General features: G+C 67.6%; 53 protein-coding genes, 1 tRNA gene and 1 pseudogene (2 of these 55 running past the window's edge). 20 read left to right on the forward strand and 35 right to left on the reverse strand.

The window, feature by feature from the left end; all coding sequences use genetic code 11:
- The 13 genes from HS109_00245 to HS109_00305 form a co-directional block, all read right to left on the reverse strand.
- Window positions 1-598, reverse strand: the 5' portion of a protein-coding gene (locus tag HS109_00245; protein ID MBE7520798.1) for an SDR family oxidoreductase. The gene continues 149 nt to the left of window position 1, outside the view; the window shows 598 of its 747 coding nt (coding positions 1-598); it begins with the start codon at window positions 596-598; its stop codon lies beyond the left edge, outside the window.
- Complete coding sequence (locus HS109_00250; protein MBE7520799.1) at window positions 598-2673, reverse strand: hydantoinase B/oxoprolinase family protein; 2076 nt, start codon at window positions 2671-2673, stop codon at window positions 598-600. Before HS109_00250 ends, HS109_00245 begins: the two co-directional genes overlap by 1 nt.
- 2 nt (window positions 2674-2675) lie before the next feature.
- The gene (locus tag HS109_00255) at window positions 2676-4733 is read right to left on the reverse strand and encodes a hydantoinase/oxoprolinase family protein (protein MBE7520800.1); all 2058 of its coding nucleotides are present in this window, start codon (window positions 4731-4733) and stop codon (window positions 2676-2678) included.
- Between the two features lie 10 nt (window positions 4734-4743).
- Window positions 4744-6084 (reverse strand): aminotransferase class III-fold pyridoxal phosphate-dependent enzyme, encoded by a 1341-nt coding sequence (locus tag HS109_00260; GenBank protein ID MBE7520801.1) that lies wholly within the window; start codon window positions 6082-6084, stop codon window positions 4744-4746.
- 103 nt (window positions 6085-6187) lie between these two features.
- The gene (locus HS109_00265) at window positions 6188-7165 is read right to left on the reverse strand and encodes a tripartite tricarboxylate transporter substrate binding protein (protein MBE7520802.1); all 978 of its coding nucleotides are present in this window, start codon (window positions 7163-7165) and stop codon (window positions 6188-6190) included.
- A 106-nt stretch (window positions 7166-7271) separates the two neighbouring features.
- Complete coding sequence (locus tag HS109_00270; protein MBE7520803.1) at window positions 7272-8534, reverse strand: UbiD family decarboxylase; 1263 nt, start codon at window positions 8532-8534, stop codon at window positions 7272-7274.
- Window positions 8535-8634: 100 nt separating this feature from the next.
- Window positions 8635-8970, reverse strand: a complete 336-nt coding sequence (locus HS109_00275) for an NIPSNAP family protein (GenBank protein ID MBE7520804.1) — start codon at window positions 8968-8970, stop codon at window positions 8635-8637.
- 17 nt (window positions 8971-8987) lie between these two features.
- On the reverse strand, window positions 8988-10007 hold the full coding sequence (locus tag HS109_00280; GenBank protein ID MBE7520805.1) for a tripartite tricarboxylate transporter substrate binding protein: 1020 nt from the start codon (window positions 10005-10007) through the stop codon (window positions 8988-8990).
- Window positions 10008-10251: 244 nt separating this feature from the next.
- Window positions 10252-10938 (reverse strand): TetR/AcrR family transcriptional regulator, encoded by a 687-nt coding sequence (locus tag HS109_00285; protein ID MBE7520806.1) that lies wholly within the window; start codon window positions 10936-10938, stop codon window positions 10252-10254.
- Between the two features lie 70 nt (window positions 10939-11008).
- A complete protein-coding gene (locus HS109_00290; GenBank protein MBE7520807.1) occupies window positions 11009-11608 on the reverse strand; it encodes a DUF2889 domain-containing protein in 600 nt (199 codons plus the stop codon).
- Window positions 11605-12381, reverse strand: coding sequence for an enoyl-CoA hydratase/isomerase family protein (locus HS109_00295; GenBank protein ID MBE7520808.1), 777 nt, complete (start codon window positions 12379-12381; stop codon window positions 11605-11607). Before HS109_00295 ends, HS109_00290 begins: the two co-directional genes overlap by 4 nt.
- Window positions 12382-12391: 10 nt before the next feature.
- Window positions 12392-13924, reverse strand: coding sequence for an AMP-binding protein (locus HS109_00300; GenBank protein MBE7520809.1), 1533 nt, complete (start codon window positions 13922-13924; stop codon window positions 12392-12394).
- Between the two features lie 36 nt (window positions 13925-13960).
- On the reverse strand, window positions 13961-14725 hold the full coding sequence (locus HS109_00305) for an enoyl-CoA hydratase/isomerase family protein (protein MBE7520810.1): 765 nt from the start codon (window positions 14723-14725) through the stop codon (window positions 13961-13963).
- 178 nt (window positions 14726-14903) lie between these two features.
- On the opposite strand from HS109_00305, the gene HS109_00310 reads away from it, so the two are divergent.
- The 7 genes from HS109_00310 (at window position 14904) to HS109_00340 (ending at window position 22267) form a co-directional block, all read left to right on the forward strand.
- Window positions 14904-16292, forward strand: a complete 1389-nt coding sequence (locus HS109_00310) for an ATP-grasp domain-containing protein (GenBank protein MBE7520811.1) — start codon at window positions 14904-14906, stop codon at window positions 16290-16292.
- On the forward strand, window positions 16289-17215 hold the full coding sequence (locus HS109_00315; protein MBE7520812.1) for a hydroxymethylglutaryl-CoA lyase: 927 nt from the start codon (window positions 16289-16291) through the stop codon (window positions 17213-17215). The genes HS109_00310 and HS109_00315 overlap by 4 nt, the downstream gene beginning before the upstream one ends.
- A 113-nt stretch (window positions 17216-17328) precedes the next feature.
- Window positions 17329-18444: an alkene reductase gene (locus HS109_00320; protein MBE7520813.1), complete on the forward strand. Its 1116-nt coding sequence runs from the start codon at window positions 17329-17331 to the stop codon at window positions 18442-18444.
- A gap of 37 nt (window positions 18445-18481) precedes the next feature.
- Window positions 18482-19300, forward strand: a complete 819-nt coding sequence (locus HS109_00325) for an enoyl-CoA hydratase family protein (protein MBE7520814.1) — start codon at window positions 18482-18484, stop codon at window positions 19298-19300.
- Window positions 19301-19454: 154 nt separating this feature from the next.
- On the forward strand, window positions 19455-20663 hold the full coding sequence (locus HS109_00330; GenBank protein ID MBE7520815.1) for an acyl-CoA dehydrogenase family protein: 1209 nt from the start codon (window positions 19455-19457) through the stop codon (window positions 20661-20663).
- A 69-nt stretch (window positions 20664-20732) separates the two neighbouring features.
- Window positions 20733-21104 carry an EthD domain-containing protein gene (locus HS109_00335; protein ID MBE7520816.1) on the forward strand — a complete coding sequence of 124 codons (372 nt, stop codon included), beginning with the start codon at window positions 20733-20735 and terminating at the stop codon, window positions 21102-21104.
- Window positions 21104-22267: an acyl-CoA/acyl-ACP dehydrogenase gene (locus HS109_00340; GenBank protein MBE7520817.1), complete on the forward strand. Its 1164-nt coding sequence runs from the start codon at window positions 21104-21106 to the stop codon at window positions 22265-22267. Before HS109_00335 ends, HS109_00340 begins: the two co-directional genes overlap by 1 nt.
- Before the next feature lie 100 nt (window positions 22268-22367).
- On the opposite strand, the gene HS109_00345 is transcribed toward HS109_00340, so the two are convergent.
- The 8 genes from HS109_00345 to HS109_00380 all read right to left on the reverse strand — a co-directional run bounded on the left by HS109_00345 (window position 22368) and on the right by HS109_00380 (window position 30470).
- Window positions 22368-22796, reverse strand: a complete 429-nt coding sequence (locus HS109_00345) for a carboxymuconolactone decarboxylase family protein (protein ID MBE7520818.1) — start codon at window positions 22794-22796, stop codon at window positions 22368-22370.
- A gap of 188 nt (window positions 22797-22984) precedes the next feature.
- Window positions 22985-23674, reverse strand: a complete 690-nt coding sequence (locus tag HS109_00350; GenBank protein MBE7520819.1) for an EthD family reductase — start codon at window positions 23672-23674, stop codon at window positions 22985-22987.
- Between the two features lie 13 nt (window positions 23675-23687).
- Window positions 23688-24413 carry an ABC transporter ATP-binding protein gene (locus tag HS109_00355; GenBank protein ID MBE7520820.1) on the reverse strand — a complete coding sequence of 242 codons (726 nt, stop codon included), beginning with the start codon at window positions 24411-24413 and terminating at the stop codon, window positions 23688-23690.
- Window positions 24400-26208, reverse strand: coding sequence for a branched-chain amino acid ABC transporter ATP-binding protein/permease (locus HS109_00360; GenBank protein ID MBE7520821.1), 1809 nt, complete (start codon window positions 26206-26208; stop codon window positions 24400-24402). Before HS109_00360 ends, HS109_00355 begins: the two co-directional genes overlap by 14 nt.
- Complete coding sequence (locus HS109_00365; protein ID MBE7520822.1) at window positions 26205-27128, reverse strand: branched-chain amino acid ABC transporter permease; 924 nt, start codon at window positions 27126-27128, stop codon at window positions 26205-26207. The genes HS109_00360 and HS109_00365 overlap by 4 nt, the downstream gene beginning before the upstream one ends.
- A 28-nt stretch (window positions 27129-27156) precedes the next feature.
- Window positions 27157-28353 carry an ABC transporter substrate-binding protein gene (locus HS109_00370; GenBank protein MBE7520823.1) on the reverse strand — a complete coding sequence of 399 codons (1197 nt, stop codon included), beginning with the start codon at window positions 28351-28353 and terminating at the stop codon, window positions 27157-27159.
- A gap of 125 nt (window positions 28354-28478) precedes the next feature.
- Window positions 28479-29675 carry an ABC transporter substrate-binding protein gene (locus HS109_00375; GenBank protein MBE7520824.1) on the reverse strand — a complete coding sequence of 399 codons (1197 nt, stop codon included), beginning with the start codon at window positions 29673-29675 and terminating at the stop codon, window positions 28479-28481.
- A 36-nt stretch (window positions 29676-29711) separates the two neighbouring features.
- The gene (locus HS109_00380) at window positions 29712-30470 is read right to left on the reverse strand and encodes a glucose 1-dehydrogenase (protein MBE7520825.1); all 759 of its coding nucleotides are present in this window, start codon (window positions 30468-30470) and stop codon (window positions 29712-29714) included.
- Between the two features lie 1054 nt (window positions 30471-31524).
- Here HS109_00380 and HS109_00385 point away from each other — a divergent pair.
- The gene (locus HS109_00385; protein ID MBE7520826.1) at window positions 31525-32391 is read left to right on the forward strand and encodes an amidohydrolase; all 867 of its coding nucleotides are present in this window, start codon (window positions 31525-31527) and stop codon (window positions 32389-32391) included.
- A gap of 24 nt (window positions 32392-32415) precedes the next feature.
- Window positions 32416-33552 carry an NADH:flavin oxidoreductase gene (locus HS109_00390; GenBank protein ID MBE7520827.1) on the forward strand — a complete coding sequence of 379 codons (1137 nt, stop codon included), beginning with the start codon at window positions 32416-32418 and terminating at the stop codon, window positions 33550-33552.
- A 61-nt stretch (window positions 33553-33613) separates the two neighbouring features.
- Here the strand turns inward: HS109_00390 and HS109_00395 are convergent, their stop codons facing one another.
- The 6 genes from HS109_00395 to HS109_00420 all read right to left on the reverse strand — a co-directional run bounded on the left by HS109_00395 (window position 33614) and on the right by HS109_00420 (window position 39139).
- Complete coding sequence (locus tag HS109_00395; protein ID MBE7520828.1) at window positions 33614-34396, reverse strand: amidohydrolase; 783 nt, start codon at window positions 34394-34396, stop codon at window positions 33614-33616.
- A gap of 54 nt (window positions 34397-34450) precedes the next feature.
- Window positions 34451-35239, reverse strand: a complete 789-nt coding sequence (locus HS109_00400; protein ID MBE7520829.1) for a glucose 1-dehydrogenase — start codon at window positions 35237-35239, stop codon at window positions 34451-34453.
- The gene (locus HS109_00405; GenBank protein MBE7520830.1) at window positions 35236-36339 is read right to left on the reverse strand and encodes an ABC transporter substrate-binding protein; all 1104 of its coding nucleotides are present in this window, start codon (window positions 36337-36339) and stop codon (window positions 35236-35238) included. Before HS109_00405 ends, HS109_00400 begins: the two co-directional genes overlap by 4 nt.
- 8 nt (window positions 36340-36347) lie before the next feature.
- Window positions 36348-37205, reverse strand: coding sequence for an ABC transporter permease (locus tag HS109_00410; GenBank protein ID MBE7520831.1), 858 nt, complete (start codon window positions 37203-37205; stop codon window positions 36348-36350).
- A complete protein-coding gene (locus HS109_00415) occupies window positions 37202-38011 on the reverse strand; it encodes an ABC transporter ATP-binding protein (protein ID MBE7520832.1) in 810 nt (269 codons plus the stop codon). Before HS109_00415 ends, HS109_00410 begins: the two co-directional genes overlap by 4 nt.
- A gap of 534 nt (window positions 38012-38545) precedes the next feature.
- A complete protein-coding gene (locus HS109_00420; GenBank protein MBE7520833.1) occupies window positions 38546-39139 on the reverse strand; it encodes a biotin transporter BioY in 594 nt (197 codons plus the stop codon).
- Window positions 39140-39293: 154 nt separating this feature from the next.
- On the opposite strand from HS109_00420, the gene HS109_00425 reads away from it, so the two are divergent.
- From HS109_00425 to HS109_00455, 7 genes are all read left to right on the forward strand, one after another.
- On the forward strand, window positions 39294-40028 hold the full coding sequence (locus HS109_00425; protein MBE7520834.1) for an SDR family oxidoreductase: 735 nt from the start codon (window positions 39294-39296) through the stop codon (window positions 40026-40028).
- Between the two features lie 14 nt (window positions 40029-40042).
- A complete protein-coding gene (locus HS109_00430) occupies window positions 40043-40342 on the forward strand; it encodes a Dabb family protein (GenBank protein MBE7520835.1) in 300 nt (99 codons plus the stop codon).
- A 13-nt stretch (window positions 40343-40355) separates the two neighbouring features.
- Complete coding sequence (locus HS109_00435; GenBank protein MBE7520836.1) at window positions 40356-42308, forward strand: AMP-binding protein; 1953 nt, start codon at window positions 40356-40358, stop codon at window positions 42306-42308.
- Between the two features lie 96 nt (window positions 42309-42404).
- Window positions 42405-43937, forward strand: a complete 1533-nt coding sequence (locus tag HS109_00440; GenBank protein ID MBE7520837.1) for an acyl-CoA carboxylase subunit beta — start codon at window positions 42405-42407, stop codon at window positions 43935-43937.
- Window positions 43938-43968: 31 nt separating this feature from the next.
- Entirely contained in the window at window positions 43969-44184 is a 216-nt protein-coding gene (locus tag HS109_00445; protein ID MBE7520838.1) for an acetyl-CoA carboxylase biotin carboxyl carrier protein subunit, read from the forward strand.
- Between the two features lie 145 nt (window positions 44185-44329).
- Window positions 44330-45460 carry an SDR family oxidoreductase gene (locus HS109_00450; GenBank protein ID MBE7520839.1) on the forward strand — a complete coding sequence of 377 codons (1131 nt, stop codon included), beginning with the start codon at window positions 44330-44332 and terminating at the stop codon, window positions 45458-45460.
- A gap of 40 nt (window positions 45461-45500) precedes the next feature.
- Complete coding sequence (locus HS109_00455) at window positions 45501-46478, forward strand: tripartite tricarboxylate transporter substrate binding protein (GenBank protein MBE7520840.1); 978 nt, start codon at window positions 45501-45503, stop codon at window positions 46476-46478.
- 353 nt (window positions 46479-46831) lie between these two features.
- On the opposite strand, the gene HS109_00460 is transcribed toward HS109_00455, so the two are convergent.
- Together HS109_00460 and HS109_00465 are read right to left on the reverse strand one after the other, a co-directional pair.
- Window positions 46832-47131 carry a type II toxin-antitoxin system RelE/ParE family toxin gene (locus HS109_00460; protein MBE7520841.1) on the reverse strand — a complete coding sequence of 100 codons (300 nt, stop codon included), beginning with the start codon at window positions 47129-47131 and terminating at the stop codon, window positions 46832-46834.
- The gene (locus tag HS109_00465) at window positions 47132-47398 is read right to left on the reverse strand and encodes a type II toxin-antitoxin system ParD family antitoxin (protein MBE7520842.1); all 267 of its coding nucleotides are present in this window, start codon (window positions 47396-47398) and stop codon (window positions 47132-47134) included.
- Window positions 47399-47632: 234 nt separating this feature from the next.
- Between HS109_00465 and HS109_00470 the strand changes: the two are divergent.
- Window positions 47633-47773 (forward strand): annotated as a pseudogene (locus HS109_00470) (helix-turn-helix domain-containing protein).
- Window positions 47774-47844: 71 nt separating this feature from the next.
- On the opposite strand, the gene HS109_00475 reads toward HS109_00470, so the two are convergent.
- Window positions 47845-49560: an IS1634 family transposase gene (locus HS109_00475; GenBank protein MBE7520843.1), complete on the reverse strand. Its 1716-nt coding sequence runs from the start codon at window positions 49558-49560 to the stop codon at window positions 47845-47847.
- A 25-nt stretch (window positions 49561-49585) separates the two neighbouring features.
- Here HS109_00475 and HS109_00480 point away from each other — a divergent pair, with 25 nt between their 5' ends.
- A complete protein-coding gene (locus tag HS109_00480) occupies window positions 49586-49957 on the forward strand; it encodes a hypothetical protein (GenBank protein ID MBE7520844.1) in 372 nt (123 codons plus the stop codon).
- Between the two features lie 286 nt (window positions 49958-50243).
- Here HS109_00480 and HS109_00485 read toward each other — a convergent pair whose 3' ends face one another.
- The 5 genes from HS109_00485 to HS109_00505 form a co-directional block, all read right to left on the reverse strand.
- Window positions 50244-51491 carry a type II toxin-antitoxin system HipA family toxin gene (locus HS109_00485; protein ID MBE7520845.1) on the reverse strand — a complete coding sequence of 416 codons (1248 nt, stop codon included), beginning with the start codon at window positions 51489-51491 and terminating at the stop codon, window positions 50244-50246.
- The gene (locus HS109_00490; GenBank protein ID MBE7520846.1) at window positions 51481-51750 is read right to left on the reverse strand and encodes a transcriptional regulator; all 270 of its coding nucleotides are present in this window, start codon (window positions 51748-51750) and stop codon (window positions 51481-51483) included. Before HS109_00490 ends, HS109_00485 begins: the two co-directional genes overlap by 11 nt.
- Window positions 51751-52729: 979 nt before the next feature.
- A tRNA-Phe gene (locus HS109_00495) sits at window positions 52730-52805 on the reverse strand.
- Between the two features lie 71 nt (window positions 52806-52876).
- Window positions 52877-53398 carry a thermonuclease family protein gene (locus HS109_00500; GenBank protein MBE7520847.1) on the reverse strand — a complete coding sequence of 174 codons (522 nt, stop codon included), beginning with the start codon at window positions 53396-53398 and terminating at the stop codon, window positions 52877-52879.
- Complete coding sequence (locus tag HS109_00505) at window positions 53367-54416, reverse strand: malate/lactate/ureidoglycolate dehydrogenase (protein ID MBE7520848.1); 1050 nt, start codon at window positions 54414-54416, stop codon at window positions 53367-53369. Before HS109_00505 ends, HS109_00500 begins: the two co-directional genes overlap by 32 nt.
- Before the next feature lie 205 nt (window positions 54417-54621).
- Between HS109_00505 and HS109_00510 the strand changes: the two genes are divergently transcribed.
- Both HS109_00510 and HS109_00515 read left to right on the forward strand, forming a co-directional pair.
- Window positions 54622-55659: a serine protease gene (locus HS109_00510; GenBank protein MBE7520849.1), complete on the forward strand. Its 1038-nt coding sequence runs from the start codon at window positions 54622-54624 to the stop codon at window positions 55657-55659.
- Between the two features lie 74 nt (window positions 55660-55733).
- Window positions 55734-56658, forward strand: partial view of a fused MFS/spermidine synthase gene (locus HS109_00515; GenBank protein MBE7520850.1) — the start only. Its footprint extends 1100 nt past the window's final position; 925 of the gene's 2025 nt are visible here — the first part of the coding sequence; it begins with the start codon at window positions 55734-55736; the stop codon falls past the right edge of the window.

Raw genomic sequence — 56658 nt, forward strand, 5'->3', positions numbered from 1 at the left:
AGGCCGGGTCCCGGAAGAGGTCTGCGGTCATGGCGGAGCGTACGGCGGTCGGCGCCACCGCATTCACCCGCACCGCGGGCGCCAGTTCGAGCGCGAGGATGCGCGTGAAATGGATCAGCGCCGCCTTCGACACTCCGTAGGCCGCTCCGGTCTTCGCCGCCAGCATGCCGTTGATGCTGGCGATGTTGACGATCGTCCCGCCGCGTGACTTCATCGGCGCGCCGAACACCTGGCAGGTGCGCCAGCATCCGCCGACGTTGACGTCCATGATTTCGTCGAGCGCCTCGTCGGTGCAGTCCATCGCGCTCGCGCGGATCTGCAGGCCGTGCGAATTGACGAGGATGTCGATCGGGCCGTCCTCGACCACGGTCGCGGCCGCCCGTTCGATCGACGCGCGGCTGCGCACGTCGCAGACCAGCGTGCGTACGCCGGGGAGCGGCTCCGCGGGGGAGCTTCGGTCGAGCGACCAGACACCGACGCCCTGCCCGGTGAGCATCCGGCAGACGGCGGCACCGATCGCCCCGGTGCCACCGGTCACGACGGCGCGCCGGCCGGCGAGACCCAGGTCGAACGGTGCGGTCGCGGGCGCGGACGGCATCATGCCGAGGCGGTTTCGCGCGCCGCTGCCGACGGGCGCGCGGCGACCCTGGGCGCGGCCGCGTAACCGAGCGCGAGCGCCCGCAGCCGCACCGACGCGCCCGGCGCGACCCCGATCATCGCCGCGCCTTCCGCGCCGATCCACACGACCTCGGATGCGATCGCATCGTTGTACCGGACCCACGCCCGCAGCGGCGCTCCGACCGGGACCACGATCTCGATCGGGGCGCCTTCGATCAATCCCGCCCGCGTCGCGGCCGCCGGATGCATCTGCACGTAACGGCGGCCGTGCACGTACTCGCCGCCGGCCGCGCCGTGCGCGGCGACCGTGAACATGCACCGTTGCGCGTCGAGCGACGCGCGCCTCGAGGCGGTCGCCGCCCCATCCACCGAGCCGTCGGCCGAGAACACCACGCCGTAATGATCGGACGCCGCCGCCGCGCTGACGAACCCCAGCCGGCAGTCCTCGCGCACTCGCTCGGGATCACGGGCCAGCGGATCCCCGTATCCGCCGCCGCCCGCCGAACGCATGAGGACGACGTCGCCGCGCACGACCGGGCATCCGGTCGCCTTGCCCGGGATCTTGCCCGGTTGCCGCTCTTCGCCGGCGTGCCGATAGGTGAAGCTGTTCGGCGCCCCGGCCTCGCCGCCGTGCAGGCCGAACGGCGGGATGATGCAGCGGTCGGAGAGCACCGAGTAGGTGGCGCGCTCGATCGCGACGCGAACGTCGCGCTCGATCCCGAGTCCGCCGCGCATCGTCCCCGGGCCGCCCGAATCGGTTCGCATCGCCGTTCGTTCGATGACGAGCGGCAGTTCGTTCTCGATCGATTCGACCGGCTGGATCGACGAAAAGTCGCCTTCGTCGAACGAACGGAACGCCGACGAGCCATCGGCCTCCCGATACCCGCCGGTGCCTCCCGCCGGATACTCGTAGAAGATGAAGTGCGAGTTCGTCTCCGGGTTGAGTCCGCCCACGTAGCAGTGGTTGGCGCTGCCCTTCACGTCGCCGGCGATCGCCTCGGGCAGCGCGCGCGACAGCGCTCCCATCACGACCGACTGCGTGCGCCGGCGGATCTCCGCGAATCCCCCGCACGCCGCCGGGAAGCGGGCGTTGAGGATCGTGCCTTCCGGCGCGGTGACGCGCATCGGACGAAACGCCCCCTGATTCACCGGCAGGTCGGGATCGAGCACGGTCTTGAGGATCGTGAACACCGCCGTCGTCGTGACGGCGAGCGACGCGTTGATCGGCCCGGCGACCTGCGGTGCCGTTCCGGTGAAGTCGACGTGGACGTCCGTGCCCTCGATCTCGATGCGCGTCTTGAGCAGCACCGGCTCGTCGGTGGTCCCGGACGCGTCGAGGTAGTCCTCGTAGACGTACGAGCCGGCCGGAATGCGCCCGATCAGATCGCGGATCTGCGCCTCGGTCCGGTCGAGGATGACCCCGATCGCCTCCAGCATGCGCTCCACGCCGAACTTCGACGCCATCTCGCCGATGCGCCGTTCAGCCGTGCGGCAGGTCTCGATCATCGCCTGCAGGTCACCGCGGCGCTCCGGCTCGACCCGCATGTTCGCGAACATCAGGTCGGCGACGCCGCGCACCAGCTTGCCGCCTTCGTAGATCTTGATCGGCGGAATCCGCACACCCTCCTGGAAGATCTCCGTCGACGTGCCGGACAGGCTTCCCGGCGTCATGCCGCCGACGTCCGCCCAGTGCGCGCGGATCGCCGGGAACAGCAGCAGCTTCCCGTCCACGAACACCGGGCAGATCACCGCGACGTCGTTGAGGTGCGTCCCTCCCGAGTACGGATCGTTGATGAGGATCACGTCACCGGGATTGATGTCGTCGCGGAAGCGCTCGATCGCGATGCGCACCGACCACGGCAACGGGATGATGTGGCCGGGGTTGTCCTCGGACTGGGCGACGGCCTCCCCGCGCGCGTTCATCACGACGCAGGAGAAGTCGCGCGCCTCGTAGAGCACCGACGAGTAGGCGACCCGCGCCAGCGTCGCGCGCATCTCCCGCACGATCGACACGAGCCGTTCCTGGATGACTTCGAGAGTGATCGGGTCGACCATCGTCAGGCCCCTTTCGCCGCGCCCTCGGCGCGGACATCGACAACGAGATTGTGCTGCGCGTCGATCGTGAACGCGTCCCCGGGGCCGACGACGGTCGTCGCGCCGAGTTCCTCGACGATCGCCGGTCCCCGGATGCGCGTGCCGACCGCGATCCGGTAGCGATCGTAGACCGGACAGTCGGTCCAGCCGGTGTCCCGGAAGTACACGCGCCGCCGCTCGAGCACGCCGTCCGCGCTCGACGTCGGATTCGCGGCCGGAGGCGCGAGCCGCGCGAGATCCGCCTTCTCGATCGCGCCGACCGCCATCACGCGCAGGTTGACGATCTCGGTGGGCGCGACGCGCTTCGTGTGGCCGTAACGTTCCGCGTACATGGCGAAGAACGCGTCGTCCAGCGTCTGCGGAGACAGGTCGCCGAGGTCGGCCGGAACCGGCAGCTCGGACTTCTGGCCCACGTAGCGCATCTCGGCCGTGCACACGGTCCGGATCGCGTCACGACGCACGCCGTCGCGTGCGAGATCCTCGACCGCCGCGGAAGCGAGGTCCTCGAACCGGGTCGCGAGACGGGCAGGATCGAGGCCGGACGTGCGCGCGAGCAGCGTCTCCGACCGCTCCGACACGACGTCGGTCACGAGCAGCCCGAAAGCGCAGAGATTGCCCGGCGCGGGAGGGACGACCACCCGCGGGATCGCGAGGTCGCGGGCGAGATCGCAGGCGTGCATCGGTCCGGCGCCGCCGAACGCGACCAGCGCGAAATCCCGCGGGTCGTGCCCGCGCTGGATCGAAATCTCCCGGATGGCGGACGCCATCGTCACGTTGACCAGACGCAGGATTCCCTCCGCCATCACCTCGCGCGAGAGGCCGACCGCGTGCCCGAGCTCGTCGACGACCGCCGCCGCCCGCTCCGGCTGGATCCGGATCTCGCCGCCCAGGGCGTAGCTCGACGACAGCCGCCCGAGGACCAGATTCGCGTCGGTCACCGTGGGCGCCGTGCCGCCCTTGCCGTAGCAGGCCGGACCCGGATCCGCTCCGGCGCTGTGGGGTCCCACCTTGAACGTCCGACCTGCGACGACGCTGGCGATCGACCCCCCGCCGGCGCCGACGGTCTTGATGTCGATCATGTGGGTCTTGATCGGCAGGTTCGAGATGCGCGTCTCGGCCGTCCGCACGACCTTGCCGTCGGCGATCAGCGCGACGTCGGTCGACGTGCCGCCCATGTCGTAGGTGATCAGGTTCCGGAAGCCCGACCGCTCGGCGACGTGGATCGCGCCCATCACGCCCGCGGCGGGACCGGACAGGAGCGTTTCGACCGGATAGCGCCGCGCCGTCGAAGCGCGCATGAGGCCGCCCGACGACTTCATCATCTCGATCGGCCCGCGGAAACCCGAGTCGGCGAGACGGCCCTCGAGCCTCCCGAGGTAGCGGTCCATCACCGGCATCACGTACGCGTTGAGCGCCGCCGTCGAGAAGCGTTCGTACTCCTTGTACTCGCGCACGACGTCGGCCGACGTCGTCACGTGGATCGACGGTGCCCGTTCGCGCACGACGGCTGCCGCGCGTTCCTCGTCCGCGGCGTCCAGATAGGAGTGAAGGAAGCAGATGGCGATCGCCTCGACCCCCTCGGCGGCGCACGCCTCGACGGCGGCGCGCACGTCGCCCTCGTCGAGCGGTACCGACGGCTCGCCGTTGACGAACCGGCGCTGCCGCACCTCGAAGCGCAGCGGCCGCGCGACCAGCGGCGCGGGCTTCGCGAGCTTCATGTCGTAGACCTTCGAGCGGTTCGTGCGCCCGATCTCCAGCAGGTCGCGGAAACCGGCGGTCGTGAGCAGCGCGACCTTCGCGCCCTTCCGCTCCAGCACGGTGTTGGTCGCGACCGTCGATCCGTGCGCGAAACGGCGGATCCTGGCGGGATCGACGGCGAGGCGCGCGAGCCCGCTGAGGATGCCGATCGACTGGTCCCGGGGCGTCGACGCGGTCTTCGCGACCTCGAGTCGCCCCGCCGCCCGGTCCAGCAGCACCAGATCCGTGAACGTGCCCCCTACGTCGATGCCGATCTCGATCATTCCGCCGTCCTCAAAGATCCGCGAGCGCCGCGTCGAAGCGCTCGACCAGTTCGTCCACCGTCGCGGCCGTGTGCTGGAGGCTCACGAAACCGCGCGCGCCGGTGATGTGGACGCCTCGCTCGAGCAGTCCGTTCCAGACGCGCTTGCGCAGCGCCTTGTCCTCGCCCAACGCATCGCGCACGTTCGCCACGTCGCGATCGTCGAAATGCAGGTGGAACAGCGGACCGACGCCGAACACGCGTCCGGGCACACCCCTCCGCGCGAACGCGGCGGCGAGCCCCGCGCGCGCGCGCGCGCCGAGCTCGAAGAGCGCGTCGTAGGCGCCGGGGCGCCGGAGCACGTCGAGCGTCGCGGCTCCGCCCGCCGCCGCGACGGCGTGGCCCGCGAACGTTCCGGCGAGATAGACCGGCGCCCGCGCCGTCTTGCCGAAGAGCGCGTTCATGATCTCGCCCGGACCGCCGATCGCGCCGTTGGGGTAACCCGCCCCGATGATCTTGCCCAGCGTCGTGAGGTCCGGCCGGACGCCGTAGTGCTCCTGCGCTCCGCCCGGTCCGAAACGAAAGCCGGTGACGATCTCGTCGAAGACGAGCAGCGCGCCGTGTTCGCGCGTCAGGTCGCGGACCGTCTGCAGGAAACCCGGTCGCGGCTCGATGAAGCGCTGAAACGGCTCCATGATCACGCACGCGATCCGGTCGCCGTGGTCGGCCATGATCCGCCGCAACGCGTCGCCGTCGTTGAACGGCGCAACCAGGCAGAGGTCCTGGATGGCGGCCGGGATGCCGGGGCAATCCGGTATCGGGCGCGTGCCCGGCGGACGGGTCCTGTCGGCCGGCCCCAGCGTCGCCAGCTTGTTGCTGAGCGACACCATGTCGAGATGGCCGTGGTAGGCCCCTTCGAACCGGATGATCAGGTCGCGTCCCGTGTACGCGCGCGCCATGCGTATCGCATGGAGCGTCGCCTCGGTGCCGGACACCACGAATTTCACCGACTCGATCGACGGAACCGACGCCACGATCCGCTCGGCGAGCTCGATCGCCGCCTCGTTCATCGCGCCGAAGTTGCCGCCGGCCTCGACCTGGCGACGCAGCGCCGGCAGAACCTCGGGATGCGCGTGGCCGGCGACGAGCGCCCCGGACGACAGGTGGAAGTCCAGGTACTCGCGTCCGTCGACGTCGAAGATCCGGTCGCCGGCACCCCGCGCCATCACGACGGGGAAGGGACGCGTGTCGGCAGCGGTGAGGCGCGCGTCGGGAAACGCCGCCGCGGCCCGCTGCGCGAGCGCCGTCGTGCGCGAGGAGTCGCCTCGTCCGATCCCGCGTGCCATCGCGAGGGCCCCCGCAGTGTCCGTCATGGTCATGTGCTCCTCGTCTGCCGGCGTCAGCCGCGCCGATGGTCAGCCCGCGCCGGATTCGGCGCGGCGATCGCACGAACGACCGGCGCGGCGGTGGTGCGCATCACTGCGCCGTGATGCCGGCATCGCGCACCATCTTTCCCCATCGGGCGACTTCCTTCGCATGGAACGATTCCGCTTCCGGCAGCGGTTTGAACCAGATGTCGAATCCCGCCACGCGAAGCTTCTCCACGACGTCCGGTGCAACGACGAACTCGGCGAGCGCGTCGCTCCATTGCTGGAGGATCGGTCGCGGCGTGCCTGCCGGCGCGAACAACGCGATCCATGTGTCGGCGGACAGCGTCTCGTAGCCGAGTTCCGCGAACGTCGGCATGTCGGGGAAGGCCGGCTCGCGCTTCTCGCCGGAGATCGCCAGCCCGCGGACCTTTCCCGACTGGAGGAAGGCGACGGCGCTGCCGTAGCTGGCGGTCATGAAGTCGACGTGGCCGGCGATGACGTCGGCGACCGCCGGCGCCGCTCCCTTGTAGGGCACGTGCGTCGCCTGGATGCCGGTGCGCGCGCGCAGCGCCTCGCTCACGAGATGCGACGCCGACCCCTGGCTCGACGACGCGTAGTTCAGCGGCCTCGCCTTGCCGGCGGCGATCAGATCGTCGAACGTGCGCACCGATGAACCGGCCGGAACGATGACGACGTGCCGCGTGCGCACGAGGAACGCGATCGGCTGCACGTCCCGGATCATGTCGAAGCCCGGCTTCGCGAACAGCGAGGCGTTGGTCGCATGCGTCTGGTTGTTGCCCAGCGTCAGCTCGTAGCCGTTCGGCGCGGCGCGCACCCCCGCCTGCGTGCCGATGAGCCCGGACGCCCCGGCCATGTTCTCGACGACGATCGGCTGCCCCCACTTGGCGCCGACCTTCTGGCCGACGAGCCGCGCGACCACGTCGGTCGTGCCCCCCGGAGGAAACGGCACGATCATGCGCACGGGTTTCGTCGGGTAGGGCGCGCTCTGGGCGAACGCGGGCGCCGCGACGGCGAGGCAGGCCGCGAGGAACGACAGCAAGGAGACGCGATGGCATCGCTTCATCTGCGGGATCTCCGTGTGGCAACGATCGCCGCGGAGGTCGCGGCGCAGGTTGTATTAATTAGCATACATGTTGTCCGTCGCGATCGCAATCCCCATCCCCGGGCCGTCAATGCGGCTCGCGAAGTACTTCGATGCGCCGGTGGTTCCAGTCGTCGAGATCGGTTTCGGTCGCATCGATGAGGAACTTGCCCGGCTTGACTCCGGGCGCGTGCGGTCCCGGGAACATGAACCGCTCGACCTCTCTCGCCCGTTCGACGATCGCCCACAGCAGATCGGGCGCGGAGAGCGCCCTCACGTCGCGGTTGACCGCCACGAAGCCGCGGACGCTGGAGATCTTCCACAAGCGCTCCGCGAGTTCGGCCGGCCGGTAGCCGTCCGCCACCACGAGCACCGCGAGCCGTCCGCCGGCGTGGAACGGCAACTCGTACCGGAGCAGGCCCGGCGTGTCGCGGCGCACCCGCTCGAGGACGGCGCGCGGCCCCAGCGTCACCAGCTCGATGTGCTCGCGCGACACGCCGCCGGAGATCGAATGGAAGCGCGGCTCGCGCCGCACGCGCACCGCGTCGACGAGGCACACCGGATTGCGCTCGCGTACCGAATAGAGCCCCTTCTGGTCGCCGACCGGGCCTTCCCGCTCGAACGAAGGCACGATGCGTCCGGTAAGCACGTATTCGGTCGATACCGGCAGCGGCAGCGGGTCGTCGGTGAACGCGAGTCCGCCGCCCGCCAACGACTGCGCGACCTCGAGTTTGTCGACGCCGTCCGCGACGCCCACGCAGGCCATCAGCGTGACTTCGGCGGGCGCGCCGACGAGGACGGCGACGTCGAGCGCCTCGCCCCGGCCGACCGTCGCCTCGACGATGCTTCGGATGCGCGCGGTCGCCGGATTGACCAGGAGCTTCGCGCCGCCCACGATCGACATGCGGACGAAGCACAGGTGGTGGTCACCCGACGCCGGGTCGCGCGCGAGCAGGATGCCGGACGTCAGGTACGGCGTGACGTCGTCGCGGCTGTAGCGCATCGCGGGCAGCAGGCGCACGAGATCCGGCGCGTTCGTGACCTCCCAGTCGTGGCGAAGGTTCGATCGACGGACGATCGGCGCGGGATCGGCGAGGGCGCGGTCGAGCCGGGCGAAGAGCTCCGGATAGCTCCTCGCCGCCAGCGATCGGCACACGCGCCTGCGCGAGCCGTAGAGGTTGCCGACGATCGCCGCGTCCGTGTCGTCCACGCGGCGGAACAGCAATGCGCGATTGCGTCGCCGCTCCTCGCCACGCACGCGCGCCGGAATGCCGGCGCGGAGGACCCGCTCCTCGATCTCCGCGACCTCACCGGCGTCGTCGCACACTGCCAGCGCCGACCTGAAGTCCATCGCCCCTCCGTCTCGGATGCCGTGAATGTCCCCGCCCCGGGGTGTCCCGGGGTTCGGCCGATCGGCGCCGGGATGCGCCGAGGCCGCGCGCGCCCGACCCTCAGGCGGGATCGCCCAGCGTCGGATTCCCGACCGGGACGAGCACCCGGTCCTCGATCGCTCCGACCAACGCGCCGTGCGCCTCCCGCGTCGTGCGCTTGACCTCGAGCCACTGCGCATCGGCGAGGAACGCCGTCCACGCGCTGCGCATCGTCTCCTCGTCGGGCCACGCCAGGAGGTAGGCGAACTCGCGACGCCGCGCCGTGCGTGTCTCCCAGGCCGCGAGGAGCCTGAAACCGTGCCTCGCCATGATCGGCGCCGAATGCGCATCGAAGCGAGCGAGGAACGCCTCGCGATTGCGATCGAAGATCTCGTAGATGCGGAGCTGGTGGATCATCGCGCTGCACGGACGGTTCAGCCCGCGCTCGCTCCGGTCATCCGCACCGCATCGGACCAGACCTTTCGTTCGCGCGCGAGCAGTCCCTCGGCCGCCTGCGCGTCGACGTTCGCGACCAGACTCGCCTGCTTGCTCAACTCGGCGGCATAGGCGGACGTCGCGATCGCCGCCCCGAACGACTTGCGCAGGGCCGAGAGCATCGGCGCGGGCGTCGCCGCAGGCGCCACGGCGGCGAACCACGTCGGCGTATCGAGGGTCGGGAACCCGGATTCGACCAGCGTCGGAGCATCGGGCAGCACGGCCACCCGCGTCCCGGTGCTGACCGCGAGCGCGCGCAACTGACCGCTCCGCACGAGCGGGACCGTCGTGGACGCCCCGATGAACGAGAAACCGATCCTGCCCGACAACAGGTCGGCGCGCTGCGGCGCGGCACCCTGATAGGGCACGTGGAGGAACTTGACGCCGGCCACCTGCGCCATGACCTCCACCGTCAGATGCGATTGCGAGCCGATGCCGTTCGACCCGTAGGAGATCTGACCCGGGCGTGCGCGCGCGAGATCGAGGAGTTCAGCGAGGCTGCGGGCCGGGACCGCCTCGGGATTCGAGACCAGCACGTTGGGGAAGCTCCCCATCATGCCGACCCAGGCGAAGTCCTTCTCCGGATCGTAGGACAGGCTCGCGTAGAGCGCCTTGTTGATCGCGAGAATCGCCTGTCCGGCCACGAGGAGCGTGTGGCCGTCCGGCGGGCTGCCGGCGACGTATGCCGCAGCGATGTTGCCGCCGGCGCCCGGCTTGTTCTCGACGAGCACCTGCCCCTCGAGCTGCGCGGCCAGCGCTGTCGCCGTGGCGCGTGCCAGCGTATCGGCAGGGCCGCCCGCCGCGAACGGCACCACCAGCCGGACCGGCCGGCCCGGAAAGGCCTGCGCGCCCGCCCCGCGCGCGAGGGCCAGCGCCGTCCCCGCGAGCCCCCAGCACAACAGGTCGCGGCGCGAGACCGTTGCGACGCCCTGCGCCGGCTGTGCCCCGCCTCCGTCCATGATCGGCTCCTCTCCCCGCCTCGCCGCCGTTCGCGCCCCCGGCGCCGGCCAGCGGCGCCGATGCCGGGCTCGCGTCCGGACGGACGCGCGCGGTCACCGGCGCCGCGTCAAGTTGTATTACGAGTAATACATCTTGCCGAACCTTATCGGGTCCGCCGGCGCCGGTCAAGCACCGCGGTCATGCCGCCGTTCGAACGACGGGCGCCAGGCCCGCCTCAGACCCGACCTCGGGCCGCAGGCATGTTCATCGCACGCCCGCTGTGGTCTCGTCGCTTGCCTCGGCCCTCGCCTCCCGCCCGGCGTCCTGCTCGCCTTCTCCGCCGACCGACGAATAGGCCTCCGGATCGACGCCGAGCGCCTGCAGCACGAGTTGCTCGTGCATGGCGATCAGCTTGCGCTGGCTCAACGCCCCGTTCGGGCGGTACCAGTAGCCGACGCCGGTCAGCGCGGCGATGATCATGAACGACGTCACCTTCGCGTCGGGGACGCGGAAGACGGACAGCTCGATGCCCCGCGCGATGATCTTGCGCAGCCGGCTCTCGTACTCTCCACGCAGTTGGGTGACGAGCCGGTAGTTCTCCTCCGTGAGCGAGCGCAGTTCGGTGTTTCCGATGATCACTTCCATGCGCCGGCGCGTGTGGAACAGGATGTGCAGGCGCACGAACGCCCGGACCTGGTCGATGACGCCCTCGAGCGGCCGGACCTGCTCGTCGAACTCCCTGAGCAGCTCTTCCATCACGTCCCGCAGGAGGTCGCGCAGCAGATCCTGCTTCGAGCCGAAATAGTTGTACAGCGAGCCCGCCTTGATTCCGCACTTCGCCGCGAGATCGCGCAGACTCATCGACTCGAAGCCATGCGTCGCGATCAGCTCGATCGCCGCTTCGCGGATGGCTTGCCGGGTAATCGCACCGCTCGTGCCTGCCTTGCGCATCGTCGTGCCTCGATGGTTGTCGTGGGATCGGTCGCCGCTTCTCTGCTCGCGTTGGCGGCGTTCGCGTCGTTCAGGTGCGCTGCCCGCCCTCGGGCGGACGGAAGTACATCGGGTAGTACCGCTTCACCGTCTCGCCGTCGCTCGCGAGCGCATGGCAGGCGTCGATCTCGGGCGGAGGCCCTTCCGCCGCGCCCCGTGGCGTACGGGCCGGCCGCGCGAGGTGGATCTCGTCTCGCACGTGCCACGCGGCCTGCGTGAACGCCACCGCCATCGCGGCGACGAGGTCGCTCAGGTGGCGACAGCCTCTCCTGCCTCCCAATCTCGTCTGCAACTGCCGCCGGAAGCCCGGCGCGATGGCGAGCCCCTCGAGGCTCGCATAGGCCGCGCCGATGTCGCCGCACACGGCATAGGGACCGCGCTCGGTGATCGCCTGTACTTCGCGGATCGTCAGGCTCCGGTCGACCGTCATCCGAATGCGCATGTCGTGAAACGGCTCAGCGGCGGGGATGCGCCCGCGATCTCCCACCTCGACGTCGTAGGACTTGACGTCGGCGAGCCGGCCCTCGACCTCCCACAGGCCGTCCGCGCGCTCGAACACGTCGCACACGACGTCGCGCCGGTGCATGTGCCGCCGGGGCGCACGTGGGTCCGGTTCGGGCACCTGGCTCATCGCCCAGTGTACTTCGGCGCGCGCTTTTCCACGAACGACGCGATCCCTTCGACGGCGTCGTCGGACAGCATGACACGCCGAAAGGCGATCCGCTCGTACTCCAGCGCCGCGTAGAGCCCCATGTCGCGCCCCCGCCGCGCGACCTGCTTGGTCACCCGCACGGCGACCGGCGCGTTGCGCCCGATGATCTCCGCCTTCTCCATCGCCCGTTCGAGCGCCTTGCCGGCCGGCACCAGTTCGCTCACCAGCCCCACGTCGTACGCCCTGCGCGCGTCGATGGTTCCTCCGGTCAGCAGCATGTCCATCGCCACGGCGTCCGGTATCAGGCGAGCGAGCCGGGTGACGCCGCCCGCTCCGGCCATCACGCCGCGCCGCACCTCGGGCAGTCCGAACACCGCGTGGTCCTCGGCGATCCGCAGATCGCAGGCGAGCGCGAGCTCGAGGCCGCCGGCGAGGCACATGCCGTTGATCGCGGCCACGATCGGCTTGTTGGTCGGCGGCTCGCGCGACAGCCCCGCGAACTCCCCGGTGTCCGATTCGGTGCGGGCGTTCTCCGTCAGGTACGGCAGCAGCGTCCCGATGTCCGCACCGGTACAGAACGCCTTGGGCCCGGCGCCGGTGATCACGACGGCGTACACCTCGCGCCGCGCGTTGACCTCGCTCCAGACGGCGCGAAGCTGCGCATCCATCTCGCGGGTGACCGCGTTCATGGCTCCCGGGCGGTTGAGCGTGATTCGCGCGGTGCTTCCGACGACTTCGAACTCGATCGACATCCCGGGCTCCCTAATTGGTCCGATCGGCCAACAATCTCTGGCGAAGCTCGCGCTTCAGGATCTTGCCGCTGTAGTTGATCGGCATCTCCGGGTAGGGGATGAAGATCACCGCCTTCGGCACCTTGTACGCGGCGAGATGGCGCTTCCCGAACGCGATCAGCTCCTCCGCCTCCAGTGTCGCGCCGTCGTGCCGCACGACCACCGCCGTCACTTCCTCCCCCCACTTGCTGCTGGGCAATCCGAGGATCGCGACCTCGCGCACCGCCGGGTGCTTCGCGAGCGCGTGCTCGACTTCCTGCGAATAGACGTTGAGACCGCCGGTCTTGATCATGTCCTTCAGACGGTCGCGGAAGTGGACGAAACCGCCCTCGTCGATGAGGCCGGTGTCGCCGGTCCGAAGCCAGCCTTCGTGGAACACCTCGGCCGTCGCGTCGGGCCTCCTGTAGTACTCCTTCATCACCGCCGGCCCGCGCACCGCGATCTCGCCCTCCTCGAGGAGCGCCGCGTCGCTCAGGTCCTCGCGCAGGATCTTGATCTCGAAATTGATGAACGCCCGTCCGATCGAGCCCGGCGCGCGCGCGTAGTCCTCTTCCTTCAGCACCGTAACGATGGGCCCCGCCTCGGTGAGCCCGTACTGGTAGAAGATCCGCACCTGCGGCATCAGCTGGTGGATCGCGTCCCGATCGAGCGGCGCGAGGATTCCGCCGCCGATGTACCAGCGCTGGAACGAGCTGAGGTCGAGCTCGCGGGCCAGCGGGCACAGGTAGACGTCGCGCGCCATCGACGGCGGCGAGAACGCGTTGGTCACGCGGTGCGTGGCGATCGCCCGCAGCATCGCTTCCGGCGAGAATTTCGGCAGCAGCGTGGCGGTCGCGCCGAGATAGAGGTGCGGCAGCAGCCAGCAGTTGAGCGCGGCCGAGTGATGCAGCGGCGTCGCGAGCAGCGTGTTGTCGCGCTCGTGCATGTCGGTGTCGATGATCTCGTCGAGCGAGTTCCAGAAGAGGTTGGCGTGCGAGAGCACCACGCCCTTCGCGCGACCGGTCGTGCCGCCGGTGAACAGGATCACGTTGGGATCGTCGCCGGCGACGGCCACTCCCGGGTCGGTGTCCGCGCTGCCCTCGCAGAACCGCGCGAGGCAGTCGCCGTCGACGGCGTCGACCCGGATCGCGCGCATTCCGTCGAGCAGCGGGGCGACGCAATCGATGAGGCTGCCCAGGCCGAACAGGATCCGCACGTCCGCGCCGCGCAGGTTGGCCGCCATCTCGTCGGGCGTGAGCCGGTAGTTGATCGGGACCGCGACGGCGCCGAGCTTGACGACGCCGACATAGACGGCGATCCACTCGAGCCTCGCGTCGCACAGGATGCCGATCTTGTCGCCGTGCCCGATCCCGGCGCCCTTCAGGGCATGCGCGATCCGGTTGGACCGTGCGTTCAGTTCGGCGTAGCTCCACGCCCGTCCCTGGGCCTCCTGGATCGCGATCCTGGAACCGAAGCGGCGCGCGTTGTGCTCGACGTGCCCGCCGACGACCATGCGATCAACCATCGGGTGCCTTCCTCCCTCGTTGCGACCGTCGCCCGCCTACCGGCGCAGGAACCTCGCGATGCCGTCGCGCAACTCTTCCGACGCCATGAACACCGGACGCAGGGCCCGCGCGAGTTCCAGCCCCTGCGTGTAACCCGCCTCCTCGATGGCGGCGAACGCCTGCCGCGCCCGACGCATCGTGGCCGGCGGTATCGCGCACAGCGCCTCGGCCTGCCTCGCGATGCGGGCATCGAGGCGATCGACGTCGGGCTCGACCGCATTCACGAGCCGCATCTGCAGCGCCTCCGCGGCGGTGACGGTGCGCCCCGAGTACACGAGATCCATCGCGTCCCTCCGGTGGAGGACGCGCAGCAGCCCCGGAAGGACGAGCAGCGTGAAGAGCCCGATGCGGATCTCGGGCGAGCCGAAGACCGAACGCTCGGTCGCGTAGGCGAAGTCCGCGCCCGCGACGAGTCCGCAGCCGCCGGCGAGCGCCGGTCCGTCGACGCGCGCGATCACCGGCTTCGACAGCGCCGGAACCATCCGGTAGAGGCGCGTCCAGATCTCCCCCGACTCGTAGAGCGCGGTCGCGCCCGAGTCCACCGTCGCGAGGAACTCGTCGAGATCGCCCCCCGCGCTGAACGCGTCGCCGGCGCCGGTCAGCACGATGACCCGGACCTCGTCGTCGCGGTCGAGTTCGTCGAGCGCCGCGACGAGCGCCGTCGCGGTGTCGGTGCCGATCGGGTTGCGCTTCTCGGGCCGCGACAGCGTCACCGTCGCCACGGAATCGCGCACCGCCGTCAGGACTTGGGCTCCAGCCACCGCTTCGCTCCTCGGGTTGGGTTGCCGCGGAAGCCGGCCGTTCGGCAATGCGCCCGCGGGCCGCTCCCGCCACGTCCGATCCGACGGACCGTGGCGCTTCCCCTTGACAGCCGGGGTTCTATAAACTAATGTTAGTTCGTTTGTCTGGATTCGTCAAACTGTTCCGCCGGAGTCCCGGATGCGCAAGCCCAAGCTGCTGATCGCCAACCGCGGCGAGATCGCCTGCCGCGTCCTCGCCGCGGCCCGCCTGCTGGGCCTCCCGACGGTGGCGGTCCACTCGGCGCCGGACGCCGGTCTGCCCCACGTCGCCCTCGCCGACGAGGCCTGCGCGCTCGACGGCGCGAGGGCGCAGGAGACCTACCTCGACGTCGACCGGGTGCTCGCCGCCGCCCGCGAAACGGGCGCCACGTTGCTCCACCCCGGCTACGGGTTCCTCTCGGAGAATGCCGACTTCGCCCGGCGCTGCCGCGACGAGGGTATCGTCTTCGTCGGCCCGTCGCCGGAGGCGATCGACCTCATGGGCGACAAGGAGCAGGCGCGCCGCACCGCGGCCGCCGCCGGCGTTCCGGTGCTGCCCGGAACGGCTCGGCTGCCCGAGGACGCCGAAGGGCTCGCCCGGGCGGCGCGCGAACTCGAATATCCGCTGCTGGTGAAATCCTCCGCCGGCGGCGGCGGCATCGGCATGCGCATCGTGAAGGAACCCGGAGAACTCGAGGCCGCCGTGCGCTCGACGCGTGCGCTCGCCGGCAAGGCGTTCGGCGACGACGCCGTCTACCTCGAGCGCTACGTCGCCCGCGCCCGCCACGTCGAGGTCCAGGTCTTCGGTTTCGGCGACGGCGACGCGGTCCACCTCTACGAGCGCGACTGTTCGCTGCAGCGCCGCCACCAGAAGGTGATCGAGGAAGCGCGCGCCCCCGGGCTTTCGTCCGAACTGACCTCGGACATCGCCCGCGCCGCCGTGGCCCTCGCGAAGGCGTGCCGCTACGAGGGCGCCGGGACGGTCGAGTTCCTGGTCGACGCGGACACCGGCCGCTTCTACTTCCTCGAGATGAACACCCGCATCCAGGTCGAGCATCCGGTGACCGAGATGATCACCGGCGTCGACCTCGTGGCCGCGCAGTTGCGCCAGGCCCTGGGCGAGTCGCTGCACGGCGAACTCGCGCAGTCCGCGATCCGCGCCTCCGGCCACGCGGTCGAGGCGCGCGTGTACGCGGAGAATCCCGCGAAGAACTTCCTGCCGAGCCCCGGGCCGCTGCGCGTGCTCGAGCTTCCGCGATCCGACGGCGTGCGCGTCGACTGCGGGTATGCCGCGGGCAACACCGTCACCCCCTACTACGATCCGATGATCATGAAGGTGATCGCGGCGGGACCGACCCGCGCCGCGGCGATCGACCGGCTGGCGGCCGCGCTGCGGGACCTGCGGATCGAAGGCGTCGCGAACAACGCGGCCTACCTGCTCGCCTGCCTTCGGCATCCCGAGTTCGCGTCCGGGAACGTGTACACCGCCTTTCTCTCCGACCGGCACGGCGACATCGTCGCCGGCGCGACCCAAGAGGCGCAATCATGAGCGACCTTCCACGACGCATACGCATCCACGAGGAAGGCCCGCGCGAGGGCTTCCAGATCGAATCCGCGAGCATCGCGACCGCGGACAAGATCGCCTTCATCGAAGCGCTGTCCACCACCGGCGTCCCCCAGATCGACTGCGTGTCGTACGTCGATCCGAGGCGGGTGCCCGGCATGGCCGACGCCGAAGCGGTGGCGCGCGGCATCCACCGGACGCCGGGCGTGCGCTACACCGGCCTGTGGCTCAACGTGCGGGGCCTCGAACGGGCGCTCGCGCTGCCGCTCGACCTCATCGGCGCGATCCGCGTCACGGCCTCCGAGACGTTCTCGATGCGCAACACCGGGATGAACGTCGAGCAGACGTTCGCCGAGCAACGACGCTGGCTCGCCCTCTATCGGGAACACGGGATCGCGGTCGAGTGGGGCTACGTGATGACCGCGTTCGGCTGCAACTTCGAAGGCGAGGTACCGGTCGCGCAGGTGCTGCGCATGGTCGAGGGCATCTTCTCCGTCGCGGCGGAGGCCGGGGTCACGCTTCGCGGCATCTACCTCGCCGACACCGTCGGACGCGCGACGCCGAAGTCCATCGAGGCCCGCGTCGGGGCACTGCGCGAGCGCTGGCCGTCGACCCGCATCGGATTGCACCTCCACGACACGCGCGGAACCGGTCTCGCGAACGCCTATGCCGCGCTCCGCATGGGCGTCGACCAGTTCGACGCCACCTGCGGCGGACTCGGGGGCTGTCCGTTCGCCGGCCACAAGGGGGCCTCGGGCAACATCTGCACCGAGGACCTCGCCTACATGTGCGAGGAGATGGGGATCGAGACCGGCGTCGACCTTCGTGCGATGGTCGAGTGCGCCCGCATGGCCGAGCGCATCATCGGCCATCCGCTCCCCGGAAAGCTGATGCGCACCGCACTCTGACTTCGCGCGACGCGCGGGAACATCGATCCGCGGCACCCGCCGTGCCGCGGCAGAACCAGGCAACTGTCGAGGAGACGACGATGGCGATACCGACCCAGCCGATTCCGAAGCGCATGTTCGAACCGATCGAGATCGGCCGCTACCGACTCTCCAATCGAATCGTCATGGCGCCGATGACGCGGTGCCGCGCCGTGGACTGGAACGTGCCCAGCACGCTGGCGCCGATCTACTACAGCCAGCGCGCGAGCGCGGGCCTCATCATCACCGAGGCGACGCAGCCGAGCGAAGCCGCGCAGGGCTACTGGCGCACGCCCGGCATCCACGGCGAGCGTCACGTCGAAGTCTGGCGCGCGGTGGCCCAGGGCGTGCACGCGCGCCAGGGCCGCATCTTCATGCAGCTCTGGCACAACGGGCGGATCTTCCACCCCGACAGCGTTCCCCCCCACCTCCGGCCCTACGGACCTTCCGCGGTGCAGGCCAACGTGCGGCTGATGACGCCGAAGGGTCTGCAGCAGGTTCCGACGCCCATCGAGATGTCGGAGGACGACATCGCCGCCGCCGTGGCGGATTTCGTCGCCGGCGCGCGGCGCGCCATCGACTGCGGCATCGACGGGGTCGAGATCCACGGTGCGAACGGATACCTCTTCGAGCAGTTCCTGAACCGTTCGAGCAACCGGCGCACCGATCGTTACGGCGGCTCGATCGAGAATCGCGCGCGCATGCTGCGGGAGACCGTGGAAGCGGTCAGCGCGGCCATCGGCGCCGATCGCGTCGGCGTACGCATCTCGCCGCTCGGCACGTTCAACGACATGAGCGACCCGGACCCCGTGGAGATCTACCGCCACGTGGTGACGATGCTCGCCGGCCAGAACCTCGCCTATCTGCACGTGATTCGCCCCGCGGTGTCGGGCTCGCTCACCGTCGCCGAAGCCCGTCCCGATCCGCTGCCCGACATCCGCCGCCTGTATCCGGGAAAGCTGATCGTCGCCGGCGACCTCGACGTCGTGCACGCGGAGCGCATGCTCGAGTCGGGCCTCGCGGACGCCGTCGGGTTCGGCCGCTGGTTCATCTCGAACCCCGACCTGCCCGAGCGCCTGCGCCACGGATGCGCGCTCGCCGAGGCCGACCGCGCCACGTTCTACACTCCGGGTCCGGACGGCTACATCGACTATCCCGCCTGCGCCCGCCACGGACAGGAGCCCGCGATGCACGCCGCCGTTCCCGGCTGAGGCCGGACCCGTCCATCCCTCCGGGACATCGACCGCCATGAAGCAGATTCAACTCGCCGGATACCAAGCGCGCAACTTCGCCTACGTCGTGACGAACAAGGTCGCCACGATCACGCTCAACCGTCCCGACCGGAAGAATCCGCTCACCTTCGATTCCTACGGCGAACTGCGGGACCTGTTCCGCGAGATGGTCTACGCGACCGACGTCAAGTCCGTCGTGTTCACCGGAGAGGGCGGCAACTTCTGCTCCGGCGGCGACGTGCACGACATCATCGGCCCGCTGGTGAAGATGGACATGCCCGACCTGCTGCGATTCACCCGCATGACCGGCGACCTCGTGAAGGCGATGCGCGCCTGCCCGCAGACGATCGTCGCGGCGATCGACGGGGTGTGCACCGGCGCCGGCGCGATGATCGCGTGCGCCTCGGACCTGCGCTTCGGCACCGCGCGCAGCAAGATCGCGTTCCTCTTCGTGCGCGTGGGCCTCGCCGGCGCGGACATGGGTGCGTGCACGCTGCTGCCGCGGCTGATCGGCCTGTCGCGCGCGGCCGATCTGCTCTACACGGGGCGCGTCGTCGGAGGCGAGGAGGCCGAGCGCATCGGCTTCTACAACCGGCTCGCGGAACCCGAACGCCTGCTCGCCGACGCGACGGCCATGGCGCAAAGCCTCGCCGACGGGCCGACCTTCGGGCACGCGATGACCAAGACCATGCTCTGGCAGGAGTGGAGTTCGGGACTCGGCGAATGCATCGAGGCCGAGGCGCAGGCGCAGGCCATCTGCATGCAGACCGAGGACTTCGAGCGCGCGTATCGCGCCTTCGTCGCGAAGCAGAAGCCGGTGTTCCAGGGCACATGAACGGGCGCGGGCCGCGGCGCGGAGGGCGCATCACGGGCCGGCGGAGCGCGCCTCGGTCCGTCCTGACCGATATGCGCGCGTGCCGCGTGACGCACGCCGCGCCGGCACAGCGCGGAGGTCTCCCGTGTTGAACTGGACCGACCCGCCCGGCAGCATCGACCTCGTCGACGAGAGCCGATTGCAGTGGCCGTTCCTCGACGACGGCCACCGCGGCGAGGCCGAAGCGCTCTCGCGGTGGGTCGAACACGCATCGCCCTCGCTCCTCGGCCACACGGGTGACGATCCGTCCAGCGTGGATGCCTGCGTTCAGGGACTGGTGCGCGAACTCGGGCGCGCGGGCCTGCTGCGCACCTGCGTGCCCGCAGCCTACGGCGGCGCCCGCGAGAAGGTCGACGCGCGCAGCCTGTGTCTCGCGCGCGAGATACTCGGGCAGGCCTCGGGGCTCGCCGACTTCGCCTACGGGATGCAGGCGCTGGGCAGCGTGCCGGTCTCGCTGTTCGGCCGCGAGGACCAGAAGCGCGCGATCCTGCCCGCCACCGCGGAAGGCACGCGCATCGGCGCCTTCGCGCTGTCGGAGCCGGACGCCGGATCCGACGCCGCGGCCATCGCGACCACCGCGACCCCGGTCCCCGGAGGCTATCGGCTGGACGGCACCAAGGCGTGGATCTCGAACGCGGGGATCGCCTCCCAGTACGTGGTGTTCGCGCGGACCGGACGGGAGAACGACCCGAAGGGCGTGTCCGCGTTCGTGGTGGACGCCGACACTCCCGGCCTCGACGCCTCCGAGCGCATCGACGTGATCGCGCCGCATCCGCTGGGGCTCCTGCGCCTCGCCGACTGCCGCGTCGGTTCCGACGCCCTGCTCGGCGAGCCGGGACAGGGATTCAAGATCGCGATGGCCACGCTCGACGTCATGCGCACGACCGTGGGCGCCGCCGCGCTGGGCTTCGCCCGCCGCGCCTTCTCCGAGGCCGTGCAGCGCGCCCGCAAGCGCAAGATGTTCGGCCGGACGCTCTTCGACATGCAGATCACCCAGGCCAGGCTGGGCGAGATGGCCGTCGCGATCGACGCGTCGGCGCTCCTCGTCTATCGGGCGGCCTGGACCCGCGACGTGCTCGGCGCGCGCGTGACGCGCGAGGCTTCGATGGCGAAGCTCCATGCGACCGAGGCGGCGCAGCAGGTCATCGACGCGGCGGTGCAGATCTTCGGCGGGCTCGGCGTCGTGCGGGGCATGCCGGTCGAGCGGCTCTACCGCGAGATCCGCGCGCTGCGCATCTACGAGGGCGCGAGCGAGGTATTGAAGCTCGTGATCGCCGAGCGGTCGATCGACGCACTGCGCGAGCGGCCCCGGCGCGCGACCTGAGCGGCCGGAACGGCCCCAAGCGCCGTTGCGGAGTCTCGCGTTCCCGCGTCATTCACCGCTTCCGAGCCGATGCACAAGATCATCTACTGCATGCGGCGCAAGCCCGCCATGACCCACGCCCAGTTCGTCGCGTACTGGCGGCAGGTGCACGCACCCATCGTGCTCGAGCACCGATCGACGCTCCGCGTCGCGCGTTACGTCCAGACCGTGCCGGTCGAACACCCGTACTCCGCCCGGGTCGAGCGGCGGGAGGCGCTCGGCGAACCGTACGACGGCGTGGCCGAGCTGTACTGGGCGAACGAGCACGACCTGCGGCACGCGTTCGAGGACGAAGACGCGAAGCGCGTACAGGTGCGGCTCGCCCGGGACGAACTCCACTTCGTCGACCATTCCCGTTCGGTACGTTGGATCTCCCGCGAGTTCGTGGCCATCGCGCCATGATGAAGGCGACCGGATTCTCCGCGCTGACCGACGACGAGCGCGCGTACCGCGACTCGCTCGACCGAGTGCTGAACGACGTCGCGCCGCTCGAGCGCGTCCAGAGGCTCGACAACGCCAAGACGTTCGACCTCGAACTCCACGCGGCGCTCGGCCGGCTGGGCTCGTGGGGCATCGGCGTCGCCGAGGAGCACGGCGGCAGCGGCGGAGGCGCCGCGATGGAGGTGCTGACGCTCGAATCGCTCGCCGGTCACGCGACCTCGATGGCCGTCTTCGGCGTGATCCAGTTCATGGTCACGCGTCTCATCGCACGGTACGGTTCCCCTTCCCAGCGGGAGCGCTGGCTCGCGCCGCTGTGCCGGGGCGAGATCCGGGCGTCGTTCTGCCTCTCCGAGGCCGCCGGCGGCACCGACATCCTCGCCGCGATGGGCACCCGTGCCGCGAAGCGCGGATCGCGCTGGATCCTCGGCGGGTCGAAGTACTGGATCAGCGGCGCCGCCCGCTCGGACCTGCTCGTCGTGCTCGCGCGCACCGCGCCGCACCGCTCGCGCGGCATCACGATGTTCCTCGTGCCGGTGAACGCGCCGGGCGTGACGGCGGCGGAACTCGACACGTTCGCCATCAACGGCTACGACACCTGCTCGGTCACGTTCGATGACGTCGAGTTGGGAGACGACGCGATCCTCGGGACGCGCGACGGGGGTTTCGTCGAGGTCGTCGACACCCTCAATTCGGAACGACTCAACACCGCCGCGGTGGCGGCCGGCATCGGGCGCGGCGCACTGCGCCTCGCCACCGCCTACGCGGGCGAGCGGCGGGCGTTCGCGCGGCCGATCGGAGGGTTCCAGGCGGTGCAGCACAGGATCGTCCACGCGGGCGTGGAACTCGAGGCCGCGTGGTCGCTCGCCCTCGGCGCGGCGCGGCTCGCCGATCTCGGCCGCGACGTCGCCGTCGAAAGCGCGATGGCCAAGCTCGCCTGCGCGAAGGCGGGCCAGAACGCCGCCGCATGCGGCATGGACGTGCTCGGCGCCGCCGCGTTCGACCTCGCGCTGCCGATGCAGCGCTTCTATCGCGACATCCGCCTCTACTCGTTCGCGCCGTTGACCAACGACATGGTGGCGAACTTCCTCGGCGAGCGCTGGCTCGGGCTGCCCCGATCATACTGAGACGCCGCGCCGTCGGAATGCGGGCGGGTCATCCCAGCCCGGCCCCCGTCAGGATCTCGCGCCCCGGCCCGCGACGACCGGGCGCGCGTGCGGCCAGTGCTCAATGCGAAAGCGAGACGGTGAGCCGATTCCAGCCGTTGATCGCGACGATCGCCATCGTCAGGTCGACGAGCGCCTTCTCGTCGAAGTGCTTGCGCGCCTCCGCGAAGAGCTGATCGGAGGTTTCCTGCGTCGAGATCTGCGTCAGGGCCTCCGCCCAGGCGAGCGCGGCCCGCTCGCGGTCGGTGTAGAGCGTCGACTCCCGCCATGCGGCCAGCACGTGCAGACGCTGTTCCGTCTCGCCCGCGGCGCGCGCCTTCCGGGTGTGCGCGTCGAGGCAGTGCGCGCAGCGGTTGATCTGCGAGATGCGGGTCTTCACGAGTTCGAGCAGGATGTGGTCCAGCCCCGAGCGCTGAACGTAGCGCTCGACGCCGAGCATCGCCTGATACGCCTCCGGCACCACCGTCTTGTAGTCGATGCGTTGAGTCATGTCTGGTCTCTCTGAAACGATGTTCGTGGCCGTTCGCCGCAGGCCGGCGGGCATGCCACCCGCATCGACCTTCCGGCGCCGCGCGACTCGACGGTGCGGGTCGAACTCGCGCCGGCGATGCTTCGTGGTTCGTGGTCGCCCGTCGGTCGCGCGAAGGGCGGCCGCGGGCCGCCGCTCGAGCGTCCCGGTCAGACGATCACGTGCTCCTCGACGAGGAACGTGGTGACTTCGGACAGGAACGTGCGCCCGTGCGCCAGCGCATCTTGGCCCGCGGGTGACGCGAACGCCGCCTCGATGCTCGGAACGCTGTCGAACCACAGCTCGACCATCCCGTCGATCGGCAGCTCGCTCGACGAACAGGGCACCCCCTTGACGCGTTCGCGCGCCACGACGAGGTTCTGCCGATAGCCGCGTACGCCCGGAATCTTGCGCACCAGCCCGTCGTGGACGTTGAGCCACTCGTGCCGGTACTTGTCGTCCGTCATCCCCGGGAGCCGCGTCAGCAGCGACATGCGCTTCAGCACCTTGTTCGGCCGCGCGGGCGGTTCGACGACGGTGTGCGGCTCGCACACGATGATGTGCAGGTTGCCGATGAACTGCTTCTCGTCGCGGACCAACTCGGGGCCGAGATCGCTCGTGATGGCGCGGCGCATCTGCTCCGCGTCGTCGAACCAGAGCTGCGAGAAGCCGTCGAACTGCCATGCTCCCCGCTGGTGCGCGATGCCGAGCTGGCGCGTATCGACGATGTGATTCTGGTTGTACGCGCGCAGTCCCGGCATCCGCCGCGCCATCGGGCCGTGGTTCGTCAACCAGAAACGGCTGAACTCCTCCTGGGACATGCCGGACTTCTTCTGCAGCAGGCCGAAACGCACGATCATCGCAATGACTCCTTCAGGGTGTCCCGGGCGGGTGCCCGCCCAGGTAGGCGGCCTGCACCTTCGGGTTGCTCAAGAGTTCGGGGCCGGTTCCGGTCAGGGTCACGACACCCGTTTCGAGTACGTAGGCGCGGTCGGCGACCGCGAGCGCCTGGCTCGCCATCTGTTCCACCAGCAGCAGCGTGAGCCCGGCATCGCGGAGTGCGCGAATCGTCTGGAAGATTTCGGCGATGATGAGCGGCGCGAGGCCGAGCGACGGCTCATCGAGCAGCAACAACCTGGGATCGGACATCAGGGCGCGCGAGATCGCGAGCATCTGCTGCTCGCCGCCGGAGAGCGTGCCCGCGAGCTGTTCCTGGCGCTCGAGCAGGCGCGGGAAGCGCTCGAACTCGCGCTGCAACAGGTCCCTGCAGCGCGCTTCGTCGCGCCGCTGCGCCCAGGCGCCGAGCAGCAGGTTGTCGCGCACGGTCTGGTCGGGAAAGACGCCGCGTCCCTCGGGCACCAGCGCCAGCCCGAGCCCGATCCTGCGGTGCGCCGGCACGGTCGCGACATCGGCGCCGTGGACCAGGATGCGGCCCGACTTCGGCGCGTGCAGACCGATGATGCCCTTGAGCAGCGTGCTCTTGCCGGCGCCGTTGGCTCCGATCAGCGTCACGACCTCGCCCTGCCGCACCGTCAGGCTGACACCGCGAACCGCCTCGATCGAGCCGTAGGCGAACGCGACGCTGTCAAGCTCCAGCATTCTGCACCCTGGGTTCGACGTGAGGCGCGGCCGTGGCGTCGGCCGCGCCGAGATAGGCTTCGATCACCTTGGGATCGGATTGCACCTGCGCCGGGCTGCCCTCGGAGATCTTCACGCCGTAGTCGAGCACGATCACGTGGTCCGAGATCCGCATCACCAGGTCCATGTGGTGCTCGACCATGAGGATGGTGACCCCGGCGCGTCCGATGCGCAGCAGGAGGTCGCCGAGTTCTGCCGTCTCCTGCGGATTCAGGCCGGCCGCCGGCTCGTCGAGCAGCAGCAGTTGCGGCTCGGTGGCGAGCGCGCGCGCCAGCTCGACGCGTCGCTGCAGGCCGTAGGGAAGGCTGCCGGCCGGCTGTTCCGCATAGGCCGTCAGGCCGACGAGTTCGAGCAGCCCCAGTGCGTGCGAGCGTGCGGACGCTTCCTCCCGGCGCGCCAGCGGCAACGCGAAGAACGACGGCAGGAATCCGTTGTTCATCCGCGTGTGGCGGCCGGTCAGCACGTTTTCCAGCACCGAGAGGTCGGCGAACAGGCGCAGGTTCTGGAACGTTCGGGCCACGCCGAGCGTGCAGATCGCGTGCGGCGCGAGTCCAACGAGGTCGTGGCCCGAGAAACTGGCACGCCCTTCGTCGGCCGGCACGACGCCGGTCAGGATGTTGATGATCGTGCTCTTGCCCGCGCCGTTGGGACCGATCAGCGCATGTACGTGACCACGCTGCAACACGAACGAGACCGCCTGCGCGGGGCGGACTCCCCCGTAGTTCTTGCTGATCCGGTCCACCACCAACAGATCCTCGCCGCCGCCCGCGCCGCCGCCGCGCCACGGCGTCGCCTCGGCGGCGATCGCGGACGGGGCCGCGCGGCCGCGGCGCCGCCACCAGGGCTCCACGACCCCCATCACGCCGCGCGGCATCGCGTAGAGCGCGAACAGCAGCAGCGACCCGTACACGAAGTGCTGCACCGACGGCCAGCGCGCGAGGAACGTGTCGATCAGCGTCAGCATCAGTGCGCCGACCAGCGGACCGCCCAGCGAGCCGCCGCCGCCGAAGAGCACGAGCAGCAGGATGAAGATGGACAGGTGGATGGTGATGAAATCCGAGTTGATGTACTGGTTCTGCTGCGCGACGAGCGCCCCGGCGATGCCGCAGGTGACGGCCGCGATGACGAACGCCAGCACCTTCGCCCGGTACACGCGCACGCCCACCGACGCGGCGGCGATCTCGTCCGCCTGCAGCGACAGCATGGCGCGGCCGAAGCGGCCCGTCAGCAGGTTGCGCAACAGGAGGTGCGTCGCGACCGACAGCGCGACGGCGACACCCACCCACTGCTGCGCGGTGAGCGGCGCTCCTCGCCACGTGAGGGGCCGGATGTTGAATATGCCCTGGGCGCCGCCGAACAGTTCGGTCGACTCGGCGACCAGCTTCTCGACGCCGACGCCGAAGGCGAGCGTCACCATCGCGAGGTAGGGTCCCCGGACGCGCAGCGACGGCAGCGCGATCACGATGCCCGCGACGCCGGCGATCGCCGCCGCGAGCACGAGCGCGAGCCACGGATCGATCTCGGTGCGCGTGGTCAGCAACGCCACGCCGTATGCGCCGGCGGCGAAGAGCCCGGCCTGGCCGAGCGACTTCTGTCCGGCGAATCCGACCAGCACGTTCATTCCCGCCGCGCACAGGTAGTAGACGCAGATCATGAACGCGACGCCCAGGTAGTACGCGTTCGACACGAACGCGGCCCCGGCGATCAGCACCGCGCCGAACGCGAGCACCGCCATCGGGTGGGCGTACCGGCTCATACCTTCTCGACCATCCGCGAACCGAACAATCCGGTCGGGCGCAACGCGAGCGCGACGATGACCAGCGCGAAGATCGCCACCTCGCGCCACTGCGCCGACCACAGGTTGATGACCGACTCGAGGATGCCCAGCAGGAACCCGCCCGCGACGCAGCCGCGCGGGCTGCTCAAGCCTCCGAGGATCGCCGCGCTGAACCCCTTGAGGCCCACCGCGAAGCCGAGGTAGAGCGATGCCTGCGCGACCGGGGCGAGCATGAACCCGGACAAGCCCGCCAGGGCGGTGCTCACCACGAACGCGCCGATCATTACCGCCTGCACGTTGATGCCCATCAGCGTGGCGACCTGGCTGCTGTGCGCGACCGCGCGCATCGCCTTGCCCACGGCCGTGCGCCGCATCACGTAGTCGAACACGAGCATGACCACCAGCGAGACGAAGAGCATCAGCAATTCCTGCGGGCGCACGCCCAGGCCCATGATGCGGAGCACCCGGTCGTCCACCGGCGCCGGCACGACCAGGGGCTTGGGACCCCAGATCGCGAGGCCGACGCTCTGGAGGATCACGCCGAACCCCAGCGTGCTCATGACCCACGCCATGCCGGGGCGCCCGATGAACGGCCGCACGCCCACCGCGTACAGCAACCAGCCGATCAGTCCCATCAGGGTCATCGCGGCCAGCAGCGCGCCGAGCTGGGCCAGCGTGCCGGGATCGGCGCCGGAGAACGACGTGGCCGTGAACGGTTTCCCCAGCGAAATCAGCAGCACGCTGGCGCCGACGAACGCGCCCGCCGACACGAACTCGCCCTGGCCGAAGTTGAGCGTCTTGGTCGTCGTGAACGTGATGCTGAACCCGAGGGCCACGAGGGCGTATGCACCGCCCACGGCGGCGCCGCTCAGCAGTGCTTGCAGCAGTGCGGTGTCCATGGTCCGGCCCCGGGTACGCGGCAGTCGGTCAACGCTTGAAATCGGCGGCAGTCAGCGCCGCGGTCACCTCGTCGTTCACCCGCACCAGCTTGCCGTCGGACCACCTGACGAACACGAGGTCTTTGGCGAGGAGTCCTTCGTGGCCCTCCTTCGTGAAGGGATGCTGATAGGTCTTCATGACGCCGGCCACCGGCACGTTCAGCGATTCGAGCGCCTCGCGGATCTTGACGCCGTCGGTCGCCGTCCCGGCCTGCCGGATCGCCGCCGCGATCACTTGCACGCCATCGTAGCCGAGAACCACGAAGGGGAACGCGCTCGGCGCGGCGAGCTTGCCCTTCACGCGCTCGAACAAAGCCTTCTGCGCGGGCGTCGCCGGTTCGACCATCGTGCGCATGAAGATCGGCTTCTCGGCCAGCGTCTTGCCTGCCGCGTCGTAGAAGGTGATGTTGTCGGCGGCCAGCGAGGAGAGCAGGCGGGGGAAATAGCCGATCTTCTCCATGCTGCGTATGACCTGTCCCATGGGCGTTCCCTGCGCCCACACGAACAGCGTGTCCACGCCTGCCGCCTTCATCTTGTTCAGCTGCGACGTCACGTCGGTGTCCGTCACCGCCATGCGTTCGGTCGCCACGACGTCGAAGCCCTGCAGCTTCCCGATCTCCTGCAGGTCCTTGAGTCCACCCTGCCCGTACCCGGTGGTCTCGACCAAAAAGCCCACCTTCTTCGCGCCGGCCTTCTTCGCGTAGGCCATCACGCCGACCACCTGTTCGCGGTCGGTCAGCGTGATACGGAACATGTAGTTGTCGGCGCCCGGGCTCATCGGCTTGGTGATGTCGGTGCCGGTGGCGATCATCTGCATCGACACGACCTTCTTCTGGTTCGGGATGTGCCGCCATGCCAGGGCATTGCCCGAGTTGGTCGGGCCGAGCACCGCCACGACCTTCTCGTTGTCGATCAGTTCGTTCATGTTCTGGATCGACTTCGGCGGCTGCGACAGGTCGTCGCGGACCACCAGCACCAGCTTCCTGCCGAGCACGCCCCCGGCCGCGTTGATGTCGTCGATCGCCGCCTGAATGCCGAGCACGCCCGCCGTGCCGCTCTGCGCCGACGGCGACGCCGACAGGTCGCCGTTGAAACCCAGCTTGATATCCTGCGCGGAAGCTACCGCGCCCGCGGCGGCGAACGCCGCGCCGACGAGAAGACGAGCAACGTTCGATGCGATCTTCATGTATCCGACTCCCCGGTGTCGAAGGCGCGGCGCGCCCTCGAATACGATCGTTTGTCGCTACGGTCAGGCGGCGGTCATCGACGCGATTGCCCGGTCGATGACCCCGCAAGGTCGACGTCGAACCGTCAGCGCTTGAAATCCGCGGGGGTCAGCGACGCGGTGATCGCGTCTTCGACCCGCACGAGCTTGCCGTTCGACCACCTGACGAACACGAAGTCGGCGGCCGAGAGCCCCTCGTGGTTCTCCCGCGTGAACGGCGGGTTGTAGGTCTTCATGACGCCCTTCACCGGCGTTTTCAGCGACTCGAGCGCCTCGCGGATCTTGTCACCGTCGGTCGTGGTCCCGGCCTGCCGCATCGCAGCGGCGACCACGTGCGTCGCGTCGTAGCCGTGGGCGGAGAAGGCGAACGCGCTCGGTGCCGCGAGCTTGGCCTTCAGCCGATCGAACAGCGCCTTCTGCGCGGGCGTCGACGCCTCGACCATCGTGCGCATGAAGATCGGCTTCTCGGCGAGCGTCTTCCCGGCCGCGTCGTAGAAGGTGATGTTGTCGGCGGCCCAGGACGAGTACACGCGCGGGAAGTAGTCGACCTTCTCCATGCTGCGAATCACCTGCCCCAGCGGGGTACCCTGCGTCCACACGAAGATCGTGTCCGCGCCCGCGGCCTTCATCTTGTTCAACTGCGACGTGACGTCCGTGTCGGCGACCGCCATGCGTTCGTTGGCGACGACGTCGAAACCGTGCAGCTTCCCGATCTCCTGCAGGTCCTTCAATCCGCCCTGCCCGTACCCGGTGGTCTCGACCAGGTAGCCGACCTTCTTCGCGCCGGCCTTCTTCGCATGGGCCATCACGCCGACGACCTGTTCGCGGTCCGCCATCGAGATGCGGAACATGTAGTTGTCGGCGCCCGGGCTCATCGGCTTGGTGATGTCGGTGCCGCTGGCGATGTTCCCCATCGACACGACCTTCTTCTGGTTCGGGATGTGCCGCCATGCCAGGGCGTTGCCCGAGTTGGTCGGCCCGAAGACGGCCGAGACCTTCTCGTTGTCGATCAGCTCGTTCATGTTCTGGATCGACTTCGGCGGCTGCGACAGGTCGTCGCGGACCACGAGCACCAGCTTCTTGCCGAGCACCCCCCCGGCCGCGTTGATGTCGTCGATCGCCGCCTGGATGCCGAGCACCCCGGCCGTACCGCTCTGCGCCGACGGCGACGCCGACAGGTCGCCGTTGAAGCCGAGCTTGATGTCCTGCGCAAAAGCCACCGCACCCGCCACGGCGAACGCCGTGCCGGCGAGAAGACGACCAACGTTCGATGCGATCTTCATGAACCGACTCCTCCTGTGGGAAAATTCGAGCGCCGTTCAGACGGCGAGATAGCCGCCGTCCACCGGCAACGTGACACCCGTGATGTAACTGGCCATGTCGGATGCCAGGAACACCACGGGTCCGATGAGTTCCTCGGGTTCCGCGACGCGACCCATCGGCGTGCGCTGCATGAACCGGGCGAGGCGTTCGGGGTTCTCGCGGGTCGCGGTGGTCATGGCCGTGGCGACGACGGCCGGCGCGATCGCGTTGACGCGCACGCCGTCCTTCGCCAGCTCCCCCGCGAGCGACTGCGTGAGCATCTTGATCGCGCCCTTCGAAGGCGAGTACCCGACGACACCGGGCAGGCCGACGAACGACCCGATCGACGCGAGGTTGACGATGCAGCCCTTGGTCGCGCGCAGGTCGGCGAGCCAGGCGTGGGTGACGTTGAGCGTGCCCTCGACGTTCACCTGGAACGTCCGCTTCGCGTGGGCGACTGCGTCGACGTGATCGAACGCTTCGCGGATCACGATACCTGCATTGTTGACGAGGAGATCGACGCGGCCGACCTCCCGCGCCACGGTGGCGGCGAGCCCCGTGCATTCGGCGGCGTTCGTGACGTCGAGCCGGTACGCCCAGGCGCGCCCGCCCGCGGCCTTGATGTCCGCCGCCGTCTGCTGCACCGTCGGCGTGTCGACGTCGGTCGCCACGACCGAGGCGCCGGCGCGCGCCAGCCCCAGTGCGATCGCCCTCCCGTTGCCCTGTCCTGCCCCGGTGACGAGCGCGAGCCTGCCATCGAGCACGCGCGGCGCCATCTTTTCGGTAATCGACATCATCTTCCGGTCCTCGCTGGATTCTGAGCGGGTTGGTGGACCTCCGAACGTCGTTCACCTCTCGGCGATCCGGACCGGCGCGGCGGCAAGGCCGCGCGCACACGCATCGGGAACGAAAAAGACGCTCGACGACCGTAGGTGCGAACTCGGATTGTGGATTCGCGAACGTCGCCCTGCCTGCGACGGCCGACGCGGCCGGCGGCATGAACGTCTGTTAGGCGGCGGCAGTTGGACGGCGTGAACCGGCGCGCGGACGCGAAGTGCGAACGCCGGGGAGATTCGCGACGCCGCATCGTCAATCCCGGGAAGCGCCTGCAGTAGTGGTGGACCTCAGCCTCGGCGCCGAGGACTGGAGAACCGGCGGGCAGTTCGACTGGGATGGGATTTGCCGCCCCGGAGCGCTGAGCGAGGCGCTCGCGTACGGAGCGCCCGACGCTCGCAACACGGCATGCTCCGGCCTGCACGACACCAGCTGCGAGCGTCTTCCAAGTGCGCTCGGCGGTCGTCGATCGACAAGGCTGATGGCCCATCGCCTCTCTCCCTGTGGTTCGCGACGAACACTAAACGAACTAACGTTAGTCTGTCAAGCGATCTGACCCGACGCCCTTGCGCGAGTCGACGGCCGCAGGTCCGCCCACGTTCGAGGGATCGGCACGCGTTCCCATCGGCCTCGGACGCGGGCACTTCTCGTCCGAGGAATCGCGCCGACCGTTCGGCGGACACCGTGGAGCCGGGTGGGGCGGATGTCCGCAGAGTTTCCATTTGACCGGGCCTTCGCGGCCAAGTCGCTGCTGGGCGCAGGGGCAATCTTGACAGACTAACGTTAGTTCGTTTACACTCCGCACCGTCGGCGCGCATCTCACCGAATACACCTCACTCCATCAGAACGTCGCCGACCGGTACGGATGGGATCGAGAACAATGATCGACGGGGCAATCTCCCGCCTTTGCGTGCCCAAAGTACTTGTAAGGCTCCGAGCATGATTCGGAGTTGCCCAGCAGCAAGGAACTGACCAGTCTGAAGGAAGCCAAACGCGATGATCATCGACTTTCGTGTCCGCCCTCCATTCAAGAGCTTCCTCGACAGCTTCCTGTACCGCCCACGGAATCCGAATCCCGATCCGGTGACGATCTCGGGTCTCCAGATCGGCATCGAGCCTTACCGCTCCTTCCGCGAGAAGTCCATGACCGCGTTCATGGAGGAGTTCGAACAAGCTGGACTGTCGCTGGGCGTCCTGATGGGACGTCAAGCTCCCGCGCCTTACGGCTCGGTGCCAAACGAAGAGGTCGCCGAATTGGTGCGCCTGTACCCGAAACGATTCATCGGCTTCGGTGCAGTCGGGAGCGCCGATCCTGCCGCGTCAGTTCGCGAAATCGAGCGAATCGTGGATCTCGGCTTGCGCGGCGTCGCCATGGACAACGGATATTGGAAGCGCTACGACGACGACGAAACTCTCTTTCCTGTCTATGAGGCGGTTGAGAAAGCGGAACTGATCTTGTCGTTGACGAGCAGCATGTACATCGGGGACGACATGACCTTCTCAATGCCCGTGCATATCCAAAGAGTCGCGCGAAAGTTCCCGAACCTCAAGATTACGGTCCCTCATGGAGGATGGCCGTGGACCACGGAGATGTGCGCAGTCGCCTTTCAGTGCACGAATGTTTACCTGGTGCCCGACTTCTACATGCATCTTCCGAATATCCCGGGCGCGGAACAGTACCTCCGTTCCGCGAACTCCTTCTTGAGCCACCGGTTGCTCTTTGCGAGCAGCTACCCCGTTCGGCCGCTTGGGCAAAGCGTTCGTCAGTTTCGAGAACTCGAGTTCGCAACCGACGAGATTCGACAGCGCTGCTTGGGAACGAATGCGCTGAGATTGCTGGGCATTGAGCTGGCCAAGCACTGAGAGAACATGGCGATGATTGACGAAATGACAATCCCTGGCCCAGGAGGCACTGCCGGCTTGGATTGGCTGTTCCACGCGTTCAAACTGGGTGGAGTCGAGTTGCGCAATAGAATCGTCATGGCGCCGATGACCCGCAGGCGGTCCCCAGGCGGAGTCCCGAACGAACATGTCATCGACTACTACCGGCGCAGGGCCGACGGCGGAGTTGGACTCATCATTTCTGAGGGGACCTACATCGACCACCCTGCGGCCAATGCGCATCCAGGCGTTCCCGCGTTCCATGGTGACGAAGCGCTGCACGCATGGTCGCGGGTCCTTGGCGCCGTTCACGAGGCCGGAGCGCGCATGTTCCCCCAGTTGTGGCATGTTGGCTCCGTGCGACGCCCCGGTGTCGAACCTGATCCGACCGTTCCTGGATGCGGGCCGATATCAATCTGGGAGAACGGCACCCAGGTTGTTCGCGCGCTGACGAAGGCCGATATCGCGGCGGTCGTCGAGTCCTATGCGCGCGCGGCTGCGAATGCGGAGCGATTGGGCTTCGACGGTGTAGAAGTGCACGGCGCACACGGCTACCTCCTGGATCAGTTCTTTTGGCGCCAGACGAACACGCGCCATGATGAGTACGGTGGCCCGCTGGCGAATCGCGTCAGATTCGCCGTTGAGACGGTTGGCGCAATCCGAAACGCTGTTTCGCGCGATTTCCCGGTGGTGTTCCGCTTCTCTCAGTGGAAGTCGAGCGACTACTCCGCCCAGATTGCGGCGACGCCCCAAGAGCTCTCCGAGATTCTGCTCCCCCTGGTAGGAGCAGGTGTCGACTGCTTCCACGTAAGTACGAGGCGATTCTGGGAACCGGCATTTCCCGGATCGGAGGCAACGCTGGCGGAATGGACGCGGCGGCTCTCAGGCAAACCGGTGATCGCGGTCGGAAGCGTAGGCCTTGACCGACCTCACGAGTCGCGCCTGTTTCGCGACACTGCCAATATCGCGGCAGAAGTGGTCGGCGTTGATCGCGTGCTGGAGCACCTGCAGCGCGGGGCCTTCGATCTTGTCGCCATCGGCCGAGCGCTCATTGCCGACCCCGACTGGGCAAAGAAGGTGCGCTCCAATCAAATGTCCCGAATAGAGCCGTTCACGAAGGCGAACTTGGAATCGTACTTCTAGTCGGCGTACTTGTAGTCGGCCGCGAAAGGCCCGCCGCAATCGACTATCCGCCCGGGCACGCTTACGCGTCCATCTTGAGGATGCGAGCAGCGTTGCCGTAGCAGACCGCCTCGAGCGCGGAATCGGTGAGGCCGATCTTGCGGAAGCGCTCGATTCCTTCGAGCGGCGTAAAGGGATAGGCGCTCGCATAGACGATCTGCTCGGGAATGATCGAATTCGCGGCTTCTGCAATCAGGCTCGCCGCCCCCGGGTAGGCAATGTAGATCGACGTCTCCAGGACTACGTTGGTTCGGCGAAACGCAAGCGCAATCAACTCGGTGGTCTGCGGCCAGACTCCGTGCGAGCAGACGATTTGCAGCGATGGGAACGCCACCGCGACGCGATCCACGGCAATCGGGGATCCATGACGTCCGACAATGGGGCCCATGGTCAACACGACGGGCACGCCCAGGTCGCTGGCTCGTTCGTAGATCGGGAACATGAGTTGCTCGTCGTCCCAAGTGGGACCATTCCCGATCAACGCGGATGGCGGGTCCAGGGCAATTCCGGAAAGTCCCAGCACCTTGACGCATCGATCGATCTCGGCAATCGCTGAAGCCGTATTGCGCGGATCAATGCCGCCGAAACCGCGGATTGCATCCCGATTGCTGTCTATGCAGGACGCAATGTAGTCATTCGAGATCGGGTGACTCCCTGCCAACACTCCCTGCCGGCCGGTGAAGACCCCGACCGCAATTCCAGCCGCCTTCAGGTGCGAGACGTACGCCGGCAGCGATTCGGTAGGGGGTCGCGCTGTTCGAAACTTCCGCCATGGATCGCGATCGGGCGAGTTGTAGATGCCCATGAATGGTTCAGTATTCGGCCTGGCCCGGAAATCAATGACATTCGACATGGAGATTCACCTTGATCCAACGGTCGTGCCTACCAGAATGCCCCCATCAACGAACAACGTCGTACCGGTGATGAACGCAGCTTCGTCGGAGGCCAGGAACAGAATCGCGCTGGCGACATCTTCAGGGGCTCCGATTCGACGGCTGATGACCCCATCGAGCAGCGACGCTTCTCCTTCAGGCGTAGCCCTGCGATCCGCGGTCATCGCGGTGCGAATCGGTCCCGGCCCGACGGCGTTGACTCGCACGTCATAGGCGCCCATCGCGGCCGCCATGGCCTTGGTCAGCGCCTGTACCCCTGCTTTGCTGGCTGGGTACACGCAGAACCCTTCACGTCTGATGACTTCTGCAGCGACCGACGCCACATTGACGATGACGCCGGAACGTTGGTCTCGCATCAACCGGGCGCAGTACTGACTTACCAGGAACGTGCCCTTGAGATTGATGTCCATCACCCGGTCCCATTCGGCCTCGGTGACATCGAAGAAGTCAACTCGACTGGTGACGCCGGCCGCGTTGACCAGGACATCGATTCGCCCCAATGTCCCGACAACGTCCCCCATCGTGCTTTCGACCGACGCCGATGAGGCCACGTCGATACCGAACCCGTGGCCGCGTACTCCGGTCGAACCGATCGCCGCGCGGGCAGCTTCTCCTGCCGCCCGCCCGTCGCGATCGAGCGCTGCCACGTTTGCACCCTCGTTGGCGAACATCCGAAGAGTCGACAGTCCTATCCCGCCAACGGCTCCGGTGACAACCACGTTCCTGCCGACGAAGCGATTTCGCCCTCCCTTCACTTGTTCTCCAGGAGGTCTTGAGACTCGCTCCACATGACGTCCTTGCATGTCTCCTTGTTCTCCGCCGACAACGCCCCGGTGGTAACTGCAAAGGCCTTTGCCTTGTCGAATCCTTTGCAATCCATGGTTGACGAGAACGTGCCGAGTTGCTTTTCCGCCAACGAACGGGCGGTCTTCTCGTCAAATCCCATGTCCTTCTGCATGATGGCCTGAACCTTCGCTCTGTTGCTCGGGTCGTGGATCCACTTGATTGCTTCGACGATCGAGTTCTTGAAGCGCATGAACTTGTCCGGATCCTTCTTCATCACCGTCTGGAATCCCCAGAAGGTTTCACCGACCCACGGCGAGAAGCTTCCGGAGACGTCCTTGCCCATCAGCGACACGAGAGGCACGGTCAGGCCAAGGGAACTCTCGAGCATCGTGGGTGCAGGCTCGACGCCAATGGCAAACTTGATCCTTCCAGCCCGAAATGCCGTGGCCAAGTTCGAAGATGCGCCGACGGCAACCAGATTGAGATCCTTCTGCTCCAACCCGGCGTCCTTCAGCATTGTCATGAAAACTACAAAGGAATCACCACCGAGTTGCGCTACTCCAACAGTCTGGCCTTTGAGACATTTCATCGGCCCGGGGTAGGGATCACGCGCAGTTGGGCACTTTGCCACCGCATCGATCTCACCGAAGACCGTGTAAATCGCGGGCCCCTGGAGGTTCACGATTCCCGTAAACATCTGCCCCTTGGACCGCAGCGGCAAGATCGAGTTGACGGGGAATGCAAACGCGTCAGCGTCGCCGCTTGTTACCGCCGCCGCTTGGTTCGGCCCCCCGGAAATCAGCACGATTTCTGCGTCGAGACCATGCTTGGTGAAGATTCCAGCATTTTTGGCAGCGTAAACAGGCAACTCGAGGAACAACCCCGGGTAGACCGCAACGACGAACTTCTTCGTTGCAGCGGGCGCCTGACTGAGAGCGGCAGACGTGAATCCCAGCAGCAACGCCCCTACTGCCACCAGCGTTGCAAGGATCCGGGCGCCGTGATTGGACGGAGTTGGTTCGGAACGCATTCTCGACATTGTTCCTCCTGTGTTGAAAATGGTTGGCATGGTCGAGGCTAGTCTTGCCAACGCAACAGTCGCCTTTCAGCGTAGATCAGGATCCCTCCAAAGGCACTGGCGAAGACACCGATGATGATCAGGATGCTGAAAACGCCCGCAGCCTCGAACGTCTGGGAGTAGTAGGTAATGCGCAGACCCCAACCCTCACGTGCAGCAATCATTTGGCCGACGATGGATGCGAGCAGGGCGTACACCGCGCCGAGGCGAAGTCCCGCAAAAACGGACGGCAGTGATCCTGGAAGCACGACCTTGAGGTACAACTGACGATTCGTCGCCGCCAATGCCCTGGTTGTCATGAGTATGTCCCGCTCGACTGCACGAACCCCGGCCTCCGTGCTCACGAGGACAATGAAGAAGACAACCACCGCACCCAGGAAGATCTTGGATTGAGACCCCAGGCCGAACCAGAGGATGAACATGGGTGCAAGCGCAACCTTGGGGAGGGATTGAATCGCCGCCACGTACGGACGTGCCACCAGCTCCAGCAACGTGAATCGGCCCAGCAACAAGCCGCCAAGGATTCCGAACGTCGAGCCCAACACGAATCCCGCCAAGGTTTCGCGTATCGTAGTCATGGAATCGGGCACGAACTGCGGACCGGTTACATAGCCGATCAGAAAGAGGAGGACGTTGTACGGTCGCGAAATGTAGAACTCCGGAATGAGTCCGACTCGAACCACCAACTCCCAGCAAATCAAGGCCACGACCAACGCAAGCAGCCTCAACCCGAACACGAGAGTGCGATGCCCTGCTTTGGACTGCATGCCGCCTTGGCCGCGGCGAGCGGGGATCTCCTGAGTGTTGGCGGGGGTCAGTTCGATGACCGAGTCACCGCGAGCAGGCAGAGAAGTCATGACAACCTCGCAATGCTGGACCGCAGTGCGTTCCAGAGCTCATGAGTCAAGTCCCGGAACCGCGGCTCGAAGCGGAGGGATTCGATGTCGCGTGGTCTGGGGAGGTCGACGTTCTGGTCGACCAGGATTCGTCCAGGTCGAGCCGAGAAGACGATTACTCTGTCCGCCAGCAGTACCGCCTCCTCGATGTCATGCGTCACGAGCATGACGGTCTTTCGATCGTTCTCCCAGATCTTGGCGAACTGTTGCTGAAGGATGATCTTGGTTTGAGCGTCCAGTGCCGCGAACGGCTCATCCATGAGCAGTACTTGCGGGTCGATTGCCAATGTCCGCGCGATTGCTGCGCGTTGCCGCATACCCTGCGAAAGTTGAGATCGATAGGCGACCTCGAAGCCCGTGAGCCCCACGATCGATAGCAGTTCGTCAGCCCGACGCAAACGCTCCGCGCGAGGCATTCCCCGAAGTTCCAGACCGAGCGCGACGTTGCGTCGAGTTGCTCGCCATGGCAACAACCCATCGCGAGCGGATACATAACCTACGTCGCGGCGTGGCCTGACGACAGACTCACCATGGATTCGAACCGACCCCATGGTCGGTCTCAGCAAGCCTGCGAGCATGTTGAGCACGGTGGTCTTTCCACACCCACTCGGCCCGATTACGGCCAGGAACTGGCCCCGGGGGACGGAGAATGACGTTTCCTCCAATGCCCGCACCACTCTTCCCGAGCGATCCACGAATTCCTGCTCGACGCGGTCGACTTGGATAGCCGCGCTGCCATCCGACGCTTGGCCTTGCTGGTTAGCCATCGTCACCTCTGTAATCCGCAAAGAATCGCTGGAGACGCGCGTCAACCTCGGAACCGCGCCGGGAAGCTTCGGGAGAACCCCAGGGGGTGGTTCTCAGCAACTTTGATGGTGCATGGATGTGCGCGGTATGGCTCCATCAGGTCTCGCATGCCAAGGCGGGGACGGTTTGCGGCACGTGGAATGTTCCGCCGCGGAACTCGCCCTGGCGTCAAAGCGTCGCTGGTCGTCCCGGTGGCGGATGTGCTCGAAGTCAATGCAACGCGCGTACCCATCGGATCAATCTCGGCGCAATCCCGCAGACCGCTCGCGTACTCCGCCCATCGAATCAGGATCCACCATAGACTAACTAACGTTAGTCTGTCAAGTGGCGCCGGTTTGCCTGCGCGGTACCCCGGGGAGTGACCTGTCTCCGCGGCCGGTCAACGTGTGCATTGACATCGCTCCATCGTGGCCGGTGGGCTGCAACGGAGGAATCGAAAGTGCCTGACTTGCCGTTTGCGCCGATTGCGTCGTTGCCCTTGCCCGCAAGGGGGCCTACCCCCCGCTCCGCGCCACCAACCTTCGCGCAGCGGGAACGGTCACGACGGCGAGCAGTGTCTTGGCGATCGTGGCGCCGATGAACGGAACGAAACCCAGGGCAACAGCGCGTTCGGCTCCCACGAAATTTCCGAGCCAGACGATGCCGAAGACGAAAATCGTCGCGTGGCCGAGGACGAGCGTAGCGATGCGGGGCCAGAACCTCGAGGTCCACCCCTTGTCCGCGAGCTTCCCGCAGACCACGACCGAGGCGATGAAGCCGGCAAGATAGCCGCCCGTCGGACCCGCGATGTAGGCGAGGCCTACGCCCTTCTCGGGCGTGCCCGCGAACACGGGTAGGCCAAGTGCCCCAGCGACCACATAGGAGACGATGGCGGCGAGCCCGAGGCGAGTCCCATAGGTCATTCCAATGACGAGCACGACATAGGTTTGCAGCGTCATCGGCACCGGCCACCACGCGATCTGGATCTTCGCGGAGAGCGTCAGCAAGGCGACGGCAATTCCGACCAGCAGGACTTGCGCATGGAGCGTGCGTCCGGCCACCGCCTGCGAAGGCGGCAGCGGCGCGGCAGTGGGGAGGTTTGCGAGCATCGTGGATCTCCTGGAAAGGATCGGGCCGCGTTCCGACGGCACGGCAAGGCAACCACCTGCCCCGGCACGCGGCTGCCTTGCGCCGCGGCGGGGATCGTGCCTATAATATGCGAACGTACGTTAGTTAGTATACCATCGGTCGACGGAGGAGCGAATGAACGCGAACGGCGATGAATGGGCACTGGTGACCGGGGCGAGCAGCGGCATCGGCCGGGCGGTGGCGGAGGCACTCGCCGAGCGCGGCTTCGGCGTCGTCTGCGCGGCCCGCCGCGTCGACCGGCTCGCCGAACTCGCCCGCGATCTCGGGAACCGGGCCGTTGCGATCGAACTCGATCTCCGGGATCCCGCCTCGGCGACATCGCTGGTGGAGCGACTCCCTGCGCCGAGCCGGAACCTCGCCGTGCTCGTGAACTGCGCCGGCCACGACGTGGGCGGACGGCGTCGATTCGACCGCGGCGAGATGGACGAGTGGGCGAACGTCGTCGAGACCAACCTGCTCGGCACCATGCGGGTGACGCACGCCGTCGTCCGGGGCATGGTCGAGCGGGGGCGCGGCCATGTGGTCAACGTGGGCTCCATCTTCGGCTTCGAAGCGCACGCCGGCGGCGCCGCCTACACGGCGAGCAAGTTCGGCATCAACGGCTTCAGCAAGGCGATTCTCGCGGACTATCGCGGCAAGGGCGTGCGCGTGACGCAGGTCATCCCCGGTCTCACGCGCACCGAGTTCGCCGAGGCGAGATGGGGCGGCGACAAGGCGAAGGCAGACGAGTTCTACGGCAAGTTCCCGTCGGCGCTCGAACCGGCGGACGTCGCGCGCATGGTGGTCTTCGCCGTCGAACAGCCGCCTCACGTGACGATCTCCGACCTCATGGTCCTTCCTTCTTCCTAGGCCGGGAGACGTCCGTGTTCCATCACGTCGTACTCATGAAGTTCTCGTCCGCCGCGGACCGCGCGTTCCACGACCGGGTCGAGCAGTACTCCGAGCGGCTGCGACGCACGACGCCCGGCCTCGAACGGTACGTCTACCGGCCGAATGCGGCGTCCCGCAGCGACGGCCTGACGCACGTGATTCTCGCGACGTTCGCGACTGGCGCCGACCACGACGCCTACCAGGTGTCGCCGCTGCACCAGGAGATGAAGGCGTACATGACGCCGTTCATCGAGCGCATCGTCGTCGCCGATCTCGACGATGCCCAACCATGATCGGACACGAGAGATGACGACCCGCTCGCCGCAGGGGACGCCTGGCGATGGAGGCAGTCGTCTGGCGGAGTTCATGCTGCGTCACGGCATCGCCGACTACGAGTCGCTGTGCCGTCGCGCCGATGCCGATCCGGAATGGTTCTGGCCGGCCGTGATGGATTTTCACGGCCTGCGATTCTTCCGGAACTTCGATCGCGTGCTGGATGTGTCGCGCGGGCCGGAGTGGGCGGAGTGGTGCCAGGGCGGCACGACGAACATCGCCTACAACTGCCTGGATCGCACGCTCGCGGCCGGGCGCTCCGCGCATCAGGCGATCGTGTGGGAAGGCGAAGCGGGCGAGCGGCGAGAGCTGAGCTACGCGGAACTCGCCTCGCTCTCCGCGCGCGCCGCCGCGGGCCTTCAGGAACTGGGTTGTCGACGCGGCGACGTCGTCGGGCTCTACATGCCGATGGTGCCCGAAACGGTCGCGGCCTTCCTCGCGATCACGCGCATCGGCGCGATCGCGCTGCCGCTCTTCTCCGGCTTCGGGGCGCACGCGCTCGCGGAGCGTCTTGCCGACGCCGAGGCGCGTTTCCTGTTCACCGCCGACCGGACGCTTCGCCGCGGCAAGTCGATCGGCATGGTCGACGTCGTGGCGGAGGCGTTGCCGTCGATTCCTTCGCTGCGCCACGTGATCGTGGCCGAGCGCGACGAGGGGCAGGGCCGTTGGCCCTCCGACGGGCGTTTCACGTCGTGGCGGGCCCTGGTCGCGGACCGCGCCGAGGCGCCGGCGGCGGAACTGCCGGCCGAGACGACGGCGATGATCGTCTACACCTCCGGCACGACGGGCAAGCCGAAGGGAACGGTCCACTCGCACTGCGGCTTCATGACCAAGGTGGCGCTGGATTTCGGCATCATCCTCGACCTCTCGCCGGGCGACCGGCTGCTCTGGATGAGCGACATGGGATGGCTCACCGGGCCGATCCTGGCGGTGGCCGCACCGCTGGTCGGCGCCACGCTCGTGCTGGCCGAAGGTGTTCCCGACTATCCGGATCACGGGCGGCTGTGGCGGCTCGTGCAGTCCCATCGCGTGACGTTCCTCGGCGTCGCGCCGACGATGGTGCGCGCGTTCATGCAGCACCCCACGGACGTCCTCGACGGTTGCGACCTGTCGACGCTGCGCGTCACGGCCGCGACCGGCGAGCCGTGGACGCCGGAGGCGTGGGAGTGGTTTCGCGCGCGCGTGGGCAAGGGCAAGGTCCCGCTGCTCAACTACTCCGGCGGAACCGAGATCGGTGGCGGCATCGTCGCCGGCACGATGCTGCACCAGGACGTGAAGCCGTGCGCGTTCGCCGGACCGATTCCCGGCATGGGCGCGATCGTCGTCGACGAGGCCGGACATCGCGTCACCACGGGGCAGGTGGGCGAACTCGCGCTCTCGGTGCCGTCGATCGGCTTGACGCGCGGCTTCTGGCGCGATCCCGAGCGCTATCTCGACTCGTACTGGCGCAAGATTCCGGGACTCTGGGTCCACGGCGACTTCGCCTCGATCGACGCGGATGGCGCATGGTTCATCCACGGCCGCTCCGACGACACGATCAAGGTCGCCGGGAAGCGCACCGGTCCCGCCGAGGTCGAAGCGGCGCTGCTCGCGACCGGGAAGATCGCGGAAGCGGCCGCGGTCGGCCTGCCGGACCCGCTCAAGGGCTCGGCCGTGGTCTGCGTGTGCGTGCCGTCGAAGAGCGTGACGGCCGATGCACGCCTCGTCGCGGAACTGACGGAATCCGTCGCCGCGGCGCTCGGCGCATCGTTCCGGCCGAAGCGGATCGTCTTCGTCGACGACCTGCCGAAGACACGAACGATGAAGATCATGCGTCGACTGGTCCGCTCAGTCCTGCTCGAAGAACCCACCGGAGATCTTTCCGGATTGCTCAATCCGGAGTCGCTGAACGCGATTGAGCGCGCTGCGCGCAAGGGCCCGGTCTGACCTCGGACGTCGTCGCGCGCCCTGCGACGCGGCGGTACTTGACGTACTAACGTTAGTTCGTTTACTCTCGGATCCGCCCCCGGACGAGGACATGCGATGACCCACTCCAAGCTTCCAGTCACGCTCGCGGAACACGTCGAGAAGGCGCTCGCGGGCGGCAGCGAACAGGCCCGAGCGCGCCACGTCGCGAGCGGGAAGCATCTCGTGCGCGATCGTCTCGCCCGGTTCTTCGACGCCGGAACGCTGGTCGAGGACGGCCTGCTCGCCGGCGTTCGCCGCGGACTGCCCGGCGACGCCGTGGTCACCTGCGTCGGCACGGTCGGCGGCCGCCCGGTCGCGGTGATCGCCAACGACATGACGGTCAAGGCGGGGACCTGGGGCTACACGACCTTCGTCAAGATCACGCAGATGCAGGAACTCGCGGCGCGCAATCGCATGCCGATCGTCTACTTCGTCGACTCCGCCGGCGCGCGCATCGACGACCAGTTCGACTGCTATCTCGGCCGGCGCGCCTGGGGCAACATCTTCTACAACCAGGTGCAGTTCTCGGGCGTGGTCCCGCAGCTCTGCCTGATGTTCGGCCCCTCGCCCGCGGGATCGGCGTACGTGCCCGCGCTCTGCGACAACACCTTCATGGTCGACAAGAACGCCACCGCCTACCTCGGCTCGCCGCGCCTCGCCAAGATGGCGACCGGCGAAGACGTCACCGAGGAGCAGATGGGCGGTGCCCGGATGCACTGCACGACGAGCGGTCTCGGCGACCTCCTCGTCCAGACCGAAGACGAGGCAATCGAACGCGCGCGCGCCTATCTCGGATACTTCCCGGAGCATTTCGAGTCGGCGCCTCCGATCACGGAGCCCCGGGAGCCCGAGGACGGACCGAAACCGTCGAGCGTGATACCCGCGAGCCAGAACACCGCCTACGACGTGCGCAAGCTGATCCGCACGCTCGTCGACGCCGGCTCCTTCTTCGAGCTGAAGGAACTCTTCGCGCGCGAGCTGTGCACCGGCCTCGCCCGCATCGGCGGGCGCAGCGTCGGCATCGTCGCGAACAACTCGCTCCACAAGGGCGGCGTGCTGTTCAACGACTCGTCCGACAAGGGCGCGCGCTTCATCTGGATGTGCAACGCGTTCAACATCCCGCTGCTGTTCCTCCAGGACATCAGCGGCTACATGATCGGCAGCGCGGTGGAACGCGCCGGCATCATCCGCCACGGGGCCAAGCTCCTGACGGCGGTCTGCGAAGCGCGCGTGCCCCGGATTGCGGTGATGGTCAGGAAGGGTTACGGTGGCGGATATCTCGCGATGTCCGGCACACCCACCCAGCCGGACGCCCAGCTGGCGCTCCCCGGCGCGATGCCGGCGCTGATGGGTCCCGAGGCCGCCGTCAACGCGATCCACTACAACCAGATCCAGGCATTGCCCGAAGGCGAACGCGCCGCGTTCATCCAGGAAAAGCGCGACGCCTACGCGAAGGACATCAATCCGTTCGATCCGGCCGACCGGTTCTCGTTCGAAGCCATCGTGGAACCCGACGCGCTGCGCGACGAGCTCATCCGTCGATTCGAGATCTACTCGCGGCGCGAAGTGCCGCGCATCGACCGACGCAACGCCGTGTACCCGGTGTAGCGCACCGACCAACTCACCGAAAGCGGACATCATGTCGCACCAGGTACTTGCACCGATGATGGGTACTGTCGTACGCGTCGACTGCGCGGCCGGCGACAGCGTTTCGCCGGAAACCGTGGTCATCGTCATCGAATCGATGAAGATGGAGGTGCCGATCGAAAGCGGCGCTTCGGGCGTCGTGAGCGCCGTCCGCTGCAACGTCGGCGACCTCGTCGAACTCGATCAGGTGCTCGTCGAGATCAAATAGCGGATCGACGGCGATCGGAGCCTTCGGCGCGAGGTCGCCCGAGGATCCGCCGCGGGATTCGCCTCGCCGTCGTGTTTCCGGCGAGCGTCGCCGTTCCGTCGCCCGGTCGGGCGCGGCCCCGGATCCTCGAGCGGCAAGGAGCGCCATGCTCAAGCGAATCGCCCTGATCACGCGCAAGCCCGGCATGTCCCGGGAAGCGTTCCTCGAGCACTGGAACGAGGTGCACGGGCCGCTCGTCTCGGAGCACCCGAACGTGCTGCGCTACGTACAGGACAACGTCGTCCACAAGGAACGGTTCGTCGACCGCAATCCGGATCCGAATCGCCCGCTGCCGGCCGGATATCAAGGTCCGGAGGTCGATGGCATTGCCGAACTGTGGTTCGCCGACCGGGAGAGCATGGACGAACTCTATGCGTCGCCGCACGCCAGGGTGATGCAGGCGGACGGGCTCGCGCACCTCGGCACGATCACGACGTTCATCGTCGAGGAGAGAACGGCGATCGATCGCAGACCGGATGCAAGGGGGCTGGTGCTGAGCCTTTCCGGCGAATGCGTGCTCGTCACCGGCGCCGCCAGCGGCATCGGCCGGGCTCTCGCGTTGGGAATCGCTCGCGCCGGGGCTGCCGTCATCGCCGTCGACATCGACGCCTCCTCATTGGACGAAGTCGTGTCGACCATCGCCCGGCAAGGTGGTTCGGCGCGAGGTCACGTGCTGGACGTCGCGGATCGGGCGGCCTGTCGAACGCTCGCCCGGGACCTGGCGCAGCAGCGGATTTCCGCTCTCGTCAACAACGCGGGCGTCGCCATTCCGAGCCGGCTGGGGGCCGACGGCATCGACGCGGCGTGGGACAAGACCTGGGCGGTGAACGCCGGCGGCGTGTTCAACGTCACCGCCGCGTTTCTGCGCCACCTCGAGGCCACCCGAGGGGCGATTCTCAACATGAGTTCCGTCGCTGCGCGCTCGGGCCGCGGGATGAATACCGCCTACCAGAGCTCCAAAGCCGCCGTGACGCAGATGACGCGCGGATGGGCGGTGGAACTCGCGGATCGCGGCATCCGCGTCAACGCCATTGCGCCGGGTCCGATCGAAACCGCGCTCACGAGGCATACGCGCGGCGATCCCGACCGCGTTGCGAAGACGCTCTCGCGCGTGCCGCTCAATCGGTTCGGGCAACCGGAAGACCTGGTCGGCGCAGCCGTGTTCCTGCTTTCCGGCCACGCGGCGTTCATCACCGGATCGGTGCTCGCCGTGGACGGAGGCTTCGACGCCACCTGAGAACCCCACGGCGATGTAGCCGTGAGACTGGAGGACAAACATGAACTGGACCGCGTTCGCCTGCCGACTCCTGGCTGCGATGACCTTCTGTTCGATCGCCGCAGCGCAGACGCCGGCCCCGGCGTATCCGGATCGGCCCGTTCGGCTCGTCGTGCCGTTCCCGGCCGGAACGATCACCGATCTGGTCGGGCGCAAGGTCGCCGAGGTGGTGAGCCGGGACCTCGGCCAGCCCGTCGTCATCGACAATCGCGTCGGCGCGGGCGGGAACATCGGCGCGGACTACGTCGCCAAGCAGCCCGCCGACGGCTACACGCTGTTCATGGGGACCACGGCCAATCTCGCGGTCAACGCGACGCTGTACAAGCTGCCGTACGATCCGGTCGCGGACTTCACCCCGCTGTCGATGGGCTACTACTCGTGCAACCTGCTGGTGGTGAGTTCGCAGTCCAGCATCCATTCGCTCGCTGAACTCATCGCCGAGGCGAAGCGGAGGCCGGGGCAACTCAACTACGGTTCGCCCGGCGTTGGAACGGCAGGCCACCTCGCCGGGGAATGGTTCACGATCACGACCGGCACCAAGATCACGAATGTCCCGTTCAAGGGAGGCCCCCAGATCCTGAACGAACTGATGGCCGGGCGCCTGGACATGTCCTTCGAGGCCGTGGGCAACGCCCAGCCGTTCATTCGCGCAGGCAAGCTCAGACCTCTGGCGACCACGTGCGCGGAACGAATTCCCGCGTTTCCCGACGTTCCGACGATGCTCGAGTCGGGGGTACGCGACTACGACATTCGCGGTTGGGTGATGTTCATGGCACCTGCGAAGCTGCCGGATCCGATCGCCGGGCGCCTCGCTGGCGTCTTCTACAAGGCATTGAGCAGTCCGGAAGTGCGCGAATTCATCACGTCGAACGGGATGGAACCGAAGCCGGCATCGCCCGCCGCCACGAGCGCGTTCCTGAAGGAGGAGATCGCCAAGTGGGGAACGATCATTCGCACTGCGGGCATCAAGCTGGACTGACGGCCGGGCCGCGGCCCAAGCGGCCCGTAGCGCCGCATCGACCCCATCTCGGGGGCGGCTTCGCGCTCTCACGCCGCGGAAATGCCGGATGACTGCCAAAAACGCCGCTGCGGAAGTCGATTCCGGCCCGATCATCCACGGGGCGCGAATCCCAAGTGCCTGATCGCACTGGGGAAGGGAAGATGGTGGCAAGGGCACACTCGCATTCCGCCTGCAAACCCGCGTGGATATTGGCTTTCAGCCAATTCGACTTTCGGAGTTACCCCCAAAGTTACCCCCGCCTCCGATTCTGTGTTCTCGTCACTGCTACAGATCGGCGCGGTGCAGGCGCATGAGTTCGCGAAGACGTTCGCTTACTGCTCTGGATTGAAGACTGCGTCGATGTCTCGCGCACCGTGCAGCACCCGGACGACATCGATCCCGACATCAAGCGGCACGTAGAAAACAACGTAGCGCCCGAACGGAAAACTGCGCACGCCCGGCGCCAGTTCGTCGCGGGCACGGCCCATCATCGGCTGCGTCGCCAGCACCCGGAACTGCTCGTCGAGGTGATCCACCCAGCGATCTGCGGCGGCAAGACTGTCGTCGGCGATGAAATCCCAGATTTCGAGGATGTCGGTCTCTGCAAGAGGCCGCCGCGTTACCTGCGGCATCTAAGCAGTCGTTGGCTTGGAAGCTCGTCGGGTGCGCGCTTTGCTCTTGACCGATCCAGCATTCCAGGTTTCGCTCGGCCCGCTGGCCAACCCTTGGCGGACATCGCTGCGCAACTGTTCGAGCTTAGCCTCCCTGAGTCGATCCTGCTCATCCATTAAGCGCAGCGCCTCGCGCACGACTTCGCTGGCCGACGTGTAAAGGCCGGAGGCCACCTTAGAGCGGACAAGTTCTTCCAGCTGCGGTGTCAGGTTGACGTTCATTCCCATGGGTGCTCGTCCTCGAGTCAAGACAGGGCGCATTATATCAAGAAATGTCAAAGCTGGACATTCGCGGCCCGGGCCCGCGGCCGAGCGCTCCTGCCGGAAACGCGTTTTCCGACCCGACAACCCCTGCTGTTGATGCGCGAATGAAAGTACCCCGTTTTCGGAGGTAGTGCGCGGCGAAAATGACCCAGGGTGATTAACCTCCCCGGCTCGATGTTTGAGCAGGGCTCAAAGGAGATGATCACCATGAAGGATCTGGGAACAATTCGGCGCATGTACTTCCGAGACGGGCTGTCGCTGTCGGAGATCGAGCGCCGCACCGGGTTGACGCGCAAGACGGTACGCCGGTGGCTGAAGGCGGCGGAGGGGGTGGCCCCGGCCTTACATTCCGCACATCGGCGGACGCAATTGGAGTGAATTTCCGGAGGCGAGGCCGGAAGGCTGGGGCGTCACGCGCAGACGCGGTAGGCGTGTGCGGGAACTCCGAGCAACGCGAGGACTTGGCGCTGCAGGTCGGTGAGGTCGGCGTCAAAGGTCTGGACGGTTTGGCCGTCGCGCAACAGGCGGTGGCGTTGGGCGAGGCTGAACAGGCGCAGCACCTGCTCGGTGGTAGGCCGCCGACATTGACGCTGCTCCGGATACAGCGGTAGCTCGGCGATCACCTCGTGGCGCATCGCGCCGCGTAATTCACGCTCGATGAGCGCCTGCACGAGCAGGGCCAGGAAGTACAGCGTGAACAGGGCCTCGATGCGCCCTTCGTTCTTGAGGAAGATCGGGGCGATCTCGTGCACGGTCTTCACCTGCTCGAAACGCTTCTCGATGGTGGGCTGGCCCTTGTGGGCCTCGAGCACTTGGGCGGGGGTGAGGGTCCGGTCGTTGCTGAGCAACGGATACATGCCATCGCTCTTCTGGTCGTAGGCCACGGCGGCGGCGTCGATCGACCATTCGATGTCGAAGCGCCGGCGGGTGATCTTGCGGTACGCGGTGTCGGGGCCAGGACGACCACGGCGGACCTGCTTGAAGCTGTGCTCCTCGCGCACCACGCGTTTGACCTTGAGGTAGCGGGTGACCCGGTACTGCTCGAGGATCTCGGCCACGCGCTGATCGATCTCGGCAGCACCCCGCAGCCGCGCGCGGGTTGCGATCAGGCGCCGGTGCAACTGTTCGAGCGCTTCGCTGGCCGCGGCGAGCTGGCGGTCGCGTCGGGCACGCTGGTGCAGCGTGAGCAGCGTGCTCCACACCCAGGTGATCGGCCAGACCTCCATCGAGGGCAACGGTTGGCGGTAGACGTACCAGCAGTCCCGTGGTCCGTCACGGTGCCGAGTATTCGGCCGATCCCAGACTTGTTCCCAGGCCGGGTCATGGGTCTGGATCCACTGGCGAAAGCGTGCATCCTCCTGGCGGCTGCGTGGCATCACGGTAACGAAACGCCCGCCCGCGGCATCGATGTGACGCATGTTCTCGTAGGAGCACAGCTTGGAATCGGCGACATACAGGAAGTCGGCACGGCCGGCCACCGCCCGCAATGCCTCCCAGGTCTGGACGTGGGTGACCGAGTCGCTGGTATTGCCGTCGGCGCAGCGAAACGACGCCGGAACCCCCTCGGCGGTGACGGTGAGGATGAACAGCAGCTGGCGCAAATCCGGGCGGTGGTCCTTGGAAAAGCCGAAGGCGATCGCCGGTGCGGTGCGCCCGCGCAGCTCGCGGCCGGTCGCCGCCCGGTACTGGCCGCAGAAGGCGATCGAGGTCGAGTCGTTGTGCAGCCGCTCGAAGGTCACCCCGAAGCGCTGCCCCACTGCGACCACCACCGCGGTGAGCAGGGCTCCACGGTCGGCGTCGAAGAGCCGATCGAGCGCGCGCCCAATGCGGTCGTCGGTCAGCCGCACCATCTGCGCCGCGTCGATGCCGAAGCACCCCGGCGCAAAGCCGTGCACGGTCTCCTGCTGGCGGTAGACGGGCTCGCGCTCGACCAGGATCGAGCGCAGCAGCACGCCGAGTGCCTGCGCGTGGCTGACGGCACGGCGTCGATCGGCGGTGGGCACGAACTTCTCGAGCAGCGCCGGCAACCCCATGCGCTCGAGGAAGTGATTGACCAGGGGTAGCGGTCCCAGTCGCTCGCTGTTCAGGGCGAAGCGTTCGGGCGGGTAGACTTGTGGTTTCTTCAACCTGACGATAGTATTATCGCCAGACATGACCAAGTCAAGCCCCCCATCCAAGCGATCCCTCGCCACCCAGGCCAGACGGTCGCGGCAACGCATCGAGAAGATTCGCGCTGCCGTCGGCACGATCGACTACCTGTGCACCGGCACGCTCTACGAACATCTGAGCCGCTGCGGCAAGGCTGGCTGTCGCTGCGCCACCGACCTGGCAGCTCGCCACGGGCCGTACTACGACTGGGGGTACATGCAGGACGGCAAGCTCGTGCGTCGCCGCCTCTCGGCCGAGCAGGCCCGCCTCATGCGCCTGGCGATCGCCAACTACCGCAAGCTCAAGAAACTGCTACGCGAATGGGAGAGAGAATCCGCGCGACTCATCGAAGCCGAACAACCTCGCGATCACTGACTCCGACGTGCGATCGGGAAATTACCGAGAAATGCGTCTGCCGATGTGCGGAATGTAAGCCCGGCGGCCACCCAAACTCCTCCACTCGTGGCCACCCCAAATTCCTCCACCTGATCGAGCAAAGCGGCGCCTGATCGGGGCGCCGCGCGGCGGGACGTTACCGTTGCTCCTCACCATCGTAAGGGGGAAGGAGTGAACGTCTTGAAGCCGGAATTGTTGACCACGCTCCGCACGCTGCTCGCGCAGGGTGCGACGCAGCGGGAGATCGAGCGATTCACCGGGCGAGCTAACAGGGGCCTCGAAGTCGGGACGCATAGCTCAACCCACTACCCCACGCGGTCTCAATTGTTGCCAGGAATTCTTTGGGCACGCGCTCGTCACCCTTGGCCGCGAGCAGAGTCTCGCGCATGGCGTCTGCGATGTTCTCGAGCATGCGGCTGGGCTGGGTCACGCCACAGATGCGGCGCCCGAAATCGTGCAGCTGGTCCGCCGATGGATACGCCTTGGAGTGCTTTCCTGCGAATAGCTTCAATGCCAGCGTATGGTCCACCAGCTCCGGGCCGCCGGGATATCTCCTGTATTTGTAAACGGTTGTGGTCACCACATCGAACATGGGCGCCAGCCACACATCCGCAGGGGAGCGATACAAGACCCCGAAGTTCTTGAGATGCGCATCGCCATTGCCGACCATGATGGAAAAGGCGACCTGCCCAAAGAACCGCTTCATGTTGTCGCTGTGCAACTGCAGCTGACGTAGCAGCTCTGCGACGCGCTGGTAGCTACCCTGATACTTGCGGTCGGAGTGGATGTCGCGCACACGCAGTCCTGCAAGCGCTGCGATGTCCTCGAATCCCAGCCGCTCGACTTGGTCGTTATCGCGGGTCGCCAAGTCAAACCTTTCAATGATGAGCAGTTGCCCGTCGTCGGACAAGGCGAATGAGGGCACGGCGATGTCGGCGCGTCGCGCCGCGTCCAGGCAAAGGTATTCGTTGACGGCCAGGTGCGGGTACTCAGGGCTGCCCGCTTTCACGATGAGTGACGGGATGGGTATCGTCACTCGGCCTGGAACCATGATTTTCGGCTGCACGCCTGATATGCCAATGCCGCTGCTTAGATACGCGGCGACCAACTCCGCGAACATCTCAGGCGAGTAGCGCGTCCGCAGCAACTCCTCCTGGGTCAGGACCCGGGGTGCGACTACATCAGGCACACCCGGCAGACTGTAGCCCAGGCGGCCAATGCCGTTTCGACCCACCAGCGCCAGCAAATGCATGGGCGTTAGCGGCTGCTTGGGAAACAGGTCGCGAATTCGCGCGTACAGGTCACCCTCAGGCAGGTTCTGGTCCATGGGGGCGAACAGCGCGGTGTCTTCCCAAGTGAGTTTTTGCGCCGGCGGCATGAGCAACGCGACTGGCGGCTGCTCGGGCTCAGGGGTGACGTAACGAAACTCGTAACTGGCGCCCTTGATGAGTTGTCCTGCACGCTCAGTGTCGCCAATGGCGACGTCGAGGAGGCGCACTTTTTCAGGAAGCATCGGTGTCTTCCTCGAAACGGCGAGCGACCTCCTCGGCTGTAGGCAAGCCGGCAGGCTCCACAGTCAACGCCAGCCCCAATGCGCCCAGCACTGCCAGCAGCGAGGACACTGTCGCCTCCTGGCCAAGTTCGAGGTGGTCAATAACCTTGCGGGCCTTTCCAGACCTCTTGACGAGCTCACGTTTGCTCAGCCGAAGCGCTTTGCGGCGCTCCTGCAACTGGCGGCCAAGCTCATCCGGTAGGCGTATTTGGTACCCCATAGGGATCAATTATATCAAAATACCGACTACCTGGCAACCTATAGGTAGCCAGTGAGCGCCATCCGTTGGTGTCAGCGATCGGCATATTGGAGCCAATCGGTGATCGGCATATAGGAACCAGCGCGTGATCGGCATACGGGAGCCACGGCGTGATCGCCGTAATGGAGCCAGTCGCTGATCGGCGTACAGGAGCCAGTTGAGGGAATGACGGACGTCTCGAACTGATTCGTGCCACCGGTACGCTCCCGGGGGCTACCGGCATGCGCATGAGCACGGCACGAAGCCGTTCCGCCTCCGCGGTCTCATTCGCCTGTCGCGCCCGGTGCGCCGTTAGCCCAGGCGGAATGGGCCGGTCTGCCGGCAGCACATCCGGCGTCACGACGTGCCGTCGCACCGGTGTGCCCGCGGCGGCCTGCGAGGGCCCGGAACACGGCGAGACCTTGAGCACGGCGACTCCACCGGCGCGCAAGTATCGATTGATCCGGTCGGCGTCTTGCGCTGCCGCTTTCATGAACGGCAGCCGCTCCATGGCCCACGCTTGTAGCCCCTGCGCCAGCGTCGTGCGCGCTGGACCTGCCCCGGCCGGCCTGCCGGCGCCCTCGAGCGCGGCGAGACGACGGTCGAGTTCGGCGCGTGCCTCGGCGGCGCTCCTGCAGCCGGACACGTAGACGGCATGGCCGCGCACACGCCGGCGGATCGACCAGCCGCGGCCTTCGCGATACGGTTTCGACACTTGCAACTCCCTGGTTGGGAGTCGCGTCTAGGCAACGCCTTTATCCGCGCGGCACGCGTGCCGGCGGGTATCGCCATTCCGCGTTCCGCTACGCAATGATGCGCAGTGGACCGCAGTCGGACGAAACGCCACGCAGCGGATTTGCCAGAAAATTGCCAGAAAAGCCCGCGGAAAGGCTCGATTCCGGCATGGCCAAACGGTTGCCTGAATTTCCCAAGTGAATGATTACACTAGGGAAAATGAAGATGGTGGCCAAGGGCGGAATTGAACCACCGACACAAGGATTTTCAGTCCTCTGCTCTACCAACTGAGCTACTTGGCCGAACGGTGGATTATAGCAGGGGTCGGCGGCGCCGGCCGGACCTCGGTTGCCCCCGCCCGGCACCCGGGAGGTCAACGCGCAACCGCGCCGGCACTGCGCACGCGCTCGCGGTAGCGCCAAGGCGGCTCGGGGTCCGGGCTCGCCCAGAGGCCCCGTCGCGCTGCGCGCGCTTCAGCTTCGAAGGCCATGAGCGCGGCGTCGTCGGTGTAGCGGCGGAACACCCACGCCCAGCCGTCGCGAACCTGCGCGTCTGCCACGTCGGCACCTTCGACCCGAACGCGCGCGAGTATGCGGCCGTAACTGTCCTTCCCGCGCTCCTCCACCGTGACGTCGCGCCGCAGAACGCGCGCGGCGAGGGCTTCACGAGAGCGCTTTGACCACGGCTGGCCGCGTTCGGGCGCGTCGATGCCCCAGAGTCGCACGTGCACGTCGCGGTTGCCGTCGCGCACCGTCAGCGTGTCGCCGTCCGCGACCGAGACGACGCGTCCGGTGAACTCGGCGAGCGACGGCGCGGCCGCGAGCGCCGCGACGGCGGCGAACGCGAGCGCGAGGGCCCGCGCGTCAGGCCACGAACGCGGCCGCGCGTGCTGCATCGATGCCCACGGAGCGCGCGGCATCGAGGAGATCCTGCCAGGTCTTGTCGTCGAGCGGGACGCCCTGCCGGCGTCGCGTCTCGCGCGTGCGCCGCTCGACGTCGCCGGGCGCGAGGACGCTCTCTCCCGGCTTCGCGGGTGGCGACGCCTTGACCCATTCGACGAACCTGTGCGCCTCCGCGAGCACGACGCCGTCGCGGTCGTAGACCGACGGGTCGATGAAGATCGACAGCATGTTGTTGCACAGGATCGTGTCCTCGGGATCCGAGCTGCGTCCGGTCGTTACCGCGCCGGCGAGGAGGTCGGTGAGGATCGACAGCCCCGAGCCCTTGTGCGCGCCGATCGTGAGGAGGGCGCCGCCGTCGTAGAAATCCTTCGGATCGGTCGTCGGGCGCCCGTCCCTGTCGACGATCCAGCCCTCGGGCACGCGGTCGCCCTTGTTCATCGCGACCATCAGCTTGCCTTCCGCGACCGTCGACGTCGTGATGTCGAGGATCACCGGCGCGCCGCCTTCGACCGGCACGCCGATCGCCATCGGATTGGTCGACAGCCTGCGGTCGCTGCCGCCGAACGGCGCGACGCGCTGCGCGCCCGAGGTGTTGAGGAAGTGCAGCGACACCTGCCCCGCCTCCGCCGCCATCTCCGCCCAGTCGCCGAGCCGTCCCAGGTGTCCGCAGTTGCGAAGCCCCACCATCGCGATGCCCTTCTCCTTCGCCTTCGCGATGCCGAGCCGCGTCGCCGTCTCGCCGGTCACCTGCCCGAAGCCGCGGTTGCCGTCGACGATCGCCATCGTGTCGCTGTCGAACACGATCGTCGGCGGCGTGTTGGGCCGGAGCGTCCCGTCGCGCACCCATTCCAGGTACTTCGCGACGCGCAGCACGCCGTGCGAATCGTGGCCGACGAGGTTGGAATCGACGAGCCGCAGCGCGACCGTGCGCGCCTCATCCTGCGCACAGCCGGCGCCTTGCATGATCGCGGCGACGAGATCGACGAGCTTCGAGGAGAGAACGGTCTTCATGCGGGGAGCGCGCACCCGTCGCGGCCGACGGCGTCTTCGAACGAGCGCCGATTATAGCGGCGCAGCACGCCTCCGCAGGCGGGGATTGCGCACGGCGGCGCCCGCGCTATAGTGGATCGCGAGCGGGCGCCGGAGCCGGTTCGGCGCTCGCGCATCGAAGGCCCTGCGGAGGCCGACCGCCGCCGCACGGTGCGGGAAGCCCACCATGGCCCTGCCCTTGCCGCTACGCATCGCCGCCGTCGCCTTCGCCGCGATGGTCTTGGCCCATCATCCGGTCGATGCGGCGCCGCCGGCGAGCGATGCCACCACACGCGAGACGAACGCCGCGCCCGACGCCGAAAAGCTCTACCGCGCGATCTTCAAGGTGAAGACGCGCGCGGTCCCGGACGCGCGCAGCGAGAAAACGCTCGGAGCGGAGCGCGAGGGCACCGGCGTGCTGATCGCGCCGGACGGACTGATCGTCACCATCGGCTACCTGATCGTCGAGGCCGACGACGTGCAGGTGATCGACCATCGCGGCCGCCCGCTGCCGGCGCAGCTCGTCGCGTACGACCACGCGAGCGGCTTCGGATTGTTGCGCTCGCTGGTCCCGGTCGACGGGCCGCCGATCGAACTCGGCGCGTCGTCGGCGATCGAGACGAGCGATCCGGTGATGATCGCGACGAGCGAAGGCCCCGGCGATGCCGCGTTCGCGCTCGTGGTGTCGAAGCGCGCATTCACCGGGAGCTGGGAATACATGCTCGACGACGCGCTGTGGACGAGTCCGCCGGTGGCGAACTGGAGCGGCGCCGGACTCATCGACCGTCATGGGCGCCTGGTCGGCATCGGCTCGCTCATCGTGCGCGACGCCACCGGCGACGAGCCGCGGCTGCCCGGCAATCTGTTCGTGCCGATCGACACGCTGAAGGCGATTCTGCCGGAACTCATCGCCCAGGGCCATCGCAAGGGGCCGCCGCGGCCGTGGCTCGGCGTTGCCGCGGACGAGGTCCAGGGACGTCTCGTCGTGTCGCGCGTGTCTCCCGGCAGTCCCGCCGACGATGCCGGCATCGTGGCAGGCGACATCGTGCTCGGCGTCGGCGACGAGCCGGTGCGCACGCAGGCGGACTTCTACCGCAAGCTGTGGACCGGCCGCAGCGCCGGCGCGACGATCCCGCTGCGCGTGCTGCAGGGCGCCGACGTGCGCGAAGTCTCGATCCGCTCGATCGATCGCGTCGACTACTTCAAGCCTCGCACGATGTACTGAGGGACGAGTCCTGCGGCTCCCGTAGAATGCTCGGCCGCCGTGGGCGCACCGCCCGCCGCCCCCCGGTCCCGCCCATGCCCCTGTACGCCGCCACGATCTTCGCCAGCGCGTTCCTGCTGTTCCTCGTGCAGCCGGTGATGGCGAAGCAGATCCTGCCGTGGTTCGGCGGATCGGCGACGGTGTGGACGACCTGCCTCGTGTTCTTCCAGACGGCGCTCCTCGCGGGCTACGCGTACGCGGACTGGCTGGTTCGCCGGCCTTCGCCGCGCAGCGGCCTGAAGCTGCACGTCGTGCTGCTCGTCGCGAGCCTCGCCCTGCTGCCGATCGTTCCCGCCGCGCACTGGAAGCCTTCCGGCGACGAGAACCCGATCTGGCTGATCCTCGGGATGCTCGTCGCGACGATCGGCCTGCCGTACTTCCTGCTGTCATCGACGAGCCCGCTGGTCCAGGCGTGGTTCGCGCGCCGTTTCCCCGGCCGCAGCCCCTACCGGCTCTTCGCGCTTTCGAATCTCGCGTCGATGCTCGCGCTCCTGGGCTACCCGTTCCTGCTCGAGCCGTGGATCGCGACGCGCACGCAGGCGTGGGGCTGGTCGATCGCCTACGCCGCCTTCACGGTGCTCTGCGCGGCGACCGGGTGGGCGAGCCTGCGCTTCGCCGCAGCCACGTCGGTGGCCGCGCCGTTGGCGAGCGCCGCGCCCGATCTCGACGAACCGCCGCCGACGACCGCGCGCCAGATCCTGTGGATCGCGCTCTCCGCGACCGGGTCGATCCTGCTGCTCGCGGTGTCGAACCACATCACGCAGAACGTCGCTGCGGTCCCGCTCCTGTGGATCGTGCCGCTCTCCCTCTACCTCCTCACGTTCATCCTGTGCTTCGACGGCACCGGCTGGTACCGGCGCGATCTCATCGTCGCGATGGCCGCCGCCGTTCTCGGCGTGATGGCGTGGACGCAGGCCGACCCGAACCTGACCCACGAACTCGCGATCCAGCTCGGCGTGT

The organism is Burkholderiales bacterium (assembly GCA_015075645.1).
Classification (GTDB): Bacteria; Pseudomonadota; Gammaproteobacteria; order Burkholderiales; family Casimicrobiaceae; genus VBCG01.

What these genes read in the sequence shown, in the direction of transcription:
- HS109_00250 (MBE7520799.1), bottom strand. Translation starts at nt 2,673, where the DNA reads ATGGTCGACCCGATCACTCTCGAAGTCATCCAGGAACGGCTCGTGTCG.
- HS109_00255 (MBE7520800.1), bottom strand. Translation starts at nt 4,733, where the DNA reads ATGATCGAGATCGGCATCGACGTAGGGGGCACGTTCACGGATCTGGTG.
- HS109_00260 (MBE7520801.1), bottom strand. Translation starts at nt 6,084, where the DNA reads ATGACGGACACTGCGGGGGCCCTCGCGATGGCACGCGGGATCGGACGA.
- HS109_00265 (MBE7520802.1), bottom strand. Translation starts at nt 7,165, where the DNA reads ATGAAGCGATGCCATCGCGTCTCCTTGCTGTCGTTCCTCGCGGCCTGC.
- HS109_00270 (MBE7520803.1), bottom strand. Translation starts at nt 8,534, where the DNA reads ATGGACTTCAGGTCGGCGCTGGCAGTGTGCGACGACGCCGGTGAGGTC.
- HS109_00275 (MBE7520804.1), bottom strand. Translation starts at nt 8,970, where the DNA reads ATGATCCACCAGCTCCGCATCTACGAGATCTTCGATCGCAATCGCGAG.
- HS109_00280 (MBE7520805.1), bottom strand. Translation starts at nt 10,007, where the DNA reads ATGGACGGAGGCGGGGCACAGCCGGCGCAGGGCGTCGCAACGGTCTCG.
- HS109_00285 (MBE7520806.1), bottom strand. Translation starts at nt 10,938, where the DNA reads ATGCGCAAGGCAGGCACGAGCGGTGCGATTACCCGGCAAGCCATCCGC.
- HS109_00290 (MBE7520807.1), bottom strand. Translation starts at nt 11,608, where the DNA reads ATGAGCCAGGTGCCCGAACCGGACCCACGTGCGCCCCGGCGGCACATG.
- HS109_00295 (MBE7520808.1), bottom strand. Translation starts at nt 12,381, where the DNA reads ATGTCGATCGAGTTCGAAGTCGTCGGAAGCACCGCGCGAATCACGCTC.
- HS109_00300 (MBE7520809.1), bottom strand. Translation starts at nt 13,924, where the DNA reads ATGGTTGATCGCATGGTCGTCGGCGGGCACGTCGAGCACAACGCGCGC.
- HS109_00310 (MBE7520811.1), top strand. Translation starts at nt 14,904, where the DNA reads ATGCGCAAGCCCAAGCTGCTGATCGCCAACCGCGGCGAGATCGCCTGC.
- HS109_00315 (MBE7520812.1), top strand. Translation starts at nt 16,289, where the DNA reads ATGAGCGACCTTCCACGACGCATACGCATCCACGAGGAAGGCCCGCGC.
- HS109_00320 (MBE7520813.1), top strand. Translation starts at nt 17,329, where the DNA reads ATGTTCGAACCGATCGAGATCGGCCGCTACCGACTCTCCAATCGAATC.
- HS109_00325 (MBE7520814.1), top strand. Translation starts at nt 18,482, where the DNA reads ATGAAGCAGATTCAACTCGCCGGATACCAAGCGCGCAACTTCGCCTAC.
- HS109_00335 (MBE7520816.1), top strand. Translation starts at nt 20,733, where the DNA reads ATGCACAAGATCATCTACTGCATGCGGCGCAAGCCCGCCATGACCCAC.
- HS109_00340 (MBE7520817.1), top strand. Translation starts at nt 21,104, where the DNA reads ATGAAGGCGACCGGATTCTCCGCGCTGACCGACGACGAGCGCGCGTAC.
- HS109_00345 (MBE7520818.1), bottom strand. Translation starts at nt 22,796, where the DNA reads ATGACTCAACGCATCGACTACAAGACGGTGGTGCCGGAGGCGTATCAG.
- HS109_00350 (MBE7520819.1), bottom strand. Translation starts at nt 23,674, where the DNA reads ATGATCGTGCGTTTCGGCCTGCTGCAGAAGAAGTCCGGCATGTCCCAG.
- HS109_00355 (MBE7520820.1), bottom strand. Translation starts at nt 24,413, where the DNA reads ATGCTGGAGCTTGACAGCGTCGCGTTCGCCTACGGCTCGATCGAGGCG.
- HS109_00360 (MBE7520821.1), bottom strand. Translation starts at nt 26,208, where the DNA reads ATGAGCCGGTACGCCCACCCGATGGCGGTGCTCGCGTTCGGCGCGGTG.
- HS109_00365 (MBE7520822.1), bottom strand. Translation starts at nt 27,128, where the DNA reads ATGGACACCGCACTGCTGCAAGCACTGCTGAGCGGCGCCGCCGTGGGC.
- HS109_00370 (MBE7520823.1), bottom strand. Translation starts at nt 28,353, where the DNA reads ATGAAGATCGCATCGAACGTTGCTCGTCTTCTCGTCGGCGCGGCGTTC.
- HS109_00375 (MBE7520824.1), bottom strand. Translation starts at nt 29,675, where the DNA reads ATGAAGATCGCATCGAACGTTGGTCGTCTTCTCGCCGGCACGGCGTTC.
- HS109_00380 (MBE7520825.1), bottom strand. Translation starts at nt 30,470, where the DNA reads ATGGCGCCGCGCGTGCTCGATGGCAGGCTCGCGCTCGTCACCGGGGCA.
- HS109_00385 (MBE7520826.1), top strand. Translation starts at nt 31,525, where the DNA reads ATGATCATCGACTTTCGTGTCCGCCCTCCATTCAAGAGCTTCCTCGAC.
- HS109_00390 (MBE7520827.1), top strand. Translation starts at nt 32,416, where the DNA reads ATGACAATCCCTGGCCCAGGAGGCACTGCCGGCTTGGATTGGCTGTTC.
- HS109_00395 (MBE7520828.1), bottom strand. Translation starts at nt 34,396, where the DNA reads ATGGGCATCTACAACTCGCCCGATCGCGATCCATGGCGGAAGTTTCGA.
- HS109_00405 (MBE7520830.1), bottom strand. Translation starts at nt 36,339, where the DNA reads ATGCCAACCATTTTCAACACAGGAGGAACAATGTCGAGAATGCGTTCC.
- HS109_00410 (MBE7520831.1), bottom strand. Translation starts at nt 37,205, where the DNA reads ATGACTTCTCTGCCTGCTCGCGGTGACTCGGTCATCGAACTGACCCCC.
- HS109_00415 (MBE7520832.1), bottom strand. Translation starts at nt 38,011, where the DNA reads ATGGCTAACCAGCAAGGCCAAGCGTCGGATGGCAGCGCGGCTATCCAA.
- HS109_00420 (MBE7520833.1), bottom strand. Translation starts at nt 39,139, where the DNA reads ATGCTCGCAAACCTCCCCACTGCCGCGCCGCTGCCGCCTTCGCAGGCG.
- HS109_00425 (MBE7520834.1), top strand. Translation starts at nt 39,294, where the DNA reads ATGAACGCGAACGGCGATGAATGGGCACTGGTGACCGGGGCGAGCAGC.
- HS109_00435 (MBE7520836.1), top strand. Translation starts at nt 40,356, where the DNA reads ATGACGACCCGCTCGCCGCAGGGGACGCCTGGCGATGGAGGCAGTCGT.
- HS109_00440 (MBE7520837.1), top strand. Translation starts at nt 42,405, where the DNA reads ATGACCCACTCCAAGCTTCCAGTCACGCTCGCGGAACACGTCGAGAAG.
- HS109_00445 (MBE7520838.1), top strand. Translation starts at nt 43,969, where the DNA reads ATGTCGCACCAGGTACTTGCACCGATGATGGGTACTGTCGTACGCGTC.
- HS109_00450 (MBE7520839.1), top strand. Translation starts at nt 44,330, where the DNA reads ATGCTCAAGCGAATCGCCCTGATCACGCGCAAGCCCGGCATGTCCCGG.
- HS109_00455 (MBE7520840.1), top strand. Translation starts at nt 45,501, where the DNA reads ATGAACTGGACCGCGTTCGCCTGCCGACTCCTGGCTGCGATGACCTTC.
- HS109_00460 (MBE7520841.1), bottom strand. Translation starts at nt 47,131, where the DNA reads ATGCCGCAGGTAACGCGGCGGCCTCTTGCAGAGACCGACATCCTCGAA.
- HS109_00465 (MBE7520842.1), bottom strand. Translation starts at nt 47,398, where the DNA reads ATGGGAATGAACGTCAACCTGACACCGCAGCTGGAAGAACTTGTCCGC.
- HS109_00480 (MBE7520844.1), top strand. Translation starts at nt 49,586, where the DNA reads ATGACCAAGTCAAGCCCCCCATCCAAGCGATCCCTCGCCACCCAGGCC.
- HS109_00485 (MBE7520845.1), bottom strand. Translation starts at nt 51,491, where the DNA reads ATGCTTCCTGAAAAAGTGCGCCTCCTCGACGTCGCCATTGGCGACACT.
- HS109_00490 (MBE7520846.1), bottom strand. Translation starts at nt 51,750, where the DNA reads ATGGGGTACCAAATACGCCTACCGGATGAGCTTGGCCGCCAGTTGCAG.
- HS109_00500 (MBE7520847.1), bottom strand. Translation starts at nt 53,398, where the DNA reads ATGCAGCACGCGCGGCCGCGTTCGTGGCCTGACGCGCGGGCCCTCGCG.
- HS109_00505 (MBE7520848.1), bottom strand. Translation starts at nt 54,416, where the DNA reads ATGAAGACCGTTCTCTCCTCGAAGCTCGTCGATCTCGTCGCCGCGATC.
- HS109_00510 (MBE7520849.1), top strand. Translation starts at nt 54,622, where the DNA reads ATGGCCCTGCCCTTGCCGCTACGCATCGCCGCCGTCGCCTTCGCCGCG.